46 protein-coding genes (2 of these 46 running past the window's edge) are annotated in these 57,671 nt (G+C 61.6%); 25 read left to right on the top strand and 21 right to left on the bottom strand.

Translation table 11 applies throughout. The annotated features are described in order from the left end of the window. The 4 genes from ACZ5WQ_RS07645 to ACZ5WQ_RS07660 form a co-directional block, all read left to right on the top strand. Positions 1 to 533: the end of an ABC transporter ATP-binding protein gene (locus ACZ5WQ_RS07645; RefSeq protein ID WP_464383496.1), read on the top strand. Its footprint begins 1,321 nt before the window's first position; the window shows 533 of its 1,854 coding nt (coding positions 1,322–1,854); its start codon lies off the left edge, out of view; the stop codon is at positions 531 to 533. A gap of 106 nt (positions 534 to 639) precedes the next feature. After that, positions 640 to 2,256 (top strand): Vgb family protein, encoded by a 1,617-nt coding sequence (locus ACZ5WQ_RS07650; RefSeq protein WP_464383497.1) that lies wholly within the window; start codon positions 640 to 642, stop codon positions 2,254 to 2,256. Between the two features lie 147 nt (positions 2,257 to 2,403). Next, positions 2,404 to 2,928, top strand: coding sequence for a retropepsin-like aspartic peptidase RloA3 (gene rloA3 / locus ACZ5WQ_RS07655; protein ID WP_228246119.1), 525 nt, complete (start codon positions 2,404 to 2,406; stop codon positions 2,926 to 2,928). Beyond that, positions 2,921 to 3,736, top strand: coding sequence for an inositol monophosphatase family protein (locus tag ACZ5WQ_RS07660; protein WP_464383498.1), 816 nt, complete (start codon positions 2,921 to 2,923; stop codon positions 3,734 to 3,736). Before rloA3 ends, ACZ5WQ_RS07660 begins: the two co-directional genes overlap by 8 nt. A 4-nt stretch (positions 3,737 to 3,740) precedes the next feature. On the opposite strand, the gene ACZ5WQ_RS07665 is transcribed toward ACZ5WQ_RS07660, so the two are convergent. The 3 genes from ACZ5WQ_RS07665 to aptA form a co-directional block, all read right to left on the bottom strand. Continuing rightward, complete coding sequence (locus tag ACZ5WQ_RS07665) at positions 3,741 to 4,829, bottom strand: GGDEF domain-containing protein (protein WP_464383499.1); 1,089 nt, start codon at positions 4,827 to 4,829, stop codon at positions 3,741 to 3,743. A 203-nt stretch (positions 4,830 to 5,032) separates the two neighbouring features. Further along, a complete protein-coding gene (locus ACZ5WQ_RS07670; protein ID WP_464383500.1) occupies positions 5,033 to 6,529 on the bottom strand; it encodes a CoA-acylating methylmalonate-semialdehyde dehydrogenase in 1,497 nt (498 codons plus the stop codon). A 54-nt stretch (positions 6,530 to 6,583) separates the two neighbouring features. Beyond that, positions 6,584 to 7,924 carry an omega-aminotransferase AptA gene (gene aptA / locus ACZ5WQ_RS07675; protein ID WP_464383501.1) on the bottom strand — a complete coding sequence of 447 codons (1,341 nt, stop codon included), beginning with the start codon at positions 7,922 to 7,924 and terminating at the stop codon, positions 6,584 to 6,586. A gap of 128 nt (positions 7,925 to 8,052) precedes the next feature. Here aptA and ACZ5WQ_RS07680 point away from each other — a divergent pair, with 128 nt between their 5' ends. From ACZ5WQ_RS07680 to ACZ5WQ_RS07690, 3 genes are all read left to right on the top strand, one after another. After that, entirely contained in the window at positions 8,053 to 8,982 is a 930-nt protein-coding gene (locus ACZ5WQ_RS07680; RefSeq protein WP_464383502.1) for a LysR family transcriptional regulator, read from the top strand. 93 nt (positions 8,983 to 9,075) lie between these two features. Then, positions 9,076 to 9,894 carry an alpha/beta hydrolase gene (locus ACZ5WQ_RS07685; RefSeq protein ID WP_464383503.1) on the top strand — a complete coding sequence of 273 codons (819 nt, stop codon included), beginning with the start codon at positions 9,076 to 9,078 and terminating at the stop codon, positions 9,892 to 9,894. 88 nt (positions 9,895 to 9,982) lie between these two features. After that, the gene (locus ACZ5WQ_RS07690; protein WP_464383504.1) at positions 9,983 to 11,074 is read left to right on the top strand and encodes a Bcr/CflA family efflux MFS transporter; all 1,092 of its coding nucleotides are present in this window, start codon (positions 9,983 to 9,985) and stop codon (positions 11,072 to 11,074) included. 84 nt (positions 11,075 to 11,158) lie between these two features. On the opposite strand, the gene ACZ5WQ_RS07695 is transcribed toward ACZ5WQ_RS07690, so the two are convergent. The 4 genes from ACZ5WQ_RS07695 to ACZ5WQ_RS07710 all read right to left on the bottom strand — a co-directional run bounded on the left by ACZ5WQ_RS07695 (position 11,159) and on the right by ACZ5WQ_RS07710 (position 17,373). Continuing rightward, positions 11,159 to 12,223, bottom strand: a complete 1,065-nt coding sequence (locus tag ACZ5WQ_RS07695) for a 3-deoxy-7-phosphoheptulonate synthase (protein ID WP_464383505.1) — start codon at positions 12,221 to 12,223, stop codon at positions 11,159 to 11,161. Between the two features lie 443 nt (positions 12,224 to 12,666). Continuing rightward, positions 12,667 to 13,989, bottom strand: a complete 1,323-nt coding sequence (locus tag ACZ5WQ_RS07700) for a DEAD/DEAH box helicase (protein ID WP_464383506.1) — start codon at positions 13,987 to 13,989, stop codon at positions 12,667 to 12,669. A 148-nt stretch (positions 13,990 to 14,137) separates the two neighbouring features. Beyond that, positions 14,138 to 15,502 carry a DUF1329 domain-containing protein gene (locus ACZ5WQ_RS07705; protein WP_464383635.1) on the bottom strand — a complete coding sequence of 455 codons (1,365 nt, stop codon included), beginning with the start codon at positions 15,500 to 15,502 and terminating at the stop codon, positions 14,138 to 14,140. 35 nt (positions 15,503 to 15,537) lie between these two features. Then, positions 15,538 to 17,373 carry a DUF1302 domain-containing protein gene (locus ACZ5WQ_RS07710; RefSeq protein ID WP_464383507.1) on the bottom strand — a complete coding sequence of 612 codons (1,836 nt, stop codon included), beginning with the start codon at positions 17,371 to 17,373 and terminating at the stop codon, positions 15,538 to 15,540. Between the two features lie 261 nt (positions 17,374 to 17,634). Here ACZ5WQ_RS07710 and ACZ5WQ_RS07715 point away from each other — a divergent pair, with 261 nt between their 5' ends. Continuing rightward, positions 17,635 to 18,678, top strand: a complete 1,044-nt coding sequence (locus tag ACZ5WQ_RS07715) for a helix-turn-helix domain-containing protein (RefSeq protein WP_464383508.1) — start codon at positions 17,635 to 17,637, stop codon at positions 18,676 to 18,678. Positions 18,679 to 18,877: 199 nt separating this feature from the next. Here the strand turns inward: ACZ5WQ_RS07715 and ACZ5WQ_RS07720 are convergent, their stop codons facing one another. Then, positions 18,878 to 20,248 (bottom strand): DUF1329 domain-containing protein, encoded by a 1,371-nt coding sequence (locus ACZ5WQ_RS07720; RefSeq protein ID WP_464383509.1) that lies wholly within the window; start codon positions 20,246 to 20,248, stop codon positions 18,878 to 18,880. Positions 20,249 to 20,272: 24 nt separating this feature from the next. Continuing rightward, positions 20,273 to 22,081, bottom strand: a complete 1,809-nt coding sequence (locus ACZ5WQ_RS07725) for a DUF1302 domain-containing protein (RefSeq protein WP_464383510.1) — start codon at positions 22,079 to 22,081, stop codon at positions 20,273 to 20,275. 541 nt (positions 22,082 to 22,622) lie between these two features. Between ACZ5WQ_RS07725 and ACZ5WQ_RS07730 the strand changes: the two genes are divergently transcribed. The 14 genes from ACZ5WQ_RS07730 to alkB all read left to right on the top strand — a co-directional run bounded on the left by ACZ5WQ_RS07730 (position 22,623) and on the right by alkB (position 37,094). Then, positions 22,623 to 23,594: a helix-turn-helix transcriptional regulator gene (locus ACZ5WQ_RS07730; protein WP_464383511.1), complete on the top strand. Its 972-nt coding sequence runs from the start codon at positions 22,623 to 22,625 to the stop codon at positions 23,592 to 23,594. Positions 23,595 to 23,824: 230 nt separating this feature from the next. Beyond that, on the top strand, positions 23,825 to 24,793 hold the full coding sequence (arsS, locus tag ACZ5WQ_RS07735; protein ID WP_464383512.1) for an arsenosugar biosynthesis radical SAM (seleno)protein ArsS: 969 nt from the start codon (positions 23,825 to 23,827) through the stop codon (positions 24,791 to 24,793). 21 nt (positions 24,794 to 24,814) lie between these two features. Then, the gene (locus ACZ5WQ_RS07740; protein ID WP_464383513.1) at positions 24,815 to 26,197 is read left to right on the top strand and encodes a sodium:solute symporter; all 1,383 of its coding nucleotides are present in this window, start codon (positions 24,815 to 24,817) and stop codon (positions 26,195 to 26,197) included. After that, a complete protein-coding gene (locus ACZ5WQ_RS07745; protein ID WP_464383514.1) occupies positions 26,194 to 27,153 on the top strand; it encodes a hypothetical protein in 960 nt (319 codons plus the stop codon). Before ACZ5WQ_RS07740 ends, ACZ5WQ_RS07745 begins: the two co-directional genes overlap by 4 nt. After that, entirely contained in the window at positions 27,150 to 29,294 is a 2,145-nt protein-coding gene (locus tag ACZ5WQ_RS07750; protein ID WP_464383515.1) for an FAD-dependent oxidoreductase, read from the top strand. The genes ACZ5WQ_RS07745 and ACZ5WQ_RS07750 overlap by 4 nt, the downstream gene beginning before the upstream one ends. After that, the gene (locus ACZ5WQ_RS07755) at positions 29,258 to 29,974 is read left to right on the top strand and encodes a TIGR04283 family arsenosugar biosynthesis glycosyltransferase (protein ID WP_464383516.1); all 717 of its coding nucleotides are present in this window, start codon (positions 29,258 to 29,260) and stop codon (positions 29,972 to 29,974) included. Before ACZ5WQ_RS07750 ends, ACZ5WQ_RS07755 begins: the two co-directional genes overlap by 37 nt. Positions 29,975 to 30,145: 171 nt before the next feature. Next, complete coding sequence (locus ACZ5WQ_RS07760) at positions 30,146 to 30,772, top strand: TIGR04282 family arsenosugar biosynthesis glycosyltransferase (RefSeq protein WP_464383517.1); 627 nt, start codon at positions 30,146 to 30,148, stop codon at positions 30,770 to 30,772. A 162-nt stretch (positions 30,773 to 30,934) separates the two neighbouring features. Next, entirely contained in the window at positions 30,935 to 32,131 is a 1,197-nt protein-coding gene (locus ACZ5WQ_RS07765; RefSeq protein WP_233048211.1) for an acyl-CoA dehydrogenase family protein, read from the top strand. 96 nt (positions 32,132 to 32,227) lie between these two features. Next, the gene (locus ACZ5WQ_RS07770) at positions 32,228 to 32,992 is read left to right on the top strand and encodes an SDR family NAD(P)-dependent oxidoreductase (protein WP_096003699.1); all 765 of its coding nucleotides are present in this window, start codon (positions 32,228 to 32,230) and stop codon (positions 32,990 to 32,992) included. Between the two features lie 94 nt (positions 32,993 to 33,086). Next, a complete protein-coding gene (locus ACZ5WQ_RS07775) occupies positions 33,087 to 34,133 on the top strand; it encodes a phosphotransferase (RefSeq protein WP_464383518.1) in 1,047 nt (348 codons plus the stop codon). A 73-nt stretch (positions 34,134 to 34,206) separates the two neighbouring features. After that, positions 34,207 to 35,043: a 5'/3'-nucleotidase SurE gene (surE, locus tag ACZ5WQ_RS07780; protein WP_335599212.1), complete on the top strand. Its 837-nt coding sequence runs from the start codon at positions 34,207 to 34,209 to the stop codon at positions 35,041 to 35,043. Between the two features lie 235 nt (positions 35,044 to 35,278). After that, positions 35,279 to 36,067: an SDR family NAD(P)-dependent oxidoreductase gene (locus ACZ5WQ_RS07785; RefSeq protein WP_233048214.1), complete on the top strand. Its 789-nt coding sequence runs from the start codon at positions 35,279 to 35,281 to the stop codon at positions 36,065 to 36,067. Next, positions 36,067 to 36,342 carry a hypothetical protein gene (locus ACZ5WQ_RS07790; protein ID WP_464383519.1) on the top strand — a complete coding sequence of 92 codons (276 nt, stop codon included), beginning with the start codon at positions 36,067 to 36,069 and terminating at the stop codon, positions 36,340 to 36,342. Before ACZ5WQ_RS07785 ends, ACZ5WQ_RS07790 begins: the two co-directional genes overlap by 1 nt. 98 nt (positions 36,343 to 36,440) lie before the next feature. Beyond that, the gene (alkB, locus tag ACZ5WQ_RS07795; protein WP_464383520.1) at positions 36,441 to 37,094 is read left to right on the top strand and encodes a DNA oxidative demethylase AlkB; all 654 of its coding nucleotides are present in this window, start codon (positions 36,441 to 36,443) and stop codon (positions 37,092 to 37,094) included. 91 nt (positions 37,095 to 37,185) lie between these two features. Here alkB and ACZ5WQ_RS07800 read toward each other — a convergent pair whose 3' ends face one another. From ACZ5WQ_RS07800 to ACZ5WQ_RS07815, 4 genes are all read right to left on the bottom strand, one after another. After that, a complete protein-coding gene (locus ACZ5WQ_RS07800; RefSeq protein WP_464383521.1) occupies positions 37,186 to 37,782 on the bottom strand; it encodes an IMPACT family protein in 597 nt (198 codons plus the stop codon). A 101-nt stretch (positions 37,783 to 37,883) separates the two neighbouring features. After that, positions 37,884 to 39,683 (bottom strand): acyl-CoA dehydrogenase, encoded by a 1,800-nt coding sequence (locus ACZ5WQ_RS07805; RefSeq protein ID WP_269687046.1) that lies wholly within the window; start codon positions 39,681 to 39,683, stop codon positions 37,884 to 37,886. Positions 39,684 to 39,809: 126 nt separating this feature from the next. Further along, positions 39,810 to 40,994 carry an acetyl-CoA C-acyltransferase gene (locus tag ACZ5WQ_RS07810; RefSeq protein ID WP_088273690.1) on the bottom strand — a complete coding sequence of 395 codons (1,185 nt, stop codon included), beginning with the start codon at positions 40,992 to 40,994 and terminating at the stop codon, positions 39,810 to 39,812. A gap of 53 nt (positions 40,995 to 41,047) precedes the next feature. Next, positions 41,048 to 42,382, bottom strand: a complete 1,335-nt coding sequence (locus tag ACZ5WQ_RS07815; protein WP_233048218.1) for a spinster family MFS transporter — start codon at positions 42,380 to 42,382, stop codon at positions 41,048 to 41,050. A gap of 171 nt (positions 42,383 to 42,553) precedes the next feature. Here ACZ5WQ_RS07815 and ACZ5WQ_RS07820 point away from each other — a divergent pair, with 171 nt between their 5' ends. Next, positions 42,554 to 43,642: an FAD-dependent oxidoreductase gene (locus ACZ5WQ_RS07820; RefSeq protein ID WP_464383522.1), complete on the top strand. Its 1,089-nt coding sequence runs from the start codon at positions 42,554 to 42,556 to the stop codon at positions 43,640 to 43,642. A 126-nt stretch (positions 43,643 to 43,768) separates the two neighbouring features. After that, positions 43,769 to 45,331 (top strand): methyl-accepting chemotaxis protein, encoded by a 1,563-nt coding sequence (locus ACZ5WQ_RS07825; RefSeq protein WP_464383523.1) that lies wholly within the window; start codon positions 43,769 to 43,771, stop codon positions 45,329 to 45,331. A 374-nt stretch (positions 45,332 to 45,705) separates the two neighbouring features. Here the strand turns inward: ACZ5WQ_RS07825 and ACZ5WQ_RS07830 are convergent, their stop codons facing one another. From ACZ5WQ_RS07830 to smc, 4 genes are all read right to left on the bottom strand, one after another. Continuing rightward, on the bottom strand, positions 45,706 to 46,698 hold the full coding sequence (locus ACZ5WQ_RS07830) for a tRNA dihydrouridine synthase (RefSeq protein WP_464383524.1): 993 nt from the start codon (positions 46,696 to 46,698) through the stop codon (positions 45,706 to 45,708). Beyond that, positions 46,695 to 49,070, bottom strand: a complete 2,376-nt coding sequence (ligA, locus tag ACZ5WQ_RS07835) for an NAD-dependent DNA ligase LigA (RefSeq protein ID WP_464383525.1) — start codon at positions 49,068 to 49,070, stop codon at positions 46,695 to 46,697. Before ligA ends, ACZ5WQ_RS07830 begins: the two co-directional genes overlap by 4 nt. A 261-nt stretch (positions 49,071 to 49,331) precedes the next feature. Next, the gene (gene zipA / locus ACZ5WQ_RS07840) at positions 49,332 to 50,171 is read right to left on the bottom strand and encodes a cell division protein ZipA (RefSeq protein ID WP_464383526.1); all 840 of its coding nucleotides are present in this window, start codon (positions 50,169 to 50,171) and stop codon (positions 49,332 to 49,334) included. A gap of 89 nt (positions 50,172 to 50,260) precedes the next feature. Beyond that, on the bottom strand, positions 50,261 to 53,755 hold the full coding sequence (gene smc / locus ACZ5WQ_RS07845) for a chromosome segregation protein SMC (RefSeq protein ID WP_464383527.1): 3,495 nt from the start codon (positions 53,753 to 53,755) through the stop codon (positions 50,261 to 50,263). Positions 53,756 to 53,925: 170 nt separating this feature from the next. Here smc and ACZ5WQ_RS07850 point away from each other — a divergent pair, with 170 nt between their 5' ends. Further along, on the top strand, positions 53,926 to 55,242 hold the full coding sequence (locus ACZ5WQ_RS07850; RefSeq protein ID WP_464383528.1) for an MFS transporter: 1,317 nt from the start codon (positions 53,926 to 53,928) through the stop codon (positions 55,240 to 55,242). A gap of 18 nt (positions 55,243 to 55,260) precedes the next feature. On the opposite strand, the gene ACZ5WQ_RS07855 is transcribed toward ACZ5WQ_RS07850, so the two are convergent. From ACZ5WQ_RS07855 to ACZ5WQ_RS07870, 4 genes are all read right to left on the bottom strand, one after another. Continuing rightward, the gene (locus ACZ5WQ_RS07855; RefSeq protein WP_233048226.1) at positions 55,261 to 55,623 is read right to left on the bottom strand and encodes a SpoIIAA family protein; all 363 of its coding nucleotides are present in this window, start codon (positions 55,621 to 55,623) and stop codon (positions 55,261 to 55,263) included. 104 nt (positions 55,624 to 55,727) lie between these two features. Beyond that, a complete protein-coding gene (gene ccmI / locus ACZ5WQ_RS07860) occupies positions 55,728 to 56,930 on the bottom strand; it encodes a c-type cytochrome biogenesis protein CcmI (protein WP_464383529.1) in 1,203 nt (400 codons plus the stop codon). Beyond that, complete coding sequence (locus tag ACZ5WQ_RS07865) at positions 56,923 to 57,405, bottom strand: cytochrome c-type biogenesis protein (RefSeq protein ID WP_269687039.1); 483 nt, start codon at positions 57,403 to 57,405, stop codon at positions 56,923 to 56,925. Before ACZ5WQ_RS07865 ends, ccmI begins: the two co-directional genes overlap by 8 nt. Beyond that, a protein-coding gene (locus ACZ5WQ_RS07870) for a DsbE family thiol:disulfide interchange protein (RefSeq protein ID WP_228246156.1) crosses the window boundary here: on the bottom strand, positions 57,402 to 57,671 show its end. 279 nt of this gene lie beyond the right edge of the window; only the last 270 of its 549 coding nucleotides appear in the window; its start codon lies off the right edge, out of view; the stop codon is at positions 57,402 to 57,404. The genes ACZ5WQ_RS07865 and ACZ5WQ_RS07870 overlap by 4 nt, the downstream gene beginning before the upstream one ends.

Here is a 57,671-nt window from a genome sequence, read left to right on the forward strand (position 1 = left end):
CCCAGGACACCTCGCTGCTGCATCGCTCTGTGCGCGACAACATCCTCTACGGTCGTCCCGACGCCGATGAGCGATTGATGCTGCAGGCAGCCCGAGACGCCGAAGCAGATCAGTTCATCGCAACCCTGGAGGATGCACAGGGTCGTCGCGGCTTCGACGCCCACGTTGGCGAGCGGGGCGTCAAACTGTCCGGCGGTCAGCGCCAACGCATCGCCATCGCCCGGGTCATGCTCAAGGACGCGCCCATCCTGATCCTTGACGAGGCCACCTCGGCACTGGACTCCGACGTAGAGGCCGCCATCCAGCAGAACCTGAACCGGCTGATGGACGGCAAGACCGTCATCGCCATCGCTCACCGCCTGTCCACCATCGCGCAGATGGATCGACTGGTGGTGATGGAGCAAGGCAGGATCATCGAACAGGGCTCCCATACCGAACTGCTGGCACAGGGTGGCCTTTACGCCCGTCTGTGGGCGCGCCAATCCGGCGGATTCATCGGCGAAGACCTGGAAGAAACCGGCGAGCCGGCCTGAGCCTTGCACTTATCCGCCGTCATCAAGCCAGATGATGCAGCCCGCACGGGCGGCTATGAGGGTCTAGAATCACGGAGCAGATCAATAACAACAAGGAAGATCGCAAATGAAGTTTCCCATGCGGGCTCTGGCCCTGGCCGGGCTGTGCAGCCTGGCTCCTCTGGCGCTCGCCACCAGCTACTCAAGCCCTGAAGTCATCGTTGCCCCCTCCCCGTTCAAGGGCGTCCACGGCCTGGCCGTCGACAAGCAGGGCCGCCTGCTTGCCGGCAGCGTGGTCGGCAACAGCATCTACCAGGTTGATATCGACAACGGCAGCGTGAGCACCCTGATCGGCCCGGACGACGGCCAGGCCGACGACATCGCCATCGGCCCCAACGGCGAGATGGCCTGGACTGGTTTCTACTCCGGCCGCGTGCTGTATCGGGACAACGACGACGCTCCGATCCAGGTGCTCGCAAGCGATCTGCCCGGCATCAACTCGCTGGACTTCAACGACGAAACCGGCGCGCTCTACGCCAGTCAGGTATTTCTCGGCGATGCCCTGTGGGAGATCGACCGCACCGGCCAGCAACCACCCAGACTGATCGCCAAGGACATGGGCGGCTTCAATGGCTTCGAAGTCGGAGCCGACGGCTGGCTGTATGGCCCGCTCTGGTTCAAGGGCCAGGTGGTACGCATCAACCCGGAAGATGGCGAGATCAAGGTCATCTCCAGCGACTTCAAGACCCCGGCTGCAGCCAACTTCGACTCCAAGGGCAACCTCTACGCCATCGATACCTTCAGCGGGCAACTCAAACAGGTTGACCAGCGCAGCGGCGAAACCCGTGTGATCGCCCAGCTGGACAGCGCACTGGATAATCTGGCGCTGGACGCGCAGGACAACATCTACGTGTCCAACATGGCCAACAACCGCATCACCCGGGTCAACCCGCAGACCGGCGAGGCCCGGCAGATTGTCGGCGGCGAACTGGCGGTTCCGGCCGGGCTGACCCTGAGCGAAGACGGCAAGACCCTGTATATCGCCGACGTTTTCGCACTGCGTGCGATCGACACCGCCAGTGGCAAGGTGACCGACCTACGCCGGGCCCACGGTTCCGACGCCGAGTACCCGATCAATGTCGGCCTCGGCAAAGAGCGCCTGCTGGTCACCAGCTTCTCGACCGGCACCCTGCAACTGATCAGCCGCGCCGACAACAGCACGCTGGCGATGGTCCATCAGCTCAATGCCCCGTCGGCGGCCGTTGAGTTGGAAGATGGCAGTATCCTGGTCAGCGAAATGGGCACCGGCAAGCTGCTGAGGCTGTCGGGGGCTGATCTTGGCGAGCGCATCGACGTCCTCAACGGGCTGCAAGGCCCCGTGCAGATGATCCGGGCGCGTGACGGCATGGTCTATCTGACGCAAATGAGCGGCGTCCTGAGCCGCTTCAACCCTGCCACGGGTGAACTGACCAGCGTAGCCGAAGGCCTGCGTCTGCCGGAGGGGCTTGCCGAGCTGCCGGATGGCCACCTCCTGGTAGCCGAGCCGAGCGCCCAGCGCCTGGTAACCATCAACCCCCAAACCGGTGAGAGCACAATCGCTGCCGAGCAGCTGCCGATAGGCCTCAAACCCGGGCCCGGGATGCCTCCAACCGGTATTCCAACGGCTCTGGCGGCGGATGCACAGGGGCGCGTATACTTCGCCTCCGACATCGACAACGGCCTCTATCGACTAACCCCTCAGTGATAGAGCGGGTCGATGCAAAGACAGCAGCGACCCGCCCTCGATAGTGAAAACGGACCCTTTCCTGTCAGGGGGAGCGGAATTATCTACCGCTTCCCGTGGTCATTCCATTTGTGCATATTGAAATGGCTGTAAACAGGAGACATTCCGATGCCTTCCACTTTCAAGAATCTGTTCCTGCCTGCGCTGCTTGCAGGCGTCACCGCTTTATCCCCTCTGGCTCACGCTGAATCTCCCCGTAACCTCGGCTGGATCGAGCATGGCGTCATCGAGCCGGCCGACATGACCGTCAAGTTCAAGCTCGATACCGGTGCACTCACCTCCTCCATGCACGCCGAGGATATTGAGCGCTTCGAGCGCGACGGTCAGCAGTGGGTGCGTTTCAAGGTCACCCTGGAAGACCTGAAATCAGACCGTCTGATCAGCGAAACCTTTGAGCGACCTCTGGAGCGCGATCTTCGCGTGCGCGGTGCCGGTGGTTCGGAACAGCGTCCGGTCGTGCGCATGGATGTGTGTGTTGCCGGCGAGCGCCTGAATGAAGAGTTTTCCCTGCGCGACCGCAGCAATATGCATTACCCGGTTCTGCTGGGACGTCGTACTCTGGACCGACTGGGCAACGTAGACAGCTCGCGTACCTTCACCACCTCTCCCGATTGCACAACCGGCAATGCATGACGCCTCTGAGCAGGATCTCGACAGTCGCTACCAGCTGGCCTGCCAGTTGGCACGCGAGGCGGCTCAGCGCGGTCTGACCCTCTATCGCCAGCGCGATCAGCTGGCGGTAGAGCACAAGGGCGGCTTTAACCAGGATATGGTCAGCGCTGCCGACCGCGAACTCGAAGACTTCATCCGTGCGCAGCTGATGGCCGCGTTCCCCGAGGACGGCTTTGTTGGCGAGGAAACCGGCGCCGAGCGACTCAATGCACGCTGTGTTTGGGTGGTTGACCCCATTGACGGCACCGCCTGCTTTCTCCACGGCCTGCACAACTGGTGCGTGTCCATCGGCCTGCTGGTCGATGGCGTACCGACCATTGGCGTCGTAGCAGACCCAAATCACGACGAGGTGTTTCATGGCGGTCGCGGTTTCGGTGCCTGGGTCAACGCGCAACCGATACGGGTCAGCGAGGCAACCGACCTGCACGCCGGTTTACTGGGTGTAGGTACCTTCTACGCAGACGGAAAGCAGCACTTCATGCCGTTCCTGGGCAAACTGCTGGACGCAGGAGGGATGTTCCTGCGCAACGGCTCGGGCGCACTGATGACCGCCTACGTCGCCGCCGGGCGGCTGCTGGGTTACTACGAGACCCGTCTGAAAAGCTGGGATTGTGTTGCCGGCCTGGCCCTGCTGGCTGAATCCGGCGGGCGCAGCAACAACTTCCTGCGCGGCGAAGGGCTACTCAAGGGCAACCCCTACCTGGTCACCTGCCCCGGCGTATACGATCAGGTCGCCGGGATGATTGGCCCGTCCCTTGAGGCCGACTAGGCCATCAGACGGGTTGTTCTGCCAGCCCCAGACCTGCATCACCCAGGCGAGCCTGCTCCACTCGATTGCGGCCGTGCGCCTTGCCCCGGTAAAGCGCGCGATCGGCACGGGCAATGGCACTGCTGAAGCTTTCCCGGTCATTCAACTGACTGATACCCGCACAGAGCGTGACCTGCAGGCCCGGCTTCAGATCAGTCCATTCCAGCGCCTGCACCGCAGCCCGAATCCGCTCTGCGGCTACAAGGGCCTGCTCCGGATCGGTTTCCGGCAGTACCGCGAGAAACTCCTCGCCACCCCAGCGGCCGACAAAGTCCTGTTCACGGGCCTGATCACGCAATAGCAGCGCAACCCGCTGCAGCACCCGATCTCCCAGTTCATGACCATACTGGTCGTTAATGTCCTTGAAATGATCAAGGTCCATCAGCATCAGCGTCAGCTTCCCCTGTTGACGCTGTTCCCGGGCAAGCAGCTTTTCGGTCAGGTCAACCATATGCCGCCGATTGAACAGGCCGGTCAACGGGTCGGTGGTCGCCATGCGTGCCAGTCGCCGGTGCGCCCGGGTCACCGTCACCACGTAATACATGGTCAGGTAGGCAAACATCAGGAAAACGGTCGTGAAGTTAAAGATATTGACGAACAGCAGCGCGTTGGCCGAGATCGGCTGCAGCGGTTCAATGAACCACATCAACACATACAGACCAACGTAATAGCCCCACAGGCAGACTGCCAGAATCCACGCGCTGCGCTCACGCAAGGTGGCAAACAGCGCCGGAATGAACATCAGCAGGAAGTAATGGAAACCGCTGTCCCAGCCAACCATCACCGTTCCCAGTGCCGCATGCACCAGCACCTCGGTGCGGATCAGCATGATTGCCAGGCGGTTGGCGCGATCGCGAAATGCACGATAGGCCCAAACATACATGGCAACGCTGATCACGTTGATCCAGGCCAGAATTGGCGAGCCAAGCCAAAGGAAAATAAAAAAGAAACAGATGTCGACGGTTGCGGCTAACTGACAACAACGCATGGACAAAGCCCAGAACTCGGGACGTTGCTCACTGCGGTGCATATCCGCGTTGTTTTTATGTGACATGCCTGGACGTTCGCTCCTGAACCCGCTGGCAGAACGCAAAATGCGTAACCCTTGACATTGTAGGTGTCACATCACCGGCCGCCAACCTGAACAGGCGTATAAAGTCGCAATCAAGCCATCAGGGAACACAGCCAAGGGTACGGGGGCGAACAAAGACAACCAAAACGAACAGGCCGCCCGAAGGCGGCCTTGAGACAAGCCCCTCAACCGTTGCTGGGGAACGCAAACTGCGCCGCTTCATGGCTGGCGCGCTTGGGCCAACGCTGGGTAATGGCCTTGCGACGGGTGTAGAAACGCACCCCGTCCGGACCGTACGCATGCAGGTCACCAAACAGCGAACGCTTCCAGCCACCAAAACTGTGATAGGCAACCGGCACCGGCAGCGGTACGTTGACGCCGACCATACCGACTTCGATCTCATCACAGAACAGGCGTGCCGACTCACCGTCACGGGTGAAGATACATGTGCCGTTACCGTACTCGTGATCGTTGATCAGTTGCATGGCCTCTTCCAGGCTGTTCACGCGCACGACGCACAGCACCGGACCAAATATCTCCTCCTGATAGATGCGCATTTCAGGGGTGACGCGATCGAACAGGCAACCACCGAGGAAGAAGCCCTGTTCGTGGCCATCGATGCTCAGCCCGCGACCATCGACCACCAGCTCGGCGCCGGCTTTCACACCGTCTTCAACGTAGCCGGTGACCTTATCCAGATGCTGCCCGGTCACCAGCGGCCCCATATCCAGACCGCAGGTAGTGCCCGGACCAACCTTCAGCGCCTTGATCTGGGGTACCAGTTTCTCGACCAGTGCGTCGGCAATCTGATCACCTACACAAACCGCCACTGAAATGGCCATGCAGCGCTCGCCGCAGGAGCCGTAGGCAGCCCCCATCAATGCGCTGACCGCGTTGTCCAGATCCGCATCGGGCATCAGCACCGCGTGGTTCTTGGCACCACCAAGCGCTTGCACACGCTTGCCGCGCTTGCTGCCTTCGGCGTAGATGTATTCGGCAATCGGGGTTGAGCCGACAAAACTCAGCGCCTTGACCTCGGGCGCGGCGATCAGCGCATCGACCGCCTGCTTGTCGCCATGCACAACGTTCAATACACCCTTGGGCAGACCCGCCTGATGCAGCAGCTCGGCGATAAACAGGGTTGAGCTCGGATCGCGCTCGGACGGCTTGAGAATGAAGCAATTTCCGCACACGATGGCCAGCGGATACATCCACAGCGGCACCATGGCCGGGAAGTTGAACGGGGTGATACCTGCCACCACGCCAACCGGCTGGAAGTCACTCCAGGCGTCGATATCCGGGCCGACATTGCGGCTGTATTCGCCCTTGAGAACCTCCGGGGCGGCGCAGGCGTATTCGACGTTCTCGATACCGCGCTTGAGTTCGCCGATGGCGTCCTCGATGGTCTTGCCGTGCTCGGCGCTGATCATTTCTGCGATGGCGTTTTCATTCTCTTCCAGCAATTGCTTGAAACGGAACATGATCTGCGCGCGCTTGGCCGCCGGGGTACGGCGCCAGGCCGGGAAAGCGGCCTTGGCCGAATCGATGGCCTGCTGAATGACCGCGTCATCGGCCAGCGGTACCTGACCGCTGACGGTGCCGGTGGACGGGTTGAACACGTCGGCACTGCGGCCGCTGCCAGCCACCGGATGGCCGTCGATCAAATGGGTGATGTTGTTCATCGTCTACTCCTGGGAAACATGTCACTGCCTGCTGCGCAGACAGGCGAAAAATAATCAGTCAAGCGTGCTCAGCACGCTGCCTACAGCATCAAACAGGCGGTCCAGATCATCCGGGCGCGCATTGAAGGTCGGGCCGAACTGCAGGGTATCGCCACCGAAGCGCACATAAAAGCCCGCTTTCCACAGCGCCATCCCGGCTTCAAAGGGGCGAATGATCGGATCAGTGCCGCGCGGCGCCAACTGAATGGCACCCGCCAGCCCGCAGTTACGGATATCCAGCACATGATTTGCACCCTGCAGGCCGTGCAATGAGCGCTCAAAGTGTGGCGCCAGCTCGGCAGCCTGTTGCACCAGCGCGTCGTCTTCAAGCAGTTTCAGGGTGGCCAGACCGGCAGCGCAGGCCACCGGGTGCGCCGAATAGGTGTAGCCGTGACCGAACTCGACCGCGTGCTCCGGGGCATTCTGTTGCATGAAGGTGTTGTAGATCTCGCTAGTTGCAACCACCGCCCCCATTGGAATGGCGCCGTTGGTGATCTGCTTGGCCAGGTTCATGATGTCCGGGGTGACGCCAAAGTACTCGGCGCCGGTCCAGCAGCCCAGGCGACCAAAACCGGTGATGACCTCGTCAAAAATCAGCAGAATGTCATGCTGGTCGCAAATTTCGCGCAGACGCTGCAGGTAGCCCTTGGGCGGTACGATGGCACCCGCCGAGCCTGACATCGGCTCGACGATGACCGCCGCGATATTGGAGGCGTCATGCAGCTCGATCAGCTTGAGCATCTCGTTGGCCAGCTCGACACCGCCGGTCTCGGCCATTCCGCGGGTAAACGCCATCCCCGGCTGCAGGGTATGCGGAAGATGATCGGCCTCCATCAACTGGCCGAACATTTTGCGATTACCACCAATGCCGCCCAGACTGGTACCGGCGATGTTCACGCCATGGTAGCCACGGGCGCGACCAATCATCCGCGCCTTGTTCGGCTGGCCCTTCAAGCGCCAGTAGGCACGCGCCATTTTTACCGCCGTATCGGCACACTCGGACCCGGAGTTGGTAAAGAACACATGATTCAAGTCACCCGGCAGTTTGGCAGCGATCTGTTCAGCGAGCTGGAACGACATCGGGTGGCCAAACTGGAAACCCGGTGAGTAATCCATCGTCCCCAACTGTTGGGCGACCGCCTGCTGGATCTCGCTGCGCGAGTGTCCGGCACCGCAGGTCCAGAGGCCAGACAGGCTGTCGTAGACCTGCCGTCCGTCGGCATCGGTCAGCCAGCTGCCTTTCGCAGCAACGATCAGGCGCGGGTCACGATGGAAGTTGCGGTTGGCCGAAAACGGCATCCAGTGCGCATCCAGCTTGAGCTGGCCGGCGAGCTGTTGGGTGCTTTGGTCTTGCATGCTGGTGCCTCACGAAAAGTCGGCAAAGGGCGCGTCTACGCCGGTGTTTTCAATGGCTATACGGTGCCACAGCAAAAGGTATGATAAAACATGACTTTTCATACCTTCAGTTTGGAAATAACTAAACAATGAAATCCCGCCGCCCTATCCCCCTTGCCCAGCTTTCGGATATTGATTTGCGCCTGCTGCGTGTGTTTCGCACGGTCGTCGAATGCGGCGGCTTTTCGGTCGCCGAAAGCGTGCTGGGTATCGGCCGCTCGGCGATCAGCCAGCAGATGAGCGACCTGGAGCAACGTCTGGGCCTGCGCCTGTGCCAGCGCGGGCGCGCGGGCTTTGCCATGACCGAGGACGGCCGCGAGGTCTATCAGGCTGCACTGCAATTGTTCTCGGCGGTGGAAAACTTCCGTACGGAGGTCAATGGTCTGCACCAGCACCTGCGCGGCGAATTGAACATCGGCCTGACCGACAACCTCGTCACCATGCCGCACATGCGGGTCACAGATGCGCTGGCACGTTTGAAAACCCGAGGGCCGGACGTGCGCATACAGATCAGCATGTCCGCTCCGGGCCAGGTCGAACAGGGCGTACTGGACGGTCGCCTGCACGTTGGTGTGATTCCGCAGGTCGGCGCGCTGTCAGGGCTTGAGTACCAGCCGCTGTACAGCGAGCGCGCCGAACTCTATTGCGCTGCCGGCCACCCCCTGTTTGCGCTGGAGGACAGCAAGCTGACGCTGGAAGAACTGCGCCGCCACGATGCCATCTCGCCCAGCTTTCGCGTTCCGGCCGAGGTTCAGCAACAGTTTCAGGCCCTGCGCTGTACCGCCACAGCCTCCGACCGCGAGGGCATTGCCTTCCTGCTGCTGACCGGGCATTACATCGGCTACCTGCCGGACCACTATGCGGCCCAATGGGTTGCCAGCGGGCGCATGCGCGCACTCGATCCCACTCGCTATCACTACGACCTGGTGCTCTCTGCAGTCACTCGCAAGGGCAGACGCCCCCATCTGGTACTGGAAAGCTTCCTCGAGGCGCTGGCAGGCACTCCTATCTCCAGCTGACCATTTCCGAGACGGCGAAAAAGCTTGACTCCTTTAAGATGATGGTCGACATTTAATTTAAATTAAAGTCGTCATTTAAAAAGGAGTTCCGCCATGAACAGCTCTCATGCCAGCACCGCACCATCATCTGCGATCGATAGCGCCTGTCGCGCATTCAGCGTGCCGCAGCGCATTCAGGCAAGCAGCCTGGAGCGCGCGCTTCTCTCCCAGGCTCAGCACGGCACCTTCCCCTACGCTGATGGCGACATCTCCGTCTGGAACATGGGTCTCGGCCCGCGCGTGCTGCTGGTACACGGCTGGGACAGCCGCGGCTCACATTTGGCGGCCTTCGTCGAGCCGCTGCTGCGCGCTGGCTTCGCAGTCACCCTCTTCGACCTGCCAGCGCATGGTGATTCCGGTGGAAGTCTCAGCAGCCCGGTGCACGCCGGACGCGCTCTGGCCGCGCTGGCAGAACACCTTGGCCCAATCCACGGCGTGATTGCTCATTCGCTGGGCTCGGCAGCCAGCCTTTGGGCCTTTGCCCACGGCCTGAGTGTCAACGCCAGCGTGCACCTGTGCGGTCCTTCCTCGCTCAGCCCCATGCTGCAATTGCAGGCGTTGGGGCATGGACTTACAGCCGAAGAACAGCGCGAATTCAGCACGTGGGTGGAGCAGCATATCGGCATCCCGCCGTCGGAAATGGACCTGCCGGCGCTCAAGCACGGGCTGCGGCACCCGGCGCTGATCATGCATGACCCGACCGACCGTGTGGTGCCATTCGCCGCATCGGCTGACCTGCACCGCCATTGTGCCGACTCCAAACTGGTCGAGCTGGAAGGTCTGGGGCACCGCAGAATCCTGACCGACCCGCAGGTGATTGCACGCAGCTGTGCGCTACTGAGCAGCACCCACAAAGCCGGAGCCCAGGCATGAGGACCTCGACCCGTAAGCTGGTAGTGCTATCCGGGCTGGGGCTGTCGGCACACTGTCGACCACCATCATTCTGCCCTCCTTCCCGGCGATGGCCGCATCGCTGAATGCCGCCCCGGCCGACATGGCGCTGACGTTGAGCAGCTTCTTTCTGGTGTTTGCTGTCGGACAACTGCTGGTAGGACCGCTTTCCGACCGCTACGGTCGTCGGCCGCTGATTCTCGGTGGTCTGACGCTGTTTGTGCTTGGCAGCCTGCTCGGCGCTGGCGCAACCGACCTGAGCACCATGGTGGTCGCCAGGGTGATTCAGGCAGCCGGTGTGTGCGCTGCATCGGTACTGGCGCGAGCGGTGGCACGCGACCTGTATTACGGCCCGCTGCTGGCAAAGGCCTTGGCTTTCATTATGGTTGCCATGGCCGCCGCACCGGGCTTCTCGCCCTTGCTCGGTAGCGTGATAGACAGTCAGTTTGGCTGGCGCACCAGCTTTATACTGGTCGCCGCAGCGGGTTCGGCGCTGATCCTGAGCTACAGCCTGTTGCTGAATGAAACCCATGCGCCTTCAGCACGCTTGAAGATGACTGTAGCCGGTACAGCAAAGGCCTATATGCAGTTGCTTGGCGACCGCCGATTCGCTCTGCCGGCGCTCTCGGTCAGTCTGGTAATCGGCGGGCTTTATGCGTTCTTTGCATCTGCACCAACGATCATGATACGCGGGATGGGCTACAGCAGCCTGCAGCTCGGTTTGTTCTTTGCAGCGACGGTATTGGTAGTTTTCAGCGCGGGAATACTGGCTCCGCGACTGGCCCAGCGATGGGGCGCCATTCCAGTGGTGATTATTGGCAGTCTGCTTGCGCTGTCAGGTGGCGTGTCGCAGGTACTGCTGCATGAAGGCCAGGATCTGCTGCAATTTTGCCTGGCAATCTGTCTGTTTCTGGCCGGTATGGGCGTGATCAACCCGCTGGGCACCGCAGCAACCCTGCAACCCTTCGCCGAGCAGGCGGGGCTGGCATCATCGTTATTGGGCTTTCTGCAGATGACCGTCGCCGCCATCGGCACCGGCCTGATCAGTGCCATTGCCCTGCCACCGTCACTGACGTTGGGCCTGCTGCTGAGCGCAGCCGCGCTGTGCTCGCTGGGTGGATTATTGCTGTATTCCGCACACAGCGAGCCACAAATGGCATGAGGCACCCGGGCAAACGCCACCGTCGATTCCTGGTGACGCTTGCTCGGTCGACCCCGGTTCAACCTGCGTTAGCTGGCGGCCGGCTCAGCGAAGTCGATCAGCAGCAGCAAGCAAAGCCTGCTCGGTAGCCTCCCAACCCAGACAACCATCGGTGATGGATACGCCATAACGCAGCTCACCAGACAGTGTCTGACAACCGTCAAACAGATGGCTTTCCAGCATCACGCCACGCAGGCTGAGGTCGCCCGCAGCGCGCTGGGCAACCACATCAGCCAGTACCTCTGGCTGACGCAGCGGGTCCTTGCCGCTGTTGGCGTGACTGCAATCGACCACCAGCGAGGCCGGCATGCCCAGGCGCTCGAGCTCTGCTCGCACCCTCGCTACGGCTTCGGGCTGGTAATTCGGGCCGCCATGACCGCCACGCAGCACAATATGCGTATCAGCATTGCCGATCGTTTCAACCAGCGCCGGCCGGCCATGCATGTCCATGCCGAAATGCTGATGCGGGTGCCGGGCGGATCGCATGGCATCACAGGCAACCGCCACACTGCCGTCGGTCCCGTTCTTGAAACCGACCGGCAGGTGTAACCCGCTGACCATCTCCCGGTGAATCTGCGACTCGCTGGTACGCGCACCAATGCAGCCCCAGCTGAGCAGATCGTCAAGGTAGCTGGCGGCCAGCGGTTGCAGCAGCTCGGTTGCAATCGGCAGCCCCAGCTCGCTGATTGCCAGCATGGTGCGTCTGGAAAGCGCCAGACCGGCCGCCATGTCACCGCTGCCGTCGAGCTGCGGATCGTAGAGCATGCCCTTCCAGCCAACCGTCGTACGCGGTTTTTCGACGTAGGCACGCATGACCAGCAGCAGGCGATCAGCAACACGACGCTGCAACTGGGCCAGTCGCTCGGCGTATTCAAGCGCGGCGTCGGGGTCATGCAGGGAGCACGGGCCGGTAATCACCAGCAGACGGTCATCCTTGCCATCAAGGATGTCACGAACAGCCTGGCGATGAACGTCAATGGCCTCGGCCTGAGCGTCGCTCAGTGGCAGGCGTTCGCGCAGCTGAGCCGGTGTCGGCAAGGTCTGGGTGCGGCGGGCGGCACTCTTGGTGGTCGGAGCAGCGCTGGCAAGTGCGGTTACAGTGGCAGTCATCTTTTGCTTCCTTAGCCGGGGCGGTCTTGCCGCCGCGGCGCTATCTTGGTGTTCGATCGAGTGAATGTCGTGAGGTCAGGATGCCGAAGCAAAATCGCCAGCTGCAGTAAGAGCGCGGGTTGTAAGAGCGTTGTGCGTACATGGTCATTCCTCGAATCTGCAAAGCCAAATAAAAAACCCCGGTCGGGTAGCCGACCGGGGTTTCTTGATTCTCTGGTGGCGACCCGTCAATTCAGGGCGCCTGTGGGGTATCAGGCGCGCCTTTGGCTAAACCAATACCCAAAATAAAAGTAACCAACCGCCACGCGCGCAGCAGCGACAGCACGCAGGGCGCTGGCGACAACAATCTGGGCGGAACGGTGTGTCATGGCTTGATTACCTTTAAACAATAACCCGACTCTAACGGATGAGTTGCGCAGGGCGCAACCCCCTTCTGCCTTCAATCATCGACGTTTAGGCGGTGCCAGACCGTCAGACGACGTCACTACCTGCCCTGTCGGCGGGCGTGATGGACGCTTGCCCGCCCTCGGCTTCTTCGACTTTGGCGCCGCCTTCTTGCCATCCTTTTTACCGTCTTTCTTTTTCTTGCTGCCAACCGGCTTGCCCGAAGACTTGACCTTTTTAGGCCCCTTGAAACTGCCGGGCACTTCAGCCAGCAGACGACGCTCGAACTGGCGGCGCAGGTAGCGCTCGATGCTCGACATCAGGTTCCACTCGTGCGTGCTGACCAGCGAAATAGCCAGACCTTCGGCACCCGCACGGCCGGTGCGGCCAACCCGGTGCAGGTAGTCGTCGCCACTGCGCGGCATGTCAAAGTTGATGACCCGATCCAGCTCAACGATATCCAGACCACGGGCAGCAACGTCAGTCGCCACCAGAATACCGTTGGCGCTTTGCTTGAAGCGCTCCACCGCCAGATAGCGATCTTTCTGATCCTTCTCGCCGTGCAGCACGTAGACGCGCAGATCCAGAGCCCGCAGCACTCCGTTCAGGCGATCCGCCATGACCCGGGTATTGGTGAAGACGATGGTCTTGCCGTCGCCCTGATTCTGCAACAGCCACTTGAGCATGGCTTCCTTGTGGGCGTTGTCGTCCGCAGGAATAACTTGCTGAGTGATACTCGGCGTGTCATCGCGTACGGAGTTCAGCTCAAGAATCTGCGGCTCGGAAAGAACCGAGTCGATCATGCGCTGCAGACCGCGATTACCCTTGGTGGCGGAAAACAGCATGGTCTGGCGCTCGCCCGGGCAGGCGTCAGCCAACTTGCCCACATCCTCGGCAAAGCCCATATCCAGCATGCGGTCCGCTTCATCCAGCACCAGAGTCTGCACACTGCCCAGATCCAGATTGCCCGCTGTCAGTTGCTCGAGCGCGCGTCCCGGAGTGGCCACCACAATGTCCGGATTCTTGCGCAGACGCGCCGCCTGGACGCGGAAGTCTTCGCCGCCGGTAACCTGCTCAGCCTTGATAAAGGTGAACCTGGCCAGCGCAGCAAAATCCTTCGAGACCTGACGGGCCAGTTCGCGCGTGGGCACCAGGATCAGAGCGCGGGGCGCGAGCGGCTTGCTTTCGTCTGCCAGCAGCCGTTGCAGCATGGGCAGCACGAACGCGGCCGTCTTGCCGCTGCCGGTCTGGGCGATGACATAAAGGTCCTTGCCTTCAATGGCAGGCGGAATAGCTGCGGCCTGAACCTCGGTAGGTTGCTGAAAGGAAAGCTCGGCAAGCGCCTTGAGCAGACGCTCGTGCAGATCAAATTGGCTGAACAATGAAATCACTCTGAAGTTCGGGAATTAACAGAGCCGAAGTTTAGCAGAGTGAAGGACGAAGCTCCCTGTCGGGAGCGAACCAGAGACAAAAAAAGGGGATATCCGAAGATATCCCCTCAAACCCAAACGTTTACAGCAGCATCAGAACTTAACGGATACCCGAAGCACGCAGGGCAGCCGGTGTGAACTGATTGTAGGTCGGTACATAGGTCAGGTCTGGAGCGGAGACCTCTTCCGTGTACATACCCAGTGCGATGTAACGACCTGCCAGCAGGTCATACAGCGTTTCCAGCGAGTAACCCGGGGTCTGGTAGTCGTAGTTGAAGGACAGGTGACCTTCACCTACACGCCACAGAGTACCGCGACCATCGTAGTGATCGGCCAGGGTGATCATCCAGGAGTCTTCGTCAACGAAGAAGTTACGCTGAGCGTAAATGTGACGCTGACCTGCCTTGACGTTGCCCTGCACTTCCCATACGCGGTGCAGCTCGAAACGGGTGTATTCCGGGTTGACGTGACCAGCTTGCAGAACGTCGGCGTACTGGGTGCCACGCTCGGTCAGCTTGCCGCTGTTGTACGGAATGTAGATTTCCTTCTTGCCAACCAGGGTCCAGTCATAACGGTCAGGTGCACCGTTATACATGCCGAAGTTGTCGGAAGTACGCATACCGTCAGACGCGGTACCCGGGCCGTCGTAGGCAACCTGCGGAGCACGACGTACACGGCGCTGACCGGCGTTGTATACCCACGCCATACGCGGCTCTTTCAACTGATCCAGGCTATCGTGAACCAGCAGTACGTTACCTGCCAGACGGGCCGGAGCGTTCACACGCTGCTTGAAGAACAACAGGGTGTTCGGCATGGTCGACTCGTCGACGTCAGGCATCAGCTGCGGGTAACCCACTTCCTCTTCCAGCTTGATCAGCGTGAAGGATCCGTTGGTTTGCGGCATGGCCTGCATGTACCAGCGATGAGCGTTTACGCGATAGCGGGTGTTGTGGTTCCAGACAACCTCGGCACCGGACTTCGGAATCGGGAACGCAAAGGTTCCGTGGCTGAAGTTGGAGATGCCGTCACCGCCGTTGACCAGTTTGGCCTGACCGGCAGTTGCCTTGACCTGATCGTAGACAGACTGCGGGTAACCGACAGTACGCTTGCTCTGGTAGACCGGCATACGGAAGGTTTCAGGATAACGCTCGAACATGGCGACCTGACCCGGGGTCAGATTGTCCTTGTACTGCTGGTAGTTCTGAGCGGTGATCACGAACTCCGGCTGCTCACCAGCGAAGGGGTTCTCGTAGAAGTGATCTTCCAGTTCCTTACCGGCATCACGCGGCAGGCCACCGGTCCATTCCGGAATGGTGCCCGCAGCATTACCGGCCTTCTCTGCACCGATCGGTGTCAGGGAAGTACCCAGCTGATCGATTTCAGCCTGGGTCAGGGTTTGCGCCATTACAGAGGATGCCATCAGGCTCAGGGCCAGACCGCCGACACCCATCAGAGTTTGTTGCATACGCATATTGTTATTTCTCCTTATGGCCTGTCTGATCAGAAGCTTACGCTGAAGCTAACGGCCGCAAAGTCGCGATCGACGTTGGTGTTGTACTTACCGTCGAAGAAGTTGGTGTAGCTGATGCTGGCGTTGTACTTGTTCGCGTAGTCAGCATTCAGACCCAGGCTGATAGCCTTGGCATCTTCAGTGAAGTTCGGGCCGTAACCCTCAACATCATGCGACCAGGACAAGCTCGGGCTCAGGTTGATGCCAGCGAAAACGTTGGAGTAATCCAGCGACGCACGCATGCGGTAACCCCATGACCAATCTGTGTAGAAGCCGTCGTTTTCGCACCAACTGTTGCGATAGGTCGAGTCGTTGTTGGCATCTACCTGCGAAGAGCATTGACCAGGCGCAGCGGTGTTAGGCGCGTCCGACTCAAGCCAAGGGCTCTGACCGAACAGAGAATCTCGACCGTACTTGGTAGTGTCGCCCAGCCCACCGATATGGTTGACACCGACTTCACCCACCAAAGACAGACGGCTTGCGCCCAGTACACGCTCAATGAACTTAATAGCGGTAATCTGAGCCTGGAAGAACTCCTTACGTTCATACCCCGGTATGTATGAGCCAGAAGCAAGGCCGTCGAGGTTGCGGTGAGTGTTATCTTCAAATGCAGAACCGCTCGCAAGCGCGGTTCGGCTCATATCCCCGGTATTGATCTGCATCGGCATATTTGGGCGGTAGCTGATTTCACCACCCAGCGACGTCCCTGCCACACTGGTTTGGAAGCTCATACCATACAGGCGAATATCTTCCGGATACTCAAAGAAGTAACCCGCACCACCAGACAGCCCACCCAAACCGGTATCAGGGTTGTTATTCGGCAACAACGGGGTGAACGCTCCTGCGATGTTGCTATAGTTCGGCGTCCGGCTGTGGTAATTCATAGCGTAAAAGCCGAACTCGGAGTCATTCAACTCAGGTACAAACCAGCGCAGAGCGACGCCGAATTGTCCCTCGTCCTTGGCCTCTTCGTCCTTTTTAGCCCGGACAATAATGTTACCATTAAGACCCGGATCCCCTTGGGGTAGATCTGCGCCACTGAAAACCAATCGATCAACACACCCTGTAGCTAGAGTATCAGCGCCAAAGAAGGTACCGCAGTTATCAATCGCAGAGGGGTGCCACTTGAGCTGATAGAATGCTTCCATGCTCAGGTTTTCAGTCAGACCCTGGGACAGATAAAGCATCTCGACCGGCAGCAAACCTTCCTTGATCTCGGCGCCCGGGCGACGGAAAGCGGCAACGTCAATCGGGTTGATGGAGTTGATGGAGTTACCGATAAAGGTTGACTCGCCCCAGCTCACTACCTGGCGACCCAGACGAATATTGCCTGGATTGTTGCCGATGAAATAGTTGTGATAGACAAAGGCGTCCAGCAAAGCCACACCTGCACCTTTGACCAGCGGCGAACGACCGGAGTCATCGATATCATAGAAACGCTGGCTGCCGTCCTTGGTTTCAAAGTCATACCAGTACTTTCCACGGAAGAACGCACCGGAGTCGCCATAGCGCAGCTCAAGGTCATGCACGCCACGGACGATCTTGGAGAAGATATCGCCTTTATCATAATTCAGGCGCCCATCATCTGAGGTACGAGCAACAGCCTGCCCGCCCATATCCTTGCCGTTGCGAACAGTATCTTCGTGAATAAAGCGTTTATCCGCATCAGCAGTCGAAACGCTCATGCCAACCGAAATTTGCGAATCCAGCTGCGCTTCCACATCACCGATATTGAAGTTAACTGCCCCAGCCGATCCAGAGAAACTGGCCAGACCGATTGCCAGCGGCAATGCGGCAAGCGACCAAGCATGCATTTTTTTTGTCATTGTGCTGCTCCGTTAGATTTGAATCATGGGTTCAAGACGACGCAAGCCGTCTAGCACCGGAACCAAGTCTGTCACGAGATCGGAACGCGATTTGGCCGATTCGGACGAGTTTTTTGGCCGCTAGGGACATTCACATGCTGAATACCCTTGATCCAAAGCCCGCAATTATCCGTTGCATAATTTTGCACAATAGGACTTTGTGTTTTATTGTTAACGCCAGTTGCAGTCGATCAAAATAATAAAATTCAGGCGCCAAAGCCCATGACTCCACAGAACCATGCTCTTTCCTCAGAGCGCGTGCACGAACGCTGCTTCTGGGCTCAGGGGATTGCCCAGGGGCTCGAACTGTACGGCAAAACAGTCCGCGACCTGCCCGCTGACCTGCGCCAGCATTGCAAGCCTTCAGACCTCAGCCAGATGCACATCAGCCAGAGCGATATGAACCGTCTCTGGAACGCTGCAGCCAAACTGTCCCAGGATGAGTGCTTCGGCCTGCGCATGGGCCGCCACTATCAGTCCAACACCCTCTCCCTGCTGACGCTTTCCGCCGCCTCCAGCGAAACACTGGGCGAAGCCATTCAGCGCCTCATCCGCTTCATGCCGATTTTCAGCAGCCAGGTTCAACTCTACTCGGTAGAGGATGATCAGTACCTCACTCTGTACTTCCAGCCGCGCGGCAACCCGCATCCTCTGCATATGGAAGCGGTGATGAGCCAATGCAACAAGATCTGGGAAGGGCTTGGCATCGGACGGGCTTCGCTGATGCTGGAAAGCCGCCTCACTGGCGAGCACGAACGCAACCGGGACCTGTGCGAGACACTGCTCGGCAACCGGGTTCGCCTCGGCGCCAAGCGCATGTCATTCCGCCTGAACCGGAGCCTGCTGCGCACGCCCCTGCCCAATGCCGATGCCTTCCTGCGCAAGCGCCTGGACGCCTCGCTGGAAGACATGCTCAGCGACCTGCCCAACCTCGACTTTGCGGAACAGGTCAAACAGCGCATCCGGGTTCTGGTGTCTGAACGGGAGGTATCTGAAGAACTGGTGGCAACACCGTTCAACATGAGCCCGAGGCACCTTCGCCGCAAACTCAGTGAGACCCGAACCACCTACGAGAAGTTGCTGGATGAGGTTCGAATGGAGCTTGCCATTCGCCTTATAAAGGAAGGGAAACTGAACCTGGGCCGTATTGCCTTCGAACTGGGCTTTCTTGACCCCAGCAGTTTTACCCGCGCATTCCGGCGCTGGACAGGCATGAGCCCAACCAGCTTTCGCAGCCAAGCAAAGCAAAGCGCCGTACCCTCCTGACACCGACCCCTGGCCTGCATCAGGGCTTGGCATGACAAGCTAGCCAGCGTTGACGGACGCGACATGTCGCGTCCCTACGCAGGAGCTGCACTCACCCCGCCATCCTGCCGGGCACCCGCCACCTTCCCGACTGAGCTCCAGCCCCATAAACAAAAAAGGGAGCCTTACGGCTCCCTTCCTGTACTGCGATCAGCTCAACTCAGCGAACGCCGGATGCACGCAGTGCTGCCGGAGTGAACTGGTTGTAGCTCGGGTCGAAGTCGTACTGCGGTGCAGAGTTCTCTTCGGTGTACATACCCAGAGCGATGTAGCGGCCTGCCAGCAGGTCGTACAGGGTCTCGAGTGCATAACCCGGGATCTTCTGCTGGTAGTTGAAGCCGAGGTGGCCTTCACCCACCCGCCACAGCGTGCCACGACCATCGTAATGGTCGGCCATGCTGATCATCCAGGAGTCTTCGTCAACAAAGAAGTTACGCTGAGCGTAAATATGACGCTGACCCTGCTTGACGTTACCCTGCACTTCCCACACACGGTGCAGCTCAAACCGGGTGTATTCCGGGTTCACGTGACCAGCCTGCAGTACATCGGCGTATTGAACGCCCGGCTCGGTCAGCTTGCCGCTGTTGTAAGGAATGTAGATTTCCTTCTTGCCAACCAGGGTCCAGTCATAACGGTCAGGTGCACCGTTATACATGCCGAAGTTGTCGGAAGTACGCATACCATCAGACGCGGTACCCGGGCCGTCGTAGGCAACCTGCGGAGCACGACGTACACGGCGCTGACCGGCGTTGTATACCCACGCCATACGCGGCTCTTTCAACTGATCCAGGCTATCGTGAACCAGCAGTACGTTACCTGCCAGACGGGCCGGAGCGTTCACACGCTGCTTGAAGAACAACAGGGTGTTCGGCATGGTCGACTCGTCGACGTCAGGCATCAGCTGCGGGTAACCCACTTCCTCTTCCAGCTTGATCAGCGTGAAGGATCCGTTGGTTTGCGGCATGGCCTGCATGTACCAGCGATGAGCGTTTACGCGATAGCGGGTGTTGTGGTTCCAAACCACTTCGGCACCAGACTTCGGAATAGGGAACGCGAAGGAACCGTGAGCGAAGTTGGAGATACCATCACCGCCGTTGACCAGTTTGGCCTGACCGGCAGTTGCCTTGACCTGGTCGTAGACAGCTTGCGGGAACGCGACGGTACGCTGGCTCTTGTAGACCGGCATACGGAAAGTTTCCGGATAGCGCTCGAACAGGGCGATCTGACCAGGGGTCAGGTTAGCCTTGTACTGCTCCAGGTTCTGGGCAGTGATCACGAACTCGGGCTGCTCGCCCTTGAACGGATCTTCCAGGAAGTTGTTCGGCAGGGACTGACCAGCATCCGTCGGCAGACCACCGGTCCAGGCCGGGATAGTGCCAGAAGCATTACCGGCCTTCTCTGCACCGATCGGCGTCAGGGAAGTGCCCAACTGATCAATTTCAGCCTGTGTCAGGGTTTGCGCCATGACGCTCGAAGCCATCAGGCTGAGTGCCAGACCGCCAACACCCATCAGAGTTTGTTGAATACGCATAGTGTTACTCTCCTGTGGTCCGTCTTAGAAGCTTACGCTGAAGCTGACGGCTGCGAAGTCGCGGTCAACCAAGGTATTGTATTTGCCGTCGAAGAAGTTGGTGTAACTGATGCTGCCAGTGTATTTGTTGGCATAGTCGGCATTTACACCAAGGCTGACAGACTTAGCGTTTTCCACGAAGTTGGGGCTATAACCCTCAACGTCATGAGAAAACGCGACGTTGGGCGACAGGTTGATTCCAGCAAACACGTTGCTGTAATCCAGCGACGCACGCAGACGATAACCCCACGAGAAGTCCGTGAAGAAACCGTCGTTTTCACACCAGCTACGGCCATTAGGGTTGGCGGCGGTATCGGAAGAACAGGAACCGTTAGCATCAGGACTCTGGCCAAACAGGGAGTCACGGCCGAACTTGGTCGTGCCATTACCCGAACCAATGCCACCGATGTAGTTAGCACCGACCTCGCCGATCAGCGCCAAGCGGCTTGCACCCAACACACGATCGATGAAGTTCACGGCACTCACAGACGCTTGCCAGAACTCTTTGCGCTCATAGCCTCTGATAACAGTGCCCGGAGCATAGACGCCATCGCGGTAAGTGTTGTCGTAGTTGCCGTCAGGCTTAACAGGAGCAAGATCTGGCAGAGCAGTGCGACTCATGTCGCCAGTATTAATTTGCAGCGGCATATTTGGGCGATAGCTCAGCTCACCAGCTACAGACATGCCGGCGACATCAGTACCAAAGCTCACGCCATACAATCGTATATCTTCAGGATGCTCGAAGAAGTAGCCGGCAGAACCGCTAGCACCATCAATACCAGTAACCCAATCGGCCGGTGCAGCACCGCCCTTAACGCTGGAATAAACCGGGTTTCTGCTGTGGTAGTTCAGTCCATAGAAACCGAACTCGGTGTTGTTCAGCTCGGGAACAAACCAACGGAACGCCACACCAAACTGCCCGCTATCACTGGCTTCTTTGTCCTTCGACGCACGCACGATGTACGGAGCAGTTGAAAGTGGGGAGTTGTTTGCGTCGGCGCCCTGCTCGTAGTCCTCACCAGCCCAGACCAGACGATCAACACAGTTTCTGGCAGCAACGTCTGTCGAAGAGAAGAAAGTACCGCAGTTGTCGGCAACAGTACCGTGCCACTTAAGTTGATAGAACGCCTCAACAGTCAGGTTCTCGGTCAAGCCCTGCGACAGATACAGCATTTCAACAGGAAGTAGACCTTCTTTCAGTTCAGCGCCAGGGCGACGGAATGCCGAGGCGTCGATCGGGTTAATTGAGTTGATACCATTCTGAATAAATACGCCCTCACCCCAACTAACCACCTGGCGACCCAGGCGGACGTTACCCGGATTATCTCCAATGAAGTAGTTGTGGTAGAGGAAAGCGTCAAGCAACTGGACGCCAGCCCCCTTCTGCAGCGGGTTACGCCCTGAGTCATCTATATCGTAGAAACGCTGGCTGCCGTCTTTCGTTTCAAAATCGTACCAATAGTTGCCACGAATGAAAGCACCAGAGTCGCCATAACGAAGCTCAAGCTCATGAGTGCCCTTAAAAATCTTGGAGAAAATGTCGCCTTTCTTGTAGTTCAGACGACCATCATCGGAGGTACGCGCCGAGGCTTCACCACCTTCGCTACGAAGAAAGTACAAGCGCTCGTCACGATCACTCATGGACATGCTTGCGCCGATGGACAGCTGAGAGTCCAGCTGGGCTTCGACTTCACCGATATTGAAAGCGACTGCGTTTGCAGCGCCCGAGAAAGTGGCCATGCCAATCGCCAGAGGCAATGCGGCAAGAGACCAGCAATGCATTTTTTTTGTCATTGTGCTGCTCCGTTTGGGTGACATGAACTCACGCACGACCTGTGCGTGTTCAAGGCTCCCGCAGTCTGTCACGAGGCCAGCACGAAAGACTTGCCCCATACGGCCAACATACTTGACCGGAAAGGACATTCATTTGATGAATTGACACTATAAGCATGAGCAGATGTCGCTGTATCAGGCTTCCGCCCGGACATGGGAAAGCCTGTAAATGCTCTTAAACTCCCTGTTTAAAGGGAATCTTGTCATCCTCAAGCAGCCTTTCGCGACAATTTCGCCAAACCCCACCCAGCCTGGCAGACACAAAGCAATACATCACCAAGAAAAAAAGCCAACAACGCAGCCAATACATTAACTGCAACATAATTTTGCTCTGCGGAACTGCGCACAGGCTTTTTCCGCTCGGATTTATCGCTATACTGCCCGGCGATAAAGACAAAATGCTGTTTTGTCACAACAAGAATGGATCAGCGTCTCGATGCTCGAATACTCAAGCTCAGATTCCTTCGCGCGGGTGCGCGAAAGTGCTTTCTGGTTGCGCGCCATGGAACAGGCACTGAAACAGTACGGCGTCTCACTGGGCAGCTCCAGCCAGCTGGCTCCCTGGATAACGCTTCCAGTAGGCCAACCTCAGTTCGTCGATCAGGCACTTTGTTCCCACGGCTGGAGCGAAGCCCTGAAAGTCTCGGAAGATCCCCACTTCGCCTTGCGCATGCATCGGGTGTTTGTGCCAACACCATTCGCCACCCTCGCCCTGGCAGCAGCGGCCAGCGAGCATATCGAAGCGGCACTGTCATTGCTGACCCGTTTCTTCAGCCTGTTCAGCATTCAGCTGAAACTGATGTCCGAACCCGATGACGAAGGCATTGCGCTGACACTGCGCCCGATTGGCAGCCCCCACCAGCAGCACGTGGAAGCGGTGATCGGCTATCTGGCCCGCTATTTCAATCGCCTGGATCTGGATGACCTGGGCCTGGTACGCAAGCTGCAGCTGGTGCGCGCAGATGAAGACCCGGAAGGCCAGCGGCGCCTGTTTTCCCGCAACACAGTGGAGTTCGGTGACGACTACCGACTGGTTCTGGATCGCCGCCTGATGCACAAGCCACTCGCCACCTCCAGCCCCTTCATCCTGCCAAGGCTGATCGAGACCCTGGAAGCGATGCAGGCTGTGCTGCCCAGCCACGCGCTGAGCGAACAGGTCAAGCGTCGTATCCATCTGCTACTCGGCTCAGGCGACATCAGCGCAGAACGGGTAGCTGCGCCGCTCAACATCAGTCCGCGCCATCTGCGCAGAAAGCTCAGCCAGGAAGGGACCAGCTACGAGCAACTGGCCGACGACGTGCGCCGCGAAGCCGCCCTCCGCATGATCAGCGACGGCCAGCTTTCGCTTACCAGCATTGCCTACGAGCTGGGCTTTCTGGACCCCAGCAGCTTTACCCGCGCCTTCCGCCGCTGGACCAGTATGAGCCCGACCGCTTATCGGCGCGAGCTGAATCGCAGCGAAGAGAACCCCTGACGCCTGCCTGGGCCGGGCATTGCTCGGGCTCAGGTTCAACACTTACTCAAGTCTGCCACCACCAAAGCGCCCGTACCGCACTCGGCCCGGACGCAAGCCGCCAACGGGCGACGCACTGGCGTAATCCCTCTCATGCTTCCAGACTCTGATGCCAGACCGACCAAGATGTGCGACGCTGTAACAAAGCCCACTCTGCTGCGTCTGATGGTCAACGGACATGAGGAAACAACGTGCGCGACACCCTGCCCTTACTCAATCAGCTGGACTTTCCATCGCTTCGGCGCAGTGCACTCGAAACGCTACAGGTAAATCTGACCTACCGCTGCAACCAGCGTTGCCTGCACTGCCACGTCAACGCCGGACCAACCCGCACCGAGGCCTTGTCGGACGAGCTGATCGAGCTGCTGTGTGACGTCATTGACGCTCACCCGGTCAGCACGCTGGATCTGACCGGCGGGGCGCCGGAGATGCACCCGCAGTTTCGCACTCTGGTAGCCCGCGCCCGTGCAGCGGGGCTTAAGGTGATCGACCGCTGCAATCTGACCATCCTGTCCGAACCCGGCCATGAGGATCTGGCGCAATTCCTTGCCGATTCGGGCGTGTCGATTTCCGCCTCCCTGCCCTGCTATTCGCGCGACAACGTCGACAGTCAGCGCGGCGACGGCGTATTCGAGCGCAGCATCGCCGGGCTCAGGCAGCTGAACGCGCTGGGCTACGGGCAGCCAGACAGCAATCTGGAACTGAATCTGGTCTACAACCCGCAAGGCCCCAGCCTGCCGCCGCCGCAGCAAGCGCTGGAAGCAGACTATAAACAGCACCTGCAGGAAGACTTCGGCATCCAGTTCAACCACCTGCACACCATCACCAACCAGCCGATTGCGCGCTTCGGCAGCACGCTGGTCAGCCGCGGTCAGTTCAACCAGTACATGCAGCTGCTACGCGACAACTTCAGCCCAGGCAACCTGCCCGGTCTGATGTGTCGCAGTACCGTCAGTGTCGACTGGCGCGGCTATTTATACGACTGCGATTTCAACCAGATGCTGGAGCTGCCCATGCCGGTACTGGCGTCGGACCGTCCGCACCTGCGTGATCTGCTCAACGCCGATCTGCCCGACCACCCCATCGCCACCCGCGACCACTGCTTCGCCTGCACCGCCGGACAGGGCTCCAGCTGCGGCGGCGTTCTCAATACAAACTGATCAGGGACAGGATTGCACCACATGACCGCTACCAGCCTTACCGGCCTGTTTTTCTGGGGATTTCTGATCGCCTACGGCGCGCTGATGTACTGGCTGTCGCCGCGCACTGTAACCATTGGCGGCTTCTTCAATGGCGAAGACAGCCAGGGTCGCCAGGCCTCGCCACTGCTGCTGACCACCAGCATCTTTATCAGCTGGATCTTCGCCAAGTCAGTCACCAATGCCGCCAACCTCGGCGCCGAGTTCGGTCTGGTCGGTGGCCTGGCCTACGCCACCTACTGGCTGTCCATCCCGCTCTGCGGGCTGGTGATCTACCGCCTGCGCCGACGTTTTCAGGCAACCAGCCTGGTCAGCTTTCTGACCAGCAACTACGGCCGCGGCGCCGCGCTGGCGTTCTCGGCGGCGATTCTGATTCGCCTGTTCAACGAGGTCTGGAGCAACACCGCCGTAGTCGGCGGCTATTACGGCGACAGCGGCAGCCCGGCGTTTATCGGCGCAGCCCTGCTGTTTACCGCTGTGACACTGGCCTACAGCCTGCGTGGCGGGCTGCGCAGCTCGATCCTGACCGACGCGGCGCAGGCCGCGATCTTCGTCATCGCACTGGTTTGGGTGCTGGGGTTGGTCTTACCGAATCACAGCACCTCCGAGCTGACCAGCACCAGCCACTGGGCGCTTAACGCCGGTGTGGATCTGTTTCTGGTCGCCTGCCTGCAGCTGCTGAGCTACCCCTTTCACGACCCGGTACTGACCGACCGAGGCTTTATCAGCGAAGAGAAATCGATGCTGCGCGCCTTCACCCTGGCTGGCGTGCTGGGCTTCGTTGCCATTCTGGCCTTCAGCCTGATCGGCGTGCACGCCACCCTCGGCGGCATCGAGGCTGGCGGCAACGTACCAGCGGCGCTGGCGAAAAGTCTTGGTGTTGGCGCACTGATCGTGATGACGCTGGTAATGATCTCCGCCGCCGGCTCCACCCTGGACTCGACCTTCTCCAGCCTCGCCCGCCTCAGCGGCCGCGAGTTGCCCGCCCTGCTGCAGAGGGATCTGGGCCAGAAGGCCATCGGCGTCGGCATGGCGACCATGCTGGTGTTCGCCCTGCTCGGCAACCTGCCGATGCTCGCCGGCACCGACATTCTCAAGGCCACCACCATCAGCGGCACCATGGTCATCGGGTTGGCCCCGGTGTTCCTGTTGCACGGCTTCGTGCGGCCCACCCGTCTCGGCTTTCACCTGAGTTTCTGGACCGGTATCGGGCTGGGCGTTGCCCTCACCCTCGGCTGGATTCCGCAGAGCTGGGCCATTGGTGACGGTCGCTACGCGCTGCTGCTGGGCACCAACCTGTACGGACTGATCCTCTGTACCGCCGGCTACCTGTTGCCCGGCATGCTGACCCGGAGAGCCGCATGAGCAAGGGCCGCAGTTGCCCGGCAGACTATCGCCTGCCCGCCGAGACCTTCAGCGCCCCCGCAAGCCTTGCGAGCGAGGTGCTGTACGTGATCGGCGGGCTTTATGGCAACCGTCAGGCGCTGGACGCCATCGAGCGGCGCGTCGCTGGCGAACCCGGCGCCACAGCCGTATTCAATGGTGACGCCCACTGGTTCGACCGCGACCCGGCGGTGTTCAGCGACATAGAGCAACGCCTGCAACGCCACTACCCGCTGCGCGGCAATGTAGAAACCGAACTGGCCCGCGCGGGCGACGACTTTGGTTGCGGCTGCGCCTACCCGGAGCAGACCGACGCCGCCACCGTCGAGCGCTCCAACCGCATTCACCAGCAGCTGCAACAGGCCGTCGACGGCCTGCCCGGCATGGCTGAACAGCTCGGCAACCGCCCCGCCACCCTGATAGCCGAGGTCGCCGGCGAGCGCATCGCCATCACCCACGGCGATGAGCAGTCACTGGCCGGCTGGCAGTGCGATCATGCCCGACTGCAAAGCGCCGAACGCCAGCAGCAACTGGACCACTGGTTCACGAAACGCCGCATCCGTGTGCTGACCTGCAGCCACACCTGCAGCCCGGCCGCCCTGAGCAACGGCGAGTGGGCAGTGATCAACAACGGTGCCGCCGGCATGCCCAACTTCAACAATGGCCGCTATGGCCTGATCACGCGCATCGCGCGCACTGCTTCCGCCGCCGCGCTCTACCGCGCGCAAGTCGGCCCGTTGGTGGTCGAAGCACTGCCCGTCACTTACGATCAGCGCGCCTTTGCCGCTGAGTTCAAACGCCAGTGGCCTGACAACTCACCCGCTGCGCTGTCGTATTGGCAGCGCATCAACCAAGGAACCGACATGACGCCCGAACAGGCCTGCATCAAGGGCTTTACCCTCGCCAACACGCTATGTGCGCTGGAGATGCTGTCATGAACCTGCGTCGTCTGTTGCTGCTGCTCGCCGTGGTCGTGGCGCTGGTCGCGGGCTTCTTTGCCTCGGGTCTGCAGCAGCACCTGAGTCTGGACGCGCTGAAAGCCCAGCAGCAGGTCCTTGACCAGCAGGTAACCAGCCAGCCAATACTCGCCAGCGCCCTGTATGTGGGGCTCTATGTGCTGGTGACGGCGCTGTCGCTGCCCGGCGCCGCGCTGCTGACCCTGATCGGCGGCGCCCTGTTTGGCCTAGGCTGGGGTCTGCTGCTGGTGTCCTTTGCTTCCACCGCCGGCGCCACACTGGCGATGCTGATCAGCCGCTTTCTGCTGCAGGATTGGGTTCAGCAGCGCTTTGGTTCACGACTGGAGCGCATCAACCAGGGCATCGACCGCGAAGGCGCGTTCTATCTGTTTGCACTGCGGCTGGTGCCGGCGTTTCCGTTCTTTCTGATCAACCTGGCAATGGGCCTCACCCGCCTGCCCGCCCGTACCTTCTGGTGGGTCAGCCAGCTCGGCATGTTGCCCGGCACCCTGGTTTACGTAAACGCCGGCCGCGAACTCGGGCAGCTGGACTCACTGGCCGGCATCCTCTCGCCGGGCCTGCTCGGCGCCTTCGTGCTGCTGGGACTGTTCCCACTGATTGCCCGGCGCCTGCTGGACGTGATCAAGGCCCGTCGCGTCTACAAAGGCTGGCAGAAGCCCAAACAGTTCGACCGCAATCTGGTGGTAATTGGTGCTGGCAGCGGCGGACTGGTCAGCGCGTACATTGCCGCAGCGGTCAAGGCCGACGTCAGCCTGATCGAGAAACACGCCATGGGCGGCGATTGCCTCAACACCGGCTGCGTGCCCTCAAAGGCGTTGATCCGCTCGGCAAAACTGGCCGCCGAGGTCCGCAAGGCGCCCGCGTTGGGCTACAGCCACGCCGAAGCAACCGTCGACTTTGCCGCGGTAATGGAACGCGTCCAGCGGGTAATCAAGCAGATCGAGCCACATGATTCGGTCGAGCGCTACACCGACCTCGGCGTCGACGTGATCACCGGTGAGGCGCGCATCACCTCACCCTGGCACGTAGAGGTAAACGGGCGCAGCATCAGCACGCGCAATATCATCATCGCTGCCGGTGCGCGCCCCCTCGTACCGGACTTGCCGGGGCTCGACAGCGTGCCGATGGTTACTTCAGACACCGTCTGGAACCTGCGCGAGCAACCGCGCCGGTTGCTGGTGCTCGGCGGCGGCCCGATCGGCTGCGAGCTGGCACTGGCCTTCCAGCAGCTCGGCTCGCAGGTCATCCAGGTTGAGCGCGGCAACCGCCTGCTACCCCGTGAAGACGCCGACGCCAGCGAACTGGTGATGGTCAGTCTCGGCAGCGCAGGCGTCGATCTGCGCCTGAACCACCAGGCCGAGCGCTTTGAACTGCGCAATGGCGCGCCGACCGTTATCTGCCGCTCTCAGGACAGCGACCATTCGGTAGAAATCGAGTTTGACTGCGTGCTGGTCGCCCTCGGCCGGGTAGCCAACACCCAGGGCTATGGCATCGAAACGCTGGGCCTCGCAGTGCGCGACAACGGCACACTGGATACCAACGAGTATCTCGCCACCCGCTTCCCCAACGTCTTCGCTGTGGGCGATGTAACCGGCCCCTACCAGTTCACCCACGCGGCATCCCATCAGGCCTGGTATGCCGCCGTCAACGCGCTGTTCGGCAGCTTCCGCCGCTTCAAAGTGGATTACCGGGTGCTGCCGCACTGCACCTTTACCGATCCGGAGGTCGCCCGCGTCGGGCTGTCGGAAACCGAAGCGCAAGAGCAAGGGGTGGAATATGAGGTAACCCGCTACGGTATCGACGACCTGGACCGTGCTATTGCCGACGAGGCCGCAGAAGGCTTCGTAAAAGTGTTGACCGAGCCCGGCCGCGACCGCATTCTCGGCGTCACCATCGTCGGCGCCCACGCCGGTGAGCTGATCGCCGAATACGTGCTGGCGATGAAGCACAACCTCGGCCTGAACAAGATCCTCGGCACCGTGCACAGCTACCCAACCCTGAGCGAAGCGAACAAGTACGCCGCCGGCCAATGGAAACGTGCCCATCAGCCGGAGCGCCTGCTGCAGTGGGTCGCACGCTTTCACGCCTGGAGGCGCGGTTGAAGCTGTCGATCATCATGCCGGTGCGCAACGAAGCTGCCGGCATCGTTGCCGCCCTTACGCCGCTGCAACCGCTGCGCGGTGAGCTGGAACTCATTCTGGTCGACGGCGGCAGCAGCGATGGCACCGTGCCCCTTGCCAGGCCGCTGGTGGATCAACTGATCCAGTCTGCGCCGGGCCGGGCAGCCCAGATGAACGCCGGCGCGGCGCCGGCAAAAGGCGATTGGCTGCTGTTTCTGCACGCCGATACCCGCCTGCCCGACGGCTTTATCGATCTGCTGCCAAAACCAGGCAGCCCGCATCGCTGGGGCCGTTTTGACGTCCGGCTCAGCCCCTCCTCGCCACTGCTGGCGGTGGTCGCGTGGATGATGAACTGGCGCTCGCGGCTGACTGCCGTGTGCACCGGTGACCAGGCCATCTTTGTCGAGCGCCGCCTGTTCGACGAGTTGGGCGGCTATGCGCCTATCGCCCTGATGGAAGACATCGAACTGAGCAAACGGCTGCGCCGCCACGACAGGCCGCTGTGCCTGTCCGAACGCCTCACCACCTCCAGCCGGCGCTGGCAGCAGAACGGCACCCTGCGCACCATCGCGCTGATGTGGCAGCTGCGGCTGCGTTACTGGCTGGGGGCAGATCCGCGTGATCTGGCCCGGCGCTACAGCGCTCCCCGTCGTCAACTGTGACCGGTTGTCGGCAGGCACCACAGCACCCCGCACAAGAATCTATGCTGAAAAACAGAACGCCGACCTGCATCACAAAAAGGCACCGTTGCCAGATAACAATGACCGTACTGGCGAACATTTTGCAGGAGTCCAGGTCACAGCCACCACGTGTCCTGCAAGCGAGAAACAGCCATGCAATTTGAATCCGCCTTTCTGCCACTGCTGATCTTCGCCAAGGCGCCCGAACCCGGCCAGGTGAAAACCCGACTGATCCCCGCTCTCGGCGCCACTGGCGCCCGTGATCTCTACCTCAGACTCCTGCAACGCACCCTGACCCAGACCTTCGACTGGCCGGGGCCGCGCTTTCTCTACGCCACCAATCCCGAACACCCGGTGCTGCGCGCACTGGCCAGCGAACACGGCCTTAAGCTGCGGCAGCAGTGCGGCGAAGACCTCGGCGAACGCATGGCCAATGCCATTGCCGAGCATCCCGCTGGAGCCCTGCTGATTGGCAGCGACTGCCCCGACATGGACAGCACGCACGTGCTTGCCGCCTGCCGTGCACTAAATCGGCACGACACCGCGATTATTCCCAGTGAAGACGGCGGTTATGTGCTGATAGGCCAGCGTGAAGCCAATCCAGCCCCCTTTGAGAACATGCACTGGAGTCACGAGCAGGTACTGAACGATACCCGCAAACGCCTTGAAGCAGCCGGCCTGACGCTGTGGGAAGGCCCGGCACTCTGGGATCTGGACACACCCGAGGACCTTGGCCGCCTGCCCAGCGAACTGCAGGACATAACGCGCCCATGTGCGTGACGATTTTGTCTCGCCCGCACTAATAATGCCCACCCTGAGTTATCAGGGTAAGTTATGCATACCTATTGCCATCGACACTACATCGTTCTCCTTTGGCAGCTGTGACTATATGTTCAGCAGCATCACAGCACATACCCACGAACCACCGCCAAAGGATTCAACATGTTTGACCTCAGCCCCCGCGTCCAAGATCTGAAAGCCAAGCTCCAGGGCTTCATGGATGAGCACATTTACCCCAACGAAGCCGTGTTCTACGAGCAGGTAAAACAGAACAAGTGGGGCCATCCGGCGATCCTGGAAGAGCTCAAGGAAAAGGCCCGTGCGCAGGGTCTGTGGAACCTGTTCCTGCCCGAGTCCGAGCGTGGCGCCGGCCTGACCAACGAAGAGTACGCCCACCTGTGTGAAATCATGGGCCGCGTCTCCTTCGCCGGCGAAGTCTTCAACTGCAACGCGCCGGACACCGGCAACATGGAAACCATCGAACGCTACGGCAACGACGAGCAGAAAGAGCAATGGCTCAAGCCCCTGCTGGCCGGTGAAATCCGCTCCTGCTTCTCCATGACTGAGCCGGATGTCGCCTCCTCCGATGCCACCAACATCCAGTGCGAGATCCGCCGCGAAGGTGACGAGTACGTCATCAACGGCACCAAGTGGTGGTCCTCCGGAGCGATGAACGAGCACTGCAAGATCGCGATCGTCATGGGCAAGACCGACCCGAACGCGCCGAAGCACCTGCAACAGAGCATGATTCTGGTGCCGCTGGACACCCCCGGTGTGAAGATCGTGCGCGACCTGCACGTATTCGGCTACGACCACGCCCCGCACGGCCACGCCGAAATCGAATACAACAATGTGCGCGTCCCGGTTTCCAACATCCTGCTGGGTGAAGGTCGCGGCTTCGAAATCGCCCAAGGTCGCCTTGGCCCGGGCCGCATTCACCACTGCATGCGCAGCATCGGTATCGCCGAGCGCGCACTGGAAGCCATGTGCCGCCGCGCCAGCGAGCGCGTTGCCTTCGGCAAGCCGATGTACAAGCTGGGCAGCGTGCCGGAAATGATCGCCCGCTCCCGTTGCGAGATTGATCAGGCCCGCCTGCTGACCCTGCACGCCGCGCGCAGCATGGACAAGTTCGGCAACAAGGTCGCCCGTCAGCAGATCGCCATGATCAAGGCCGTTGCCCCGACCATGGCCTGCAACGTGATCGACCGCGCCATTCAGATCTTCGGCGCCAAGGGCGTGTGCCAGGACACCTTCCTCGCCTCCGCCTACGCCAAAGCCCGCACCCTGCGTCTGGCCGACGGCCCGGACGAAGTGCATCTGAATGCCATCGCCAAAATGGAAATGAGCCAATATCTGTAAGGGCAGCGTCAGGCCGCAAGCTGCAAGCCTCAAGCTGACCGTGCACTGGTTTTATCTTGAGGCTTGAAGCTTGTGGCTCGAGCGAAGCGAGGTTTTATGAGCACATTGTTCGACCTAACCGGTAAAGTCGCCATCATCACCGGTTCGACCAAGGGCATCGGTAAGTCGATTGCGGAGGAATACGCCAAGGCTGGCGCCAAGGTGGTGATTTCCAGCCGCAAGGCTGACGCCTGTCAGCAGGTGGCAGACGAGCTCCGCAGTCAGGGCTTCGACGCTCTGCCGGTTGCCTGTCATGTGGGCGACAAGGCCCAGCTGCAGAATCTGGTTGATCGCACCCTGGAGGCCTTTGGCCGCATCGACGTACTGGTCTGCAACGCGGCCACCAACCCGGTCTATGGCCCGACCCACACAGTCAGTGACGAGGCCTTCGACAAGATCATGGGCACCAACGTCAAGGGCACCTTCTGGCTGTGCAACATGGTCATCCCGCACATGGTCGAGCAAGGCGGCGGTTCCATCGTCCTGCTGTCGAGCATTGCGGGGCTGCGTGCCAGCGCCAATATCGGCGTCTACGGCATGTCCAAGGCGGCGGAAGCAGGCCTGGCCCGCAACCTGTCGCTGGAGTGGGGCCCGCAGGGTATCCGCGTCAACAGCATCGCCCCTGGCCTGATCCGTACCGATTTTGCCCAGGCCCTGCTGGAAGATCCGGACCGCCTGCGCAAGGTGGAAGAGAAGCTGCCGCTGCGCCGCGTAGGCGAGCCGGTGGATATCGCCGGGGTCGCGCTGTTTCTGGCCTCCAGCGCCTCGGCGTACGTTACCGGGCAGACCATCGTCGCCGATGGCGGCGATACCATTGCCTGATAACGTCTGATTCACCTCGCTGTTCAACGCGCCAGGGCTCGCCCTGGCGTGTTATTTTTGCCGACTTGACCCATCAACAACAGGATCTTCAAAGATGAGCGGAGCGACCCTGATTGACGTATTGCCTGCCCACAAGTTCGACGAGGCAAAGCTCGCCAACTACCTGCAGGACTACCTTCCGGGAGCCAACCAGGGCATCAAGGTTCAGCAGTTCCAGGGTGGCCAGTCCAACCCGACATTCCTGCTGGAAATCGCCGGCAAGCGTTACGTACTGCGCAAGAAGCCGCCGGGAAAACTGCTGCCCTCGGCCCACATGGTCGAGCGCGAGTTCCAGGTCATCAACGCCCTGGGCAAGACCGACGTGCCGGTACCGACCGCACGCCTGCTGTGTGAAGACCCCGAGATCATCGGCACAGCGTTCTACGTCATGGATTACGTCGAAGGCCGCGTCTACTCCCAGCCGCTGCTGAGCGAGGTAGCGCAGGAAGAGCGCATGCCGATCTACCAGTCGATGATCGAAACCATGGCCAAGATGCACAACGCCGACTGGAAGGCCATCGGCCTGGAAAGCTATGGCAAGCCCGACAACTACATTGCCCGTCAGGTCAAACGCTGGGGCGGCCAGTTCGAAGCCAGCCGCACCCACGACATGCCGGCGATGGACGCCCTGATGAAGTGGCTGCCGGAGAACATCCCGGCCGACGAAAGCACTACCATCGCCCACGGCGACTTCCGCATCGGCAACCTGATGCTGCACCCGACCGAGTCCAAGGTCGTGTCGATCCTCGACTGGGAGCTGGCAACCCTCGGCCACCCGCTGTCGGATCTGGCCTACTGCTGTCTGCCGTACCACATGCCGGTCAACGTCGACGGCGCCAAGGGCATGGTCGGCGCCGACCTGAAATCCCTCGGCCTGCCGGAAGAGCAGCAACTGCTGGACTGGTACTGCGAATACACCGGCCGTAGCGGCGTGCCGAACTGGAACTACTACATCGCCTTCTCGCTGTTCCGTTTGGCCGCCATTGTGCAGGGTGTTTACCACCGCGCACTGCAAGGCAACGCCAGCAACGCCGACGCTCTGGAAGTCGGCAAACGCGCCAGCCTGCTGGCTGAGCGTGGCTGGGAAATCGCCCAGAAGTAGGACCAAGCGGGGCAGCTCAAGCTGCCCCGTTGCACATTCAAGCCCCACCCGTTTCGAACAATGAGGATTGCCAATGAGCAAACCCGTCAAACGCGTACTGCTGACCAACGACGATGGCTGGCGCGGCCCGGGCCTGCAAGTGCTCGAAGAAATTGCCAACGAGATCGCCGAGGAAGTGTGGATCGTCTCGCCCGATCTGGACCAGAGCGGCGTGTCCATGTCTATCTCCGTCCACCACCCGCTGCGCGTTCACCAGTTTGAAGAACGCCGGTTCAGCGTCAGTGGCACTCCCAGCGACTGCGTCCTGCTCGGCGTTGCCGAATTGCTGCCGGTCAAACCCGATCTGGTGCTGTCCGGCGTCAACAACGGCGCCAACATCAGCGATTCGGTCGCCTACTCCGGCACTATCGGCGGCGCGCTGACCGGCACCCTGCTGGGCATTCCGTCCATTGCCCTCAGCCAGGCCTACATCCCCGGCAACGACGTATATTGGGAAACCTCCCGCCAGTACGGGGCCAACCTGGTGCGCCAACTGCTGGACGCCGGCTGGCCGGAAGACTGCGCCATGAACATCAACTTCCCGGCTCGCCCGCCGGAAGACGTCCGCGGTGTCGCCATCTGCCGCCCGCAACGCGGCAGCATCGGCGGCGTCAACATCGAGCGTCGGGAAGACACCCGCGGTGTGCCCTACTACTGGCTCGGCTTCCAGCGCCAGACCGACCGCATCACCGGCCGCCAGACCGACGTCGGTGCCCTGCGCGACGGCCTGATCGCCCTGTCCCCGGTACGCTTTGAACGCGACATCGCCAGCAGCTGGCAAGTCGACACCAGCGACATGGCCGACCAGTTGGGTATCGATCAGAACGGCGACAACAATACCGCGGCGGATGATCCGAGTATTAGTCATTAACGCAGCTGCAAGCTGCAAGGCGGATGGCCGCCCCCTGCAAGCTGCAAGCTGCAAGCTGCAAGCTGCAAGCTGCAAGCTGCAACAGGGTGCGCTGTGCGACAGGCCAGTCAATTGTTTTCACCGCCTGTAACGCGCCTGTTGGACTTTGAGACAACCCGCGCAGGTCAACACCGCGCCAGCTTTGCTTGCAGCTTGCCGCTTGTGGCTTGCCGCTTTCGCCCCAAAGGAGTTTGAAATGCAACGCTTCGAGAACAGAATCGCCCTGATCACCGGCGCCGGCAGCGGCATCGGCCGTGCCACCGCCAAACGTCTGGCCAGCGAAGGCGCGCGCCTGATGCTGGTGGACCGCAACGCCGAAGGTCTGGAGCAGACCATCAAGGAACTGCCCGCTGGCACCGAGGTACTGCAGCGCGCACTGGATGTCAGCGACGAAGCCGCCGTTGAGCAGTGCGTCGCCGACACCATCGCCCACTACGGCCGCCTGGACGTGCTGTGCAACAACGCCGGTATCGCCGGTGGTGACTACAGCATCGCCACCGATCAGAGCCTGGAAACCTGGCAGAAGATCATCAACGTCAACCTGTTCGGCGTCATGCTGTTCACCAAGTACGCCTCGCGCCAGATGCGCGAGCAGAACAGCGGCGCCATCGTCAACACTGCCTCCGTGGCAGGCATTCGCTCTGGTGCTGGTGGCAACGCCTACAGCGCGTCCAAGGCTGGCGTAATCAACTTCACCATGACCGCCGCCTGCGACCTCGGCCAGTTCAACATTCGCGTCAACGCCGTGTGCCCCGGCCTGATTGAAACCGGCATGACCGCGCCGGTGTTCAAGTACGCCCGCGAAAACAACAAGGAAGACAAGCTCGGTACCCGCTGCGAGCTGCGCCGCTACGGCCGCCCGGAAGAGATCGCCGGCGCCATCGCCTTCCTCGCCAGCGACGACGCCAGCTTCGTTACCGGCCAGGCACTGGCCGTCGACGGCGGCAACACCGCCTCGCTCAACCTGCCGGGCATGAAGTTCTGATGAACGCCGGGTGGTCGCGTTGGGTCGTCGGTGACCCAACGCTGGCCGAGCCGCTGCTGGAGGCACTGCGCGCCGAACTGGCGCCTGTGCCTGCCGGTGAAGCGGTACTGCAAAAGCTCGAATCAGGCGACCTGCACTGCCAACTGATTCTGTACTTCTCTCCCGGCCTGCAAACCATTGCAAGTCGTCATGGCGCAGCCCCCTGCCCTCCCCCTGACTCGAACGGTCTGAGTCTTCTGCTTGGGGACGGCTCCCTGATTCAGTCTCAGGGTTGAGCAAACACCCGTTGCTCCCGCATCATGGCCGGACACCTTAACTACCGGTCTGCCCATGCCGTCTTACCCAGCCCTACCATTCAATCCGGACTGCCGCCATGCAAGGCCTGCTTGACCTCACCGCGCCCGCGTCAGCGGCAAGGCAGCAGATCGGCCCCGATGCCTGGCTGCTGAAAGGCTTTGCGCTGAATGACGCCGACGCCCTGCTGGCAGCCATTGAACAGATCGCCGCACAGGCGCCCTTTCGCCACCAGGTCACCCCCGGCGGCTATCAGATGTCCGCCGCCATGAGCAGCTGCGGCGCCTATGGCTGGGTCACCGATCGCCACGGCTACCGCTACAGCCCGCAAGACCCGCAAACCAACCAGCCCTGGCCCGCCATGCCCGCGCTGTTCGCAGAACTGGCCGAGCGCGCCGCGCAAAACGCCGGCTTCGCCCACTTCGCCCCGGAAGCCTGCCTGATCAACCGCTATGAAACCGGCGCCCGCATGGGCCTACACCAGGACAAGGACGAACAGGACTTCACCGCCCCCATCGTCTCCATCTCCCTCGGCGCCCCCATCACCTTCCTGTTCGGCGGCCCCAACCGCAGCGACCCGACCAGTCGCTGGCTGCTCGAGCACGGTGATGTGGTGGTCTGGGGCGGCGTCAGTCGACTGTACTTCCACGGTGTCGCACCGCTGGGCAAAAAGGCCAGCCACCCCGCCACCGGCGCGGTGCGATATAACCTGACGTTCAGGAAGGTGCGCTGACAGACGGGCTGGGTGGTTCGTGTGTGCAGGTACGGGCCTTTCCTGACACACACTCAGGCCGGTCTGGACTCACCACATCCCGGGCCAGGCATCACTCTCCCTGCCCCTCAGCCTCCCAGCCAAGCTCACCACGGGTAATGGACATCAGTTGCTCACGCAGGGTTTTCGTGGCGCTGGCGGGCAGACGCACCTGCAGCCGCACGGCCTGGCCATGACTGACCTCAAGCAGCTCACCACCCAGCTCGGCAATCAGGTTGCGGGCGACGCCTTCGTGGGCGTAGGCCAGTTCGCAGTTCAGCGTCTGGCTGGAGATGTGTTCGATCTTCTCGGCCTGCAGCAGCGCCTGGGCGACCGCATCGGTATAGGCGCGCACCAGTCCGCCGGCGCCAAGCTTTACGCCGCCGAAATAGCGCACGACCGTTGCCAGCACGCCGTCGAGCTGCTGATGGCGCAGTACGTCCAGCATGGGGCGCCCTGCTGTTCCCGACGGCTCGCCGTCGTCCACTGCTGCGCTATGACCGCCCGCCAGCAGTGCCCAGCACACATGCCCACAGCCGGGGTGTTCGGCGCGCAGGGCATCTACCCGCGCCTGCGCTGCAGCACGGTCGGCGATGGGCTCAACGCAGGCAAGGAAACGGCTTTTGCGGATTTCCAGCGAACTGGTGACGGGATGGGCAAGGCTGTACATCGCGCAAGGATACCTCGACACCGACAGAACAGTCAGCGCCCGCACTTCTGGCAGCCACAAAAAACCGGGCCAAGGCCCGGCTTTTCGTCACACCTGCGGGATCAGAAACAATCCAGCGGCATATCCAGCGTGGTGCGATCCGCGCTGCGCAGCACGTCTGCCAGTGCCATCGGCTTGGGCAGTTCGTAACGCAGGAAGTAATCGCAGGCGGTGAGCTTGCCCTGATAGAAGCTCGCCGGGCGCTCGCCGCCGTTCTGCAGGCCACGCAGGGCAGCCTGGGCCTGACGCAGCCAGAGCCAGCCAACGACCAGATGACCGAAGCACTCCATGTACAGGTAGGCGTTGGCGAGGGCGCGATCCGGGTCGCTCTTCTTCATCGCCTGCAGCGCATCGGTGATGCCTTCGACGGTGTTCAGCGCAGTGCTCAGCAGCTCGGCATTGGCTTTCAGCTCGGCGACGCTGGCGCACTCGCTCAGGGTGGCGCGGATGCGGGTCAGCAGGCTTTGGTAGAACCGGCCACCGGCCATGCTCACCTTGCGGCCCAGCAGATCCTGCCCCTGAATACCGTGGGTGCCTTCGTGGATCGGGTTCAGGCGGTTGTCGCGATAGAACTGCTCGACCGGGTATTCGCGGGTGTAGCCGTAGCCACCGTGCACCTGAATCGCCAGGCTGTTGGCTTCCAGACAGAACTGCGACGGCCAGGATTTGACGATCGGTGTGAGCAGGTCGAGCAAACCAGCGGCCTCTTCGCGCGCTGCGGCATCCGGTGCGTGCTTCTTCTCGTCAACCAGGGTCGAGGAGAACAGGCACAGCGACAGACCACCCTCAACGAAGGCTTTCTGCGCCAGCAGCAGACGACGAATGTCGGCGTGCTGCACCAGCGGGATCATTGGGGTTGCCGGATCACGCTCGGCCAGACCACGCCCCTGGGTACGCTCGCGGGCGTATTCCAGCGCGTGCAGGTAGCCGGTGTAGCCCAGCATGACCGAACCCAGACCTACGCCGATGCGGGCCTCGTTCATCATGTGGAACATGCCGGCCAGACCGTTGTGCGGCTCGCCGACCAGGTAGCCGACCGCCCCGCCCTTCTCACCGAAGTTGAGCATGGTGGAGGTGGTGCCGCGGTAACCCATCTTGTGGATCAGACCGGCCAGTTGAACGTCGTTGCGCTCGCCGAGGCTGCCGTCGTCGTTGACCAGGAACTTGGGCACGATAAACAGCGAGATGCCCTTGGCACCGGGCGGTGCGTCGGGCAGCTTGGCCAGCACCAGGTGCACGATGTTCTCGCTCAGCTCGTGGTCACCGGCGGAGATAAAGATCTTGTTGCCACTGATGCGGTAGGTGCCGTCGTCCTGCGGGATCGCGCGGGACTTGATGTCACCCAGCGAGGAGCCGGCGTGCGGCTCGGTCAGGCACATGGTGCCGAAGAAGCGGCCGGCCATCATCGGCTCGGCGTAACGCTGCTTCTGCTCGTCGGTGCCGTGGGCCATGATCAGGTTGCAAGCAGCGATGGTCAGACCGGCGTAGGCCTGGGTGCTGACGTTGGCGCCCTTGATCAGTCCGATACAGGTCTGGGCAACAGCCGCCGGCAGCTGCATGCCGCCACGCTCGTAATCCTGCGAGGCAGCCATCAGGCCGGTATCACGCAGCACGGCCAGCGCCTCGGAGACTTCCGGGCGAATCACAACCTTGCCATTCTCGAAGCGCGGCTCGTCTTCATCGCACAGGCGGTTGTGCGGTGCAAAGGTCTCGCTCGCGACCTTCAGCGCCAGCTCGATGGCGGCATCAAAGGTATCGCGGCTGTGGTCTTCGTAACGCGGGAATTGGGTAAAGCGCTCGATATCCAGCATTTCATAGAGCAGAAACGCCAGATCGTCGGTATTGATGATTTTCTGGGACACGGAAAATTCCTCTGGAATTTTTAGCTACAAGCGCCAAGCCTCAAGCGGCAAGCCAAGCCCGAAAAGCGAAACCCGAGCATGGCCCGGGTTTGCTTGCAGCTTACGGCTTGAAGCTTGCGGCTGGGATCAGACGATCTCGAACAGACCGGCTGCGCCCTGGCCACCGCCGATGCACATGGTGACAACCACGTACTTGACGCCGCGGCGCTTGCCTTCGATCAGCGCGTGGCCGGTCAGGCGGGAGCCGGTTACACCGTAGGGGTGGCCGATGGCGATGGAGCCACCGTTGACGTTCAGGTTCTCGGCCGGGATGCCCAGACGGTCACGGCAGTAGACAACCTGGGAAGCGAAGGCTTCGTTCAGTTCCCACAGACCGATATCGTCCATGGTCAGGCCATTGCGCTGCAGCAGGCGCGGGATGGCGAAGACCGGGCCGATGCCCATTTCGTCAGGCTCGCAACCGGCAACGGCGAAACCGCGGAAAATACCCATCGGCTCAACGTTCAGCTGTTCGGCAACCTTGCTGTTCATCACGGTGCAGACAGACGCGCCGTCAGACAGCTGGCTGGCGTTACCGGCGGTGATGAAGTTGCCCGGGCCACGGACCGGCTGCAGGGAGGACAGGCCTTCCAGAGTGGTGCTCGGACGGTTGCACTCGTCACGATCCAGAACCACTTCCTGGTCGGTGATTTCGCCGGTTTCCTTGTTCTGGACCTTCATGATGGCCTTGAACGGTACGATTTCGTCGGCGAACTTGCCGCTCTGCTGACCGGCAGCCACGCGCTGCTGGCTCAGCAGGGAGTACTCGTCCTGGGACTCGCGGCTGACGTTGTAGCGCTGGGCTACGATGTCGGCAGTCTCGATCATGGACAGGTACAGCTCGGGCTTGTTCTTCATGATCCACTCGTTGGTGCCGTGGAACATGTTGATCTTGTCGTTCTGGCACAGGCTGATGGACTCAACGCCACCGGCAACGATGGCCGGGATCTTTTCGCTGACAACACGCTGGGCAGCGATGGCGATGGACTGCAGGCCGGAGCTGCAGAAACGGTTCAGCGACATACCGGCAGTGGTAACCGGCAGACCGCCGCGGATGGCAGCCAGACGCGCCATGTTCTTGCCCTGGGCACCTTCGTGGAAGGTTGCGCCGAGGATCACGTCTTCAACCAGCGCCGGGTCGATACCTGCGCGCTTGACCGCTTCTTCAATGACGAAGCCGGCCATGTCAACACTGTGGGTGTTGTTCAGTGCGCCGCGATAGGATTTGCCCAGGCCGGTACGGGCCGTAGATACGATAACTGCGTCTGTCATGTTGTTGCTCCTGTTGAAATTCAAGTACATCAGCCTGCAGCCGGGGTTATCCCTCAGCCCGGCTGGCCCTGCTGTTCACCCCAGCGTGTCAGCGTGTCCCGTGCCTCCCGGTAGGGTTTGAGCCCCATGGCCAGAAGGATGATGGCGCCCACGGTAATCACGCTGGCAACGATGAATATGGAATAACGGATCGCCATGTCGTCCTGGAACACGTAGTCGGTGAACAGCGCGACGGCGGTCGGACCAATACCCAGACCGATCAGGGTAATGGTGAAAAGATAGATGGCCGAGGCCTGACCACGCATGGCGTTGGGCATGACCTCCTGAATCGCCGCCGGTGCGACACCAAACGGCATGGCGACCGTGAATACGTTAAAGAACATGATGGTCCACAGCAGCGGCATGTTGTCGACCAGATACACCACGTTGCACAGCAGGGTCAGGATAGCCGAGAGCAGACCAACCCGCATGTTGGCATCGCGACAGCCGCGGTGGGCAAGAAAGTCGGCGAGACGCCCGCCGAATACAATCCCCAGAGACCCGGCAACCATCACCAGCGAGCCGTAGTAGACACCGACTTCGCCCGGAGTCAGCCCGTGGTTGCGAATAAAGAAGGTCGGAATCCAGGCCGAGGCGCCGTAGGAAGCAAACGACAGACAGGCAAAACCGAAGTTATGGCACAGCACCGCCTTGCGAATACCCATCAGGTAACGGCCCACGTCCTTCAGCGGCACGGCGACGCCGGCACCAATACCCTTGCGGGACGGCTCCTTGATCGCCAGCAGCACCAGGCAGAACAGCAGGCCTGCGGCACCCAGCACCAGGAAAATCAGTTGCCAGGGGCGGACTTCACCCAGCAGCGGCAGCACCATCGGGCCTTGCGCGTTAGCCCACGTCACCACCAGGCCACCGAGCAAAAATGCAGCGCCAGCCCCAAGATAAATACCCATGGCATAGACACTGATGGCCGTTGCGCGACGATTGGCCGGGAAGCTGTCGGCGATCAGCGAATAGGCAGCTGGAGACAGCGCAGCTTCTCCTGCGCCCACGCCAATGCGACCAACGATAAAATGCCAGTACTGCTGCGCCAGACCGCAGAACGCGGTCATCAGACTCCACACGGCCACGCCCGCAGCGATCAGGCCGCGGCGGCTCTTGGAGTCGGCAATCCGCCCCAGCGGAATACCGGCTACAGTGTAGAAAACGGCAAATGACAGACCCATCAGCAGGCTCATTTCAGTATCGGAAATCTGCAGGTCCTGGCGAATAGGCCCAACCAGCAGGTTCAGAATCTGGCGATCTACAAAGGACAGAACATAGGCAACCAGCAAAATACTGACCGTCAGCCAGGCTCGTTTGGGCGACGGATAACTATTATTCTCGTCCACGCTATGCTCCATTTTTTGTAGTTGGAATTATCAGCAAGACGAGACTATCAGGTTCGCACAGCGAAAGTCGATTTCGAAATACAGCGATCAGCAACCTCAATGCGTGTCTATCACCGGAGGCTATGTATTGTTCAAACAGTTTCCGCAGCTCTCTGAAAAGGCCCTCGCACCATGAGCTCACCCCTAATCATGGTCGGTGCCGGCCATGCCCACCTGGTCGCCCTGCGCGGCTGGATTGCACAGGGTTATCAGGTTCCGCCCGGCAGCCCGCTCATCTCGCCGGAGCCTTATGCCTGGTACTCGGGCATGATGCCCGGCATGCTGGCCGGCCGCTGGCAGGCAGAACAATGCCGTATTGAACTGGCCCCACTCTGCGACGCCACGGGTCTGACCCTGCACATCGGCCGCCTGGCACATCTGGACGCAGACAACCGCCTGCTGGAGCTGGACAGCGGGGAGCAACTGCGCAGCACCCTGCTGTCCATCAACAGCGGTGCAATCAATCCGGCGCCGCCCGACAATGACCATAGCCTTGTGGTCATCGGCGCCAAACCCTTTGCCGACCTGCACCGCTACTGGCAGGCCTGGCAAGCCGGCAACAGCCCGGCGAAATTGGTCATTCTGGGCGGCGGCGCCGCTGCGGTAGAACTGGCCCTGGCGCTGCAAAAAGCCCTGCCCCACAGTCAGCTCACACTGCTGTGCGCATCCCGGCTGCTGGCCGGCCATCCTGCCGGCGCGGCACGCAAGACCCGATCCCTGTTTGCCCGGCGCGGTATCACGCTGCATGAGAATGTGACTGTCACGGCAATCGAGCGCGGCACCCTGAGATCGGCAGATGCGCCGCTGGTAGCCGCTGACGCGGTCATCCTGGCTACCGGTACCGCGCCGGCAGCCTGGCAAGCCGATAGCGGGCTGGCGACCGACAAGACCGGATTCATCAGCATCGATGCCTCGTTACAGAGCACCTCGCATCCGCTGATCTTTGCCAGCGGCGACTGCGCGGCGCTGGCCGGCTGCCCCCACTCCGGCGTTTACGCCGTCCGCCAGGGGCCGATACTGGGCGCAAACCTGCGCGCACAATTGCGGGGCAGCCCGCCACTGCTACGCTTTGAACCTCAGCCCAGAGCCCTTGCCCTTTTGGCCACGGCTGACCGGCAGGCACTGGCCTGCTACGGGCCTGTCACGGTGCGCAGCCGCGCAGCACTCTGGCTCAAGAACAAGCTCGACACCGACTTCATGCGCAGCCTGGAGATCGACTGACATGCGCGGCTTGCAGGCCAAGACCAAAGATCAATTGTCGAGACCCGATACAGGTGGCTAAATGAGTCTGGATCGACCAGAACAAGAACAACACAGGGCCTTGCGCCCCTGAATGGACCTCTGCGTATGCGCACCGGATTTATCGGCAAAGCGATTTTGGCCCTGCTGCAACTGGGCACCCTTGGCTGGCTTTACTACAGCGCTGGCATTGACGTTCTGGCGCCTGCGCTGATCCTCGCCGTGCTGCCCTGGATCGGGCTTCCCTGGTTCTACCCGCCCTCTGACCCACCCTCCAGCACTCCGTCAACAGGCGAGGCAAACGGCAGCGCCGATCTCAGTGCACGCCTGTCACGCGCTACCAGCCAGAACGCCATTGCTGCGGCCGAGGTCGCACACTCGGTGGAGCAATTACGCCTGCGCCAGCAGTCACAGCTGCTGGCGATTCGTCAGGTGACCGACAGCGCCCAGCAGATCGCCGTCGAGGTCGACGCCACCAGCCGTTATGCCGAGCGCGCCGACGGCGCCGCCGAACAGGCGCGCAGCCGCAGCCAGCAGGGCCGCAACGCACTGGATCAGGCCACCCAGGTGATGCACCAGTTGGCCAGCCAGACTGACGCAGCCAACACGGTGCTCAACGAACTCAATGCCCAGACCACCCGGATCGTACAGGTCACCGAGGTCATCGACTCGATTGCCAGCCAGACCAATCTGCTCGCCCTCAATGCCGCCATCGAAGCCGCCCGCGCAGGCGACATGGGCCGTGGTTTCGCCGTCGTCGCCGATGAAGTCAGGGCACTGGCCGCCCGCACCGCCTCCTCCACCTCTGAAGTCGCCGATATCATTGAACGCATGCATCAGCAGAGTCAGCGGGTAAATGCCGACTTTGCCGCGCTGGTAGAGCAGGTACAGGGCGGCGTCAGCCTGATTGAAAGTGCCGCCGGCCAGCTGGAAGAAATCAGCACCCAGGGTGACGAGGTTAAGGCCGTTACCGGGCAGATCGCCGACAGTAGCCTGACCAATCGTGACCAGCTGGCCAACCTGAGCAGCGCGCTGGAGCAGGTACGCAGCGATATCGAACAGAGTGATGAGCAAACCCGACGCCTCGGCGGCGAAGCGATCAACCTGGTGTCGCTGGCCGAGCAGGTCAGTGAGATGCTGGCTGATGTCGCCCTGGACGAATACCACCAACGCTTCTTCGATGCCGCACAGCAAACCGCCAGCGCCATTGCCGCGAGATTTGAGGCGGATCTGGCCAGCGGCAAGATCCAGCGCAGCGCGCTATTTGACCGTAACCTGAAACTCATCCCCGGCAGCAACCCGGCCCGCTACAGCAGCGCTTTCGACAGCTACACCGATCAGGTGCTGCCGGCCATTCAGGAGCCGCTCCTGCAACAGCACCCGGAACTGGTCTATGCCATCGCGGCCATTCCCTCGGGCTATGTGCCGACCCACAACCTGCGCTTCAGCAAGCAACCCACCGGCGACGTGCAGCACGACACCCTGCACTGCCGCAGCAAGCGCCTGTTTGATGACCCAACCGGCCGGCGCTGCGGCAGCCACGCGCAGACGCTGCTGCTGCAGACATACAAGCGCGACACCGGCGAAGTGATGCACGACCTGTCGGTGCCGATCATGGTGAATGGTGAACACTGGGGCGGGGTGCGATTGGGCTATAAGCCGGAGCAATAGGCGATGGTTTCGCACCCGACCTCACCCCCAACCGCAGGGTGGATCAAGCGCAGCATATCCACCATGCCTTCACACCCGACCTCACACCCGACCGTAGGGTGGATCAAGCGCAGCGTGTCCACCATGACTTCGCACCCGACCTCACACCCGACCGTAGGGTGGATCAAGCGCAGCGTATCCACCATGCCGTCACACCCGACCTCACACCCAACCGCAGGGTGGATCAAGCGCAGCGTATCCACCATGCCTTCACACCCGACCTCACACCCAACCGTAGGGTGGATTAAGCGCAGCGTATCCACCAAGACCGAGCGCCACGCCCCGCCAGCGCCACCATCAACACAGCTCCCCGCGAAACGCCAGGGAAGCGCTGATCAGGCCGCCGATTGCAACGGCCCTTCCAGCCGCCGGGTAACGGCATCGGCACAGGTCTCGCGGCGCAGACTGTCAAACAACTCGCGCGCGTCGGGGTAATGCTGGCCGAGCATCGCCAGCCATTGTTTCAGCCGGCCCGGCGCATGGCGATCCACCACCCGCAAGCGGGTCTGCCGATAGAAGTCGGCCAGCCAGGGCCACAGCGTCGGCCAGTCGAGCACCGCCGCATCGCTGTTTTCACGAATACGCAGCCCCAGATCAGGGCAGCGCACCAGCCCGCGCCCGATCATCACCGCCTCGCAGCCACTGACGTCCCGAATGCGCCGATAGTCTTCGGTAGTCCACACCTCACCATTGGCAATCACCGGCACATCAACCGATTCGCGAATGCGCGCCAGCCACTCCCAATGCGCCGGCGGCTTATAGCCCTCGACCTTGGTGCGGGCGTGCACGGTGATCTCGCTGGCGCCGCCGTCAGCCAGCGCCTGCGCGCATTCCAGCGTCTGACTGGTGTCGGTCAGCCCCAAGCGCATCTTGGCAGTCACCGGAATGTGCAAAGGCGTCGCCGAACGGACGCTGGCGACGATCTCGCGCAGCAACTCGGGTTCGGTCAGCAGCGCGGCGCCGCCACGATGACGGTTAACCGTCTTGGCCGGGCAGCCGAAGTTGAGGTCAATTGCCGGCGCGCCCATCGACGCCAGCAGCGCCGCGTTCTCCCCCATCCAGCGCACATCCGAGCCGAGCAATTGCGGGCGCACCGGCACACCGGCGCGGGTGCACCAGCCGTGCTCGCTTTCCGGCACGCTGCGGCGAATGGTGGCGACGTTGAGCAGCCCTTCGGTCACGCGAATGAACTCGCTCACGCACCAGTCGATCCCGCCGATGCGGGTCAGCACATCGCGCATGGGTGCATCGGCCAGCCCCTCCATCGGGGCCAGCACGACCGGGCCGTTTATCCGCTCAAGGCTGTTCATGCGCTCGGGGCCGCTCATGCGCTGATGCCATGCTCGGCCAGCATGTCGAGCAGCTGCTGTTCGGTCCAGACGTTCACACCCAGCTGCTCGGCCTTGGCCAGCTTGCTGCCGGCACCGGGCCCGGCGACAACGCAATGGGTCTTGGCCGACACGCTGCCTGCGACCTTGGCACCGAGGCTTTCCAGATGCCCTTTGGCAACATCGCGCGACATGGCTTCCAGCGTGCCGGTCAGCACCCAGGTCTGCCCCGCCAGCAACAACCCGCCGGAGGTCTCCGCGCGCGGGCTTTGCCAGTGCATGCCGAAGTCGCGCAGCTGCTGCTCGACAGCTTCCGCGCCGGCGCGCAGGGCCTGGTTCTGGAAATACTCGCGCAGCGCCTTGATTGCCTTGTCGTTCAGGCGCTCGACCTGTTTCAAGTCCAGCCAGTCAGCGTTAATGATCTTCTCCAGACTGCCGAACTGGCTCGCCAGCCGCTCGGCACCGGTATTGGCGATGCCCGGGATATTCAGTCGCGCCAGAAAATCGGCCAAGGAGACGCACGCAGCAAACTCGGCGCCCAGTTCACCCGGCTCCTCAGGCGTTACGCCGCGTTCCAGCAGTTGATCAATCACCTGACGGTTGTGCGCATCGGCAAAGAACGAATGAATCTCATGGGCCACTTCCAGACCCACATCCGGCAGATAGACCAGCACCTCGGGCAGCGCGCGCTCGATACGCTCCAGCTTGCCCAGCGCACGCGCCAGCAGTTTGGCGGTCTCTTCACCCACATCCGGAATGCCAAGGGCATAGATAAAGCGCGCCAGCGCCGGCTTCTTGCTGGCCTGAATAGCGGTCAGCAGATTCTTGGTCGACAGCTCGGCAAACCCCTCCAGTGCCAGCACCTGTTCAAAGGTCAGCCGGTAAAGGTCTGCCGGGGACGCCACCAGCCCGGTATCTACCAGTTGCTCGACGCTCTTCTCGCCCAGCCCGTCGATATCCATGGCGCGGCGTGAAACGAAGTGGATGATCGACTGCTTGAGCTGCGCCTGACAGGTCAGACGGCCAACACAACGGTAGACCGAGCCTTCGCTGGTGGTCGAACCCGATTTGCCGCGCTTGACCAACTGGGTGCGCTCCACCGCAGAGCCACACACCGGGCACGCCGTTGGCACCTCGACCGGACGCGCATCGGCCGGGCGACGCTCGGCAACCACCTGCATCACCTGCGGGATCACGTCGCCGGCGCGGCGGATGATCACGGTGTCGCCGATCATCACACCCAGCCGTGCGACTTCATCCATGTTGTGCAAGGTGGCGTTGGATACGGTCACTCCTGCCACCTGAACGGGTTTGAGCCGTGCCACCGGCGTCACCGCACCGGTGCGGCCAACCTGAAACTCGACATCCAGCAGCTCGGTCAGCTCTTCCATTGCCGGGAACTTGTGGGCAATCGCCCAGCGCGGCTCACGGGCGCGAAAACCCAGCTCGCGCTGATAACTCAGCTGATTGACCTTGAACACCACGCCGTCGATCTCGTATTCCAGCCCGGCGCGGCGCTCGCCGATATCGCGGTAGTAATCCAGGGTGCCGTCCACGCCCTTCACCAGCTTCAATTCACGGCTGATCGGAATCCCCCAGCCCTTGAACGCCTGCAAAATAGCGTACTGATTGTCGGGCAGCTCGCCGTCGACGCGGCCAAAGCCATAGCAGCAGAATTCCAGCGGGCGGCTGGCGGTAATGGTCGGGTCAAGCTGGCGCAGGCTGCCGGCCGCCGCGTTGCGCGGGTTGGCGAAGGTCTTGCTGCCCGCCTCACGCGCGCGCTCGTTCAGCGCCTCAAAGCCGGCCTTGCTCATGAATACTTCGCCACGCACTTCCAGCACCGCCGGCCAGCCCTCGCCACGCAGCTTGAGCGGAACGTTGCGGATGGTGCGCACGTTGGTGGAGATATCTTCCCCGGTGGTGCCGTCGCCACGGGTAGCGCCGCGCACCAACAGTCCGTTCTCGTAGAGCAGACTGACCGCCAGACCGTCCAGTTTGGGCTCGCAGCAGTACTCGACTTCAGCGCCACCGCCGAACAGATCGCCGGCTGGCAGGTCCAGCCCTTCACGCACCCGGCGGTCGAAGTCCAGCATGTCCTGCTCGGCGAAGGCGTTGCCCAGGCTGAGCATCGGCACTTCGTGCCTAACCTCACCAAACCCCGCCGCCGGCGCACCACCCACCCGCTGGGTCGGCGAGTCAGGGGTAATCAGATCAGGGTGTTCCGCCTCGATTGCCTTGAGTTCGTTGAACAGCCGATCATACTCGGCGTCCGGCACTGCGGGCTCGTCGAGGACGTAATAGCGGTAGTTGTGCTGCGCGATTTCCTCACGCAGGGCAAGGGCGCGTTCGGCGGGAGTGGCGTGCTGGGGCATGGGCGGTCGCTGGGCTGGGAGTTCGGTGGCTATTCTAACCGAACCAAAGCTTCAAGCCGCAAGCTACAAGCTGCAAGCAAACCCGGCCCGAGCACGGATTCTGGTTTTAGCTTGCGGCTTGCAGCTTGTGGCTTGCAGCTTGTGGCTTGTGGCTTGCAGCTTGTGGCTTGCAGCTTGTGGCTTGCAGCTTGTGGCTTGCAGCTTGTGGCTTGCAGCTTGTGGCTTGCAGCTAGCCAACGGCGCTAAGCGCCCTGCGGGCGCTTAGCGCCGTTGGCTGTAGTTCAGCCGCTCAAACTCGGCGATACGCTGCCGATAGTGCTCAATGGTCTGGGCGGTCAGTACGCTGCGTTGCTCGTCTTTCAGGTCACCGCCCAGTTCGTGGGCGAGCTTGCGGGCGGCGGCGATCATCAGATCCAGTGCCTGCTTGGGATGGCGCGGGCCCGGCAGGCCCATGAAGAAACTGACTGCGCGAACGTGGCTCTGGTCCAGTTCATCCAGATCAAACACACCCGGCTTGAGCGCGTTGGCCATGGAGAACAGCACATCGCCATTACCGCTCATGCTTTCATGGCGATGGAAGATATTCATGTCGCCGTAGCGCAGACCACTTTCGAGAATGCTCTGATGCAGCGCAGAACCAGGAAAGCCCTGCTCGTCACGAGCAACCACGTTGATTACCAGCACCAGCTCCACCGGCAGGCTTTGCTGTTCAGGGCGCGGGGCAGCCTCGCTGGCAGCCGGCTTTTCAGCGGCCGGACGGGCCTTGCTGCGCGGCTCGGCAACGATAGGGTCGACCAGCACCGGAGGCTCGTCCAGATCAAGACCGACCTGCTCTGGTTCATGCCATTGTTCGTCGCTGCCTGTGGGCGCAGCCGACGGGCCTCCGTCACCAAAGGACGGCTCGGCACGTTCCTGGCGATTGACCACGCGCGGCGGTCCGAGCAGCTCGTCGTTGCCCTCCTCGGGGAGGTCAGCGAGGTTGCGTTCGAGCTTGAAGCGAATTTTTGATCGCCCACCCATGCGCCGCCAGCCATCAAACAGAATGCCGGCGATCACCAGCAGGCCAATGATGAAAAGCCACTCACGCAAACCGAAATCCATGAATACCCGTTCCTGTCGTCACTTTGCTGATCGGGCGGTTGACTGTCCGCCTCTCGTCTGGCCGGATGCTAGCACGGCCGCCATCAAAACTACACTGCCGCCAACGCAGCCGCCTCTTCCACGTCTACTGTGACCAGCCTTGAGCAGCCGGGTTCATGCATGGTGACGCCCATCAACTGATCGGCCATTTCCATGGCGATCTTGTTGTGGGTGATGTAGATGAACTGCACCCGCGCCGACATCTCCTTCACCATACGCGCATAACGGCCGACGTTGGCGTCATCCAGCGGCGCGTCTACCTCATCGAGCATGCAGAACGGTGCCGGGTTGAGCTGGAAGATAGAGAACACCAGGGCAATCGCCGTCAGCGCCTTTTCCCCGCCGGACAGCAGGTGAATGGTGCTGTTCTTCTTGCCCGGCGGGCGCGCCATGATGGCGACGCCGGTATCGAGCAAGTCGTCGCCCGTCAGCTCCAGATAGGCATGACCGCCGCCAAACACCTTGGGAAACAGCGTCTGCAGCCCCTGATTGACCTTGTCGAAGGTCTCCTTGAAGCGTGCGCGGGTCTCCCGGTCGATCTTGCGAATAACCTGTTCGAGCGTATTGAGCGCCTCTTCCAGATCGGCATTTTGCGCATCCAGATAGCGCTTGCGCTCTGACTGCTGGTCGTATTCTTCGATGGCCGCCAAGTTGATCGCACCCAGGCGCTGAATACGCGCATCCAGCTGCGCCAGTTGCTGTTCCCAATCCGTTTCATTGGCGCCCTGCGGCAGGGTTGCCAGCACGCCGTGCAGGTCATAACCGGCCTCGACCAGTTGCTCCTGCAAGCCCTGACGGCGGGTTTGCAGGTCGCGGGCGTTGAGCCGCTGCTCATCCAATTGGGTGCGCAGCACCTGCGCCTGCTGCTCGGCCTGCACGCGCCGGGTTTCCTGCGCGCGCATCTGCTGGTCGACCCCTTCCAGCGCCTGACGGGCCGCGCTCAGCTCCTGCTCGACCGTAATCCGCTGCTCGAGCAGGGTTTCCAGCTCAATACGCTGATCGTCTTCCGGCGCCTGACTCTCTTCCAGCGTCATGCGCAGTTGCTCACGGCGCTCGGACAGGCGCTCGGCCTGCACCTGCTGCCGCTCCAGCCCCTGCCGGGTGCTTTTCAACTGCGCAGTGAGTGACTGCGCGCGCAGCGCCAGTTGATGGGCACGGTCTTTTTGCTGACGGGACTGCTGGCGGGCGAGGTCCAGGGTTTCACGCGCCAGATCACGCTGCTGCAGCAATTCTTCACGCCGGCCGGTGTCCTCGGCCATGCTGTCCAGCGCCGCCTGCAGAGTCAGCCTGGCTTCACCAATCTGCTCCAGTTCGTCGCTGCGCTGGCGTTTGAGTTCTTCCAGATCTTCGCCGATGCGCTGGCGGCGGGCGTTGATCTGCTCGAGTCGCACCTGCCGTGCCGACCACTGGGCCTTGAGTTCGCCCTGCTGACGACCGGTGCCAGCCAGCGTCTGCTGCAACGCATCACGTTCAAGCTCCAAGCGACGCAGCGCTTCACGCAACTGATCGACCTTCTCCTGCCCCGACTCCAGCGCCGCCTGCTGCTCGTCGAGACTGGCCTGCAGCTGCTCCATCTCCTGCTGGCGCGCCAACACACCGGTCTCGCTGGCCTCGCCACGGCGGAACCGCAGCCAGTTGGGGCCGACCCAATGGCCTTCGCGGGTAATAAAGGATTCGTGCGCGGCCAGGGTCGCGCGCGCGCTCAGTGCCTGCGCCAGACTCTCAGCCGGGCGAATGCTCGCCAGCCAGGGGCTCAGATCCAGATTGCTGCTGACCTTGTCGAGCAAGCTGCCCGGTACAGTGGCAACCGAGCTGCCGCGCTGCAGCAGACGCAGACTGCCCTGTTCGAAACTGGCCATCACGGCGTCCAGCTGATCGAGATCATCCAGCGCGATGGCCTGCAGATCGTCGGCCAGCACCGCCTCGACCGCCCGCTCCCAGCCGCTCTCGACCTGCAACTGCTCGGCCAGCAGGCCATGGCCCTGTACGCCCTGCTCTGCCAGCCAGTCACCAACATCGCTGCCCTTGGCCAGGGCCGCCTGCTGCAGCGCTTCCAGCGAGGCCAAGCGGCCGCTGCCACGCTGCAGCTCGCCACGGTGGATATCCTGCTCCTGCTGCAGCGCGTTCAGCGCCTCGCGATCCTGTTGCAGGCGCTCGCTGACGTCGGCCAGCTGCATCTGATCCGTTTCGCTGCGCAGCTCCAGCTCGGCCAGCTGTTCGGCCAGTTCGGCCAGTTCGTCATCCAGCGAGCCGGCGTTCAGCCCGCTGCGCTCGTCCTCCAGGCGCTGGATGCGCTCACCGAGCCGCTCGACCGACTGCTCCATGTGGCGAATACGCGACTGCTCCACCTCAGCCTGCTGACGCGGCTCGGCGGCGCGCTGGTTGAACTGATCCCAGGCGCTCTGCCAGTTCTGCATGGCGTCTTCGGCGCTTTGCAGCGAGATCGCGATGTCTTCTTCGGCGGCGCCGGCCATCTCCAGCTCGGGCTCAATGCCATCGAGCTCCGCCTGCAGGTCGGCCAGCAGGGCTTCGTCCTGGGTCAGATGGCTCTGCGCTTCCTGCCAGGCCTGCTCGGTTTCTTCAATGTCGCTGTGCAGCTGACGCTGGCGATCGCGATTGAACTGCAGAATCTGCTCGATACGGCTGATATCGGCACCGACGCTGTAATACTGGGCCTGCACCCGGTTGAAGGTTTCGGTCAGGTCACTGTGCTGATCGCGCTGCTTTTCGATCTCGCTGTCGGCGTTGCGCTGCTCGGCAATCAGCGCCTCCAGCGCCACCTCAAGGTCGCGTACCCGGTGCTCACGCTGGCCCACCTGCTCGTTCAGCGTCTGCCAGCGCAGCGCCTGCAGCTGTGCCTTGAGCTGCCGCTCTTCAGCCTTGTATTCCTTGTACTTCTCGGCCGCCTGCGCCTGCCGATGCAAATGCGCAAGCTGGCGTTCCAGCTCCTCGCGCAGATCGGTCAGGCGCGACAGGTTCTCGTGGGTGCGGCGAATGCGGTTTTCGGTCTCGCGGCGGCGATCCTTGTAGCGGGAGATACCGGCGGCTTCTTCGATAAACAGGCGCAGGTCTTCCGGTTTGGCTTCGATCAGGCGGGAAATCATGCCCTGCTCGATGATCGAGTAGCTGCGCGGCCCGAGGCCGGTGCCCATGAAGATATCGGTAATGTCGCGGCGGCGGCACTTGGTGCCGTTGAGGAAATACTGGTTCTGCGCTTCGCGGGTGACCTTGCGGCGAATGGATATCTCGTTGTATCCGGCGTATTCGCCCTGCAAAGTGCCGTCACTGTTGTCGAACACCAGCTCGATAGACGCCTGGCCGACCGGTTTGCGCGAGTTGGAACCGTTGAAGATGACGTCGGTCATCGACTCGCCACGCAGGTTCTTGGCCGAACTTTCGCCCATGACCCAGCGCACCGCGTCGATGATATTGGACTTGCCACAGCCGTTCGGCCCGACCACCGCGCCCATGTTGGTCGGGAAGTAGACCGTCGTTGGATCAACGAAGGATTTGAAGCCGGCCAGCTTGATGCACTTGAGTCGCATTGAGGGGCATATCCTTGCACTGCCGTGTCGCAGGTCGAACCGACCAGCAAACCCGCATTTTTACCCGGTCTGCGCGCCCATGAGAAGCCCCTTGGGGCAATTCGCTGGCCTGATGCAGCCGCTTGCGGCACACTTTCAGCGCCGCACCATACAGGGATACCGGAACGATCATGGCCGCAGAACCGCGACTCGACAGCCTCTACAGCAAGCTGATGAACGAAGAAGACGCCAGAGTCTGCAAGGACATCCCCGATTCGGCCTGTTCAGACGTGCCGCAGAACTTCTTCCTGCAGGTGCTGGCAAACACCCTGACCAGCCTCGGCGATACCCTGACCAACCCGAAAACCACCCTCGCCTGGCTGCTCGGCGTGGTCGGTGCGCCGGTTGCGCTGATCGCCTGGCTGGTACCGATTCGCGAGTCCGGCTCGATGCTGCCGCAACTGCTGATCGCCGCCTGGATTCGTCGCCTGCCCTATCGGCGCGGCGTCTGGGTATGCGGCAGCCTGCTGCAGGCAGGGGCGTTGCTGGCCATGGGCGCGGTGGCGTGGTTCTTTGAGGGGGCGCTGGCGGGCGGGCTGATCATTGCCTGCCTGATCGTCTTCAGTCTGGCCCGTGGGCTGTGCTCGGTGGCCAGCAAGGATGTGATCGGCAAGACCGTCCCCAAGACCCGCCGAGGCCGGCTTAACGGCCTGGCGACCAGCCTGTCCGGCTGGCTGGCTCTGGCGTTCGGGGTCTACTGCCTGATCTATCCGCCAAATGACGACGATATGCTGTTCTACGCCGCATTGCTGATTGGCGCGGCACTGCTCTGGATGCTCGCAGCGCTGGTTTACCGGCGCATCGACGAGGCCCCCGGTGCGACCGAGGGCGGCGGCAACGCCTTCAGCCACGCGCTCGGCAACATCAGCCTGCTGCGCGACGACGCGCCCTTCCGGCGTTTTGTCGTCACCCGGGCGCTGCTGCTGTGTTCGGCGCTGTCGGCGCCCTACTACGTGGTACTTGCCCGAGACGTGGAGAGCGGCTTTGGCATGCTGGGTGCCTTTCTGGTTGCCAACGGCCTGGCCAGCAGCCTGAGCGCGGGCGTTTGGGGGCGGATGTCGGATGCGTCGAGTCGTCAGGTGCTGATTCGCGCCGCACTGCTGGCGAGCCTGCTGGGGCCGCTGGTGATTGCGGTTGATCGCTGGGCCAACCTGCCCGACGCGCTGCATGCCTGGCTGTTTCCGCTGGCGTTCTTCGTGCTCGGTATTGCCCATGCCGGCGTGCGGGTCGGCCGCAAGACCTATGTGCTGGACATGGCCGGCGGCAACAAACGTACGGACTATGTTTCGGTCGGCAACAGCGTCATTGGCCTGATCCTGCTCGCCACCGGGTTGTTCGGCCTGCTCAGCGGCCTGATCGGCGCGGCAGGCATGCTGTTGCTGCTCTCGGCCATCGGCCTGCTTGGGGCGCTGCTGGCAACCACGCTACCCGAAGTACAACAGGACTAACAGCACAGCAGGACTGAATCAGAGGGCCTGAATCCAGTCGCGGGCGGTAGCTGCCTCACTGGTCGGAAAGACCTTTACCTCAACGCCCGGAATCAGACGGTCAGCCAGACCAACCATCACTTCGAGCCAGCGCTGATCCGTTACAACAGCCTCGCGCTCGAAACGGTTCCAGTGGCTGATGCCGTATTTCAGATCCTTGTACAGGGCTTCAACCGACATACCCTCAAAGGCCGGCATTTCGACATAGATCCGCGCTCTGGGGTGTTCCTGCAGTTTGGCTTCAACTACCGCAAGCATCTGCTCCAGCATCTCGCCGGTGATCTTGCCTTCGATGCGAAAGCCCAGCACCTTGTCGTTGGCGAAGGGAATCAGGGTGAACATGGCGACCGCCTCCTGTATGAGCGGCCCGTGGCAGGGCCATGCCGAATTGGACAACAGGAAACGGGGCATGACTCCCGGCCGGACAGCCGGGAGCCCGGACAGAGTTACTCGACGGACTGATCAATGACCAGTTGATACACCTGCTCGGAGCCGGCGCGAACCTCGTCGACCCTGCCGATATGGGTACCGCTGCGCGCATCGCCATCCAGCGATACCCGCGCGACCAGCTCAAGTGGCTGCTCTGCGCTCAGCTTGACGCCGGGCAGCATGGCATCGGCTTCACTCAGGCTCAGCTCCAGAGGCAGCTCGGCCAAGGTCAGACGTTTGGCCGCCAGCGGCATCGGCGGGCCGTTCGGCTCGCGGATGAAGACAAATACACTGGCGCTATCCGGCAGGCTGGCGCGCAGCGCCGGGTCAATGCTGATCTGCGCCTTGACCGCCAGCAGCACCGGCGCTTCCGGCGGTGTCTGGCCGGCATCGATCATGCGCTGACGGGCACGGTCAATACCGCCCTGAATGGCCTGAGCGCCGGGACTGTTCTCTGCCATACCCTGCTGCAACTGCTGCCAGTAACGAATGGCACCGGCAAAGTCATCCGCCTCGAAGGCGGCGATACCGAGCAGGCCCAGCGCGGTAGGCTGCTGCGGGTTCAGCTCGATGGCCTTGTCCAGCGCCAGCGCAGACTCGGCATCGAGCTTGTTGCCGTTGGCGAAATAACGTGCCTGTGCCAGCTGGGCCAATACCTCGGGTTGCTCACCCAGACGCGCCAGCGCATTGCCAAAGGCATCAGCCGCCTTTTCCGGGTTCTGGGCACTGATATAGGCACGCCCCAGCATGTACCAGGCCTCTCCGTTCTCGGGTTGCACCTGCACTACCCGCTGGGTGCGGTCGATCAGCGCTTCGAGCGAGTCCACCTGGGGGGTGGCCTGCATTTCGCGGTACAGCGCCAGGCCATCAGCCGCGCCCCACTGACGATAAAGCCCCAGCACGGCGAGCGGCAGTACCAGAACGGCGATGATCAGCAGCCAGGTGAACTGGCGGGTCAGCGGCGCCTGCCGCGCGTCGGCAGCGGCGGTGTCTTCAAGCAGCAGCCGGCTGGCCTCGCCCTTGGCGGCAGCAAGCTGCGCCTCACTCAGATCCCCCGCACGCGCCTGCGCTTCCAGCTCGGCGACGCGCTCCTCGTAAAGGGCCACGTTCAGGGCGGTACGATCCACCCGATCCATCCGCTGGCGACGGCGCAGCGGCCACAGCATCATCACGGCCGCGACCAGCAACAGGGCGGCGGCTCCCAACCACAAATCAGTCATCTTGGCTCTTCTTGTTGAGCAGTTCGTCCAGCCGCTTTTGCTCCTGCGGCGACAGACCGGCATCAGAGGATTCATTCACCGCCCGCTGCCGGCGGCGAACCAGTAAGACCAACGCCAGCACGCCAACCAGCAGGAACGCCAGCGGTCCGAACCAGAGCACCGCAGTATCGCGGTTCAGAGCCGGCTTGTAGCGAACGAACTCGCCATAGCGGGCGACCATGTAGTCGACGATCTCGTCGTCACTGCGCCCGTCCTCCAGCAGTCGAAACACCTCCTGACGCAGGTCAGCCGCAATCGGCGCATCGGAGTCGGCAATGTTCTGGTTCTGACATTTCGGGCAGCGCAGTTCGGAACCGATGGCGTAGAAGCGATCACGCTCCTGCTCCGAGCTGAACTCGAAGGTATCCACCGCCGCCCCGACGCCGCCAGCCATCAGCAGCAGCCCGAGGGCAAGCCAGTGCAGTCGTCGGCTCATTTGGCCTCCTCCACCAGCGCCTGATAACGCGCGCCCAGGTCGGTGTCCCAAACCCGGTCGTCAATCACGCCGATAAACTTGTGACGGATCACGCCGTTGGCATCGATCAGATAGGTTTCCGGTGCGCCGTAAACGCCCAGATCAAGCCCGAGTCGGCCATCAGCATCGCTGATGTTCAACTGATAGGGGTTATGAAAGTCCTTCAGCCACTTGATCGCGTCTGCATTGGTGTCCTTGTAGTTGACCCCGTAGATCACCACGCCTTC

This window comes from Halopseudomonas sp. T1L2, assembly GCF_055397385.1.

What these genes read in the sequence shown, in the direction of transcription:
- ACZ5WQ_RS07750 (WP_464383515.1), top strand. Translation starts at nt 27,150, where the DNA reads ATGAACCTGCGTCGTCTGTTGCTGCTGCTCGCCGTGGTCGTGGCGCTG.
- surE (WP_335599212.1), top strand. Translation starts at nt 34,207, where the DNA reads ATGAGCAAACCCGTCAAACGCGTACTGCTGACCAACGACGATGGCTGG.
- ACZ5WQ_RS07810 (WP_088273690.1), bottom strand. Translation starts at nt 40,994, where the DNA reads ATGACAGACGCAGTTATCGTATCTACGGCCCGTACCGGCCTGGGCAAA.
- ACZ5WQ_RS07850 (WP_464383528.1), top strand. Translation starts at nt 53,926, where the DNA reads ATGGCCGCAGAACCGCGACTCGACAGCCTCTACAGCAAGCTGATGAAC.
- ACZ5WQ_RS07745 (WP_464383514.1), top strand. Translation starts at nt 26,194, where the DNA reads ATGAGCAAGGGCCGCAGTTGCCCGGCAGACTATCGCCTGCCCGCCGAG.
- ACZ5WQ_RS07720 (WP_464383509.1), bottom strand. Translation starts at nt 20,248, where the DNA reads ATGCGTATTCAACAAACTCTGATGGGTGTTGGCGGTCTGGCACTCAGC.
- zipA (WP_464383526.1), bottom strand. Translation starts at nt 50,171, where the DNA reads ATGGATTTCGGTTTGCGTGAGTGGCTTTTCATCATTGGCCTGCTGGTG.
- ACZ5WQ_RS07685 (WP_464383503.1), top strand. Translation starts at nt 9,076, where the DNA reads ATGAACAGCTCTCATGCCAGCACCGCACCATCATCTGCGATCGATAGC.
- ACZ5WQ_RS07760 (WP_464383517.1), top strand. Translation starts at nt 30,146, where the DNA reads ATGCAATTTGAATCCGCCTTTCTGCCACTGCTGATCTTCGCCAAGGCG.
- ACZ5WQ_RS07665 (WP_464383499.1), bottom strand. Translation starts at nt 4,829, where the DNA reads ATGTCACATAAAAACAACGCGGATATGCACCGCAGTGAGCAACGTCCC.
- ACZ5WQ_RS07785 (WP_233048214.1), top strand. Translation starts at nt 35,279, where the DNA reads ATGCAACGCTTCGAGAACAGAATCGCCCTGATCACCGGCGCCGGCAGC.
- ACZ5WQ_RS07695 (WP_464383505.1), bottom strand. Translation starts at nt 12,223, where the DNA reads ATGACTGCCACTGTAACCGCACTTGCCAGCGCTGCTCCGACCACCAAG.
- ccmI (WP_464383529.1), bottom strand. Translation starts at nt 56,930, where the DNA reads ATGACTGATTTGTGGTTGGGAGCCGCCGCCCTGTTGCTGGTCGCGGCC.
- ACZ5WQ_RS07820 (WP_464383522.1), top strand. Translation starts at nt 42,554, where the DNA reads ATGAGCTCACCCCTAATCATGGTCGGTGCCGGCCATGCCCACCTGGTC.
- ACZ5WQ_RS07740 (WP_464383513.1), top strand. Translation starts at nt 24,815, where the DNA reads ATGACCGCTACCAGCCTTACCGGCCTGTTTTTCTGGGGATTTCTGATC.
- ACZ5WQ_RS07800 (WP_464383521.1), bottom strand. Translation starts at nt 37,782, where the DNA reads ATGTACAGCCTTGCCCATCCCGTCACCAGTTCGCTGGAAATCCGCAAA.
- ACZ5WQ_RS07765 (WP_233048211.1), top strand. Translation starts at nt 30,935, where the DNA reads ATGTTTGACCTCAGCCCCCGCGTCCAAGATCTGAAAGCCAAGCTCCAG.
- ACZ5WQ_RS07855 (WP_233048226.1), bottom strand. Translation starts at nt 55,623, where the DNA reads ATGTTCACCCTGATTCCCTTCGCCAACGACAAGGTGCTGGGCTTTCGC.
- ACZ5WQ_RS07690 (WP_464383504.1), top strand. Translation starts at nt 9,983, where the DNA reads ATGGCCGCATCGCTGAATGCCGCCCCGGCCGACATGGCGCTGACGTTG.
- ACZ5WQ_RS07680 (WP_464383502.1), top strand. Translation starts at nt 8,053, where the DNA reads ATGAAATCCCGCCGCCCTATCCCCCTTGCCCAGCTTTCGGATATTGAT.
- ACZ5WQ_RS07705 (WP_464383635.1), bottom strand. Translation starts at nt 15,502, where the DNA reads ATGCAACAAACTCTGATGGGTGTCGGCGGTCTGGCCCTGAGCCTGATG.
- ACZ5WQ_RS07650 (WP_464383497.1), top strand. Translation starts at nt 640, where the DNA reads ATGAAGTTTCCCATGCGGGCTCTGGCCCTGGCCGGGCTGTGCAGCCTG.
- ACZ5WQ_RS07730 (WP_464383511.1), top strand. Translation starts at nt 22,623, where the DNA reads ATGGAACAGGCACTGAAACAGTACGGCGTCTCACTGGGCAGCTCCAGC.
- smc (WP_464383527.1), bottom strand. Translation starts at nt 53,755, where the DNA reads ATGCGACTCAAGTGCATCAAGCTGGCCGGCTTCAAATCCTTCGTTGAT.
- rloA3 (WP_228246119.1), top strand. Translation starts at nt 2,404, where the DNA reads ATGCCTTCCACTTTCAAGAATCTGTTCCTGCCTGCGCTGCTTGCAGGC.
- ACZ5WQ_RS07865 (WP_269687039.1), bottom strand. Translation starts at nt 57,405, where the DNA reads ATGAGCCGACGACTGCACTGGCTTGCCCTCGGGCTGCTGCTGATGGCT.
- ACZ5WQ_RS07830 (WP_464383524.1), bottom strand. Translation starts at nt 46,698, where the DNA reads ATGAGCGGCCCCGAGCGCATGAACAGCCTTGAGCGGATAAACGGCCCG.
- alkB (WP_464383520.1), top strand. Translation starts at nt 36,441, where the DNA reads ATGCAAGGCCTGCTTGACCTCACCGCGCCCGCGTCAGCGGCAAGGCAG.
- ACZ5WQ_RS07670 (WP_464383500.1), bottom strand. Translation starts at nt 6,529, where the DNA reads ATGAACAACATCACCCATTTGATCGACGGCCATCCGGTGGCTGGCAGC.
- ACZ5WQ_RS07710 (WP_464383507.1), bottom strand. Translation starts at nt 17,373, where the DNA reads ATGACAAAAAAAATGCATGCTTGGTCGCTTGCCGCATTGCCGCTGGCA.
- ACZ5WQ_RS07725 (WP_464383510.1), bottom strand. Translation starts at nt 22,081, where the DNA reads ATGACAAAAAAAATGCATTGCTGGTCTCTTGCCGCATTGCCTCTGGCG.
- aptA (WP_464383501.1), bottom strand. Translation starts at nt 7,924, where the DNA reads ATGCAAGACCAAAGCACCCAACAGCTCGCCGGCCAGCTCAAGCTGGAT.
- ACZ5WQ_RS07715 (WP_464383508.1), top strand. Translation starts at nt 17,635, where the DNA reads ATGACTCCACAGAACCATGCTCTTTCCTCAGAGCGCGTGCACGAACGC.
- ACZ5WQ_RS07775 (WP_464383518.1), top strand. Translation starts at nt 33,087, where the DNA reads ATGAGCGGAGCGACCCTGATTGACGTATTGCCTGCCCACAAGTTCGAC.
- ACZ5WQ_RS07770 (WP_096003699.1), top strand. Translation starts at nt 32,228, where the DNA reads ATGAGCACATTGTTCGACCTAACCGGTAAAGTCGCCATCATCACCGGT.
- ligA (WP_464383525.1), bottom strand. Translation starts at nt 49,070, where the DNA reads ATGCCCCAGCACGCCACTCCCGCCGAACGCGCCCTTGCCCTGCGTGAG.
- ACZ5WQ_RS07660 (WP_464383498.1), top strand. Translation starts at nt 2,921, where the DNA reads ATGCATGACGCCTCTGAGCAGGATCTCGACAGTCGCTACCAGCTGGCC.
- ACZ5WQ_RS07790 (WP_464383519.1), top strand. Translation starts at nt 36,067, where the DNA reads ATGAACGCCGGGTGGTCGCGTTGGGTCGTCGGTGACCCAACGCTGGCC.
- ACZ5WQ_RS07825 (WP_464383523.1), top strand. Translation starts at nt 43,769, where the DNA reads ATGCGCACCGGATTTATCGGCAAAGCGATTTTGGCCCTGCTGCAACTG.